Source organism: Gramella sp. MT6 (genome assembly GCF_019357415.1).
Taxonomy (GTDB): domain Bacteria; phylum Bacteroidota; class Bacteroidia; order Flavobacteriales; family Flavobacteriaceae; genus Christiangramia.
This window is the reverse complement of sequence record NZ_CP048410.1, coordinates 173,015-230,685: the sequence shown is the minus strand read 5'-3', so window position 1 is coordinate 230,685 and position 57,671 is coordinate 173,015. Positions and strand designations below refer to the sequence as shown.

Sequence of the window (57,671 nt, the reverse complement as noted above, 5' to 3'; positions counted from 1 at the left end):
ATTTATCTTTGTCGCCCTGATTTTTCGTTTCTCCAAAATAACTTAACTTTGCTTTCTCAATTTGAAGCTTATATATGAAAATAATTATCGCCGGTGCAGGTGAAGTAGGATTTCATTTAGCTAAATTACTTTCCTTTGAATCTCAGGATATCACGCTAATTGACCCCAATAGAGATAATCTTGCATATGCAGATACTCATTTGGATATTAGGACGATCAAGGGTGATGCGAGTTCTATTAAAATTCTAAAAGAAGCTCAGGTAAAATATACAGATATGGTAATTAGTGTAACCTCCAGTGAGGCCACGAATATTACAGTATGTGTATTGGCTAAACAACTTGGAGCTAAAAGGACTATAGCAAGGATTTCTAATACGGAATTTCTTGAAAATCAAGGAGAACTTGGCTTCACACGATTTGGTATTGATGAATTGATTTCTCCAGAAGCTCTAGCTTCCCGGGAAATTGAATTGTTGCTGAATCAGTCTGCCTTTAATGATAGTTACGAATTTGAAGAAGGAGCACTTACTATGATTGGTGTTAGTCTTTCCAGAACCGCGACTTTTGTTGGAAAAACAGTAAAAGAGGCCGCGAAAATATTTCCCGAGCTCAATTTTGTTCCGATTGCTATCCAGCGCTTTGGAACCCAATATACTTTAATACCAAGAGGTGATACTCAGTTTAAAGATGGAGATCAGGTGTATTTTGTCACCTTGAAGAATGGGGTAGAGGAGCTCTATAAGCTTACCGGTAAGATCAAACAGGATATTAAAAATGTAATGATTCTTGGAGGAAGTAAGATTGGAAGAAAAACTGCCCAGGATCTTTGCCGGAATAATTTTAATGTTAAGCTGGTTGAAAAAGACCGTGAAAAGGCCTATGAGTTAGCCGATGAGTTACCTGAAACCCTTATCATCAATGGTGACGGGCGTAATGTGGAACTGCTGGAAGAAGAAAATATCCATGATATGGATGCTTTTATTGCAGTTACTGGAAATTCAGAGACTAATATTATGTCATGCCTGGTTGCTAAATCTAAAAGCGTTAAAAAAACTATTTCGCTTGTAGAAAATATGGATTATTTTCAGTTAAGCCACTCCATAGGTATCGATACACTTATTAATAAAAAATTACTAGCCGCTAATAATATATTCCGGTATGTGAGAAAAGGTGAGGTTGTAGCAATGACCAAGCTGAATAACATGAATGCTGAATTACTCGAATTCATAGTAAAGCCCAAATCTCAGGTTAGTGATAAAAAAATAAAAGATCTAGATTTTCCAAGATCGGCCATTATAGGTGGGATTATAAGAAATGGTAAAGGGCTTATTGCTTTAGGGGATTTCCTTATAAAACCTGGGGATAGAATAGTAGTTTGTTGTTTGCCTCGTTCTATTAATAAAGTAGAAAAACTTTTCTTGTAATGCCCAAACTGAATTATCAAATAATTCTTCATGTAATGGGCTTATTGCTGCTTTGCAATGGTGGCTTTATGCTACTAGCAACGCTCGTAAGTTGGTATTATCAGGATGGTGTAACCCTGGAGATATCCACTGCTGCGCTAATTACGCTGTTTATAGGTACTCTTTTCATGTTTACTACACGTGGTCATAGTAAGGAGGTTAAGATACGTGAAGGATATATAATTGTAACATTTGGTTGGATCTTTATGGCTTTGAGCGGCTCATTGCCTTATGTAATAAGTGAATCCATTCCCCGTTTTACCAATGCATTTTTTGAGACCATGTCTGGTTATACTACTACCGGGGCATCAATTTTAAATGACATTGAATCTATACCTAAGGGTATTTTATTCTGGAGAAGTCTTACGCACTGGATTGGAGGGATGGGGATCATTGTATTGGCGATAGCTATACTTCCTTTGTTAGGAATTGGGGGGATGCAACTTTTTTCGGCGGAATCACCGGGGCCAAGTGCCGATAAACTTAAGCCGAGAATTCGAGATACAGCTAAAAGACTTTGGCTTATATATGTTTCCTATACTTTGGCTGAAACAATTTTACTCTGGGCCGCGGGAATGACCTTTTTTGATGCGATAAATCATGCCTTTAGTACCTTGTCAACAGGCGGATTTTCTACGAAAAATGCCAGTTTAGCGTACTGGAATAATAACCCGATAATTCAGTATATCGTTATAATCTTCATGCTACTGGCCGGAAGTAACTTTGTCTTAAGCTATTTTGCTTTTAAAGGTAAGATCAGTAAGGTTTTACACGATGATGAATTTAAATGGTATATTATTTTTATTGCTGGTTTTACTGCGATTTCTGCCCTTATAGTTTATTTTCAAGCTGATGTTAGCATTTCTTCAATAGACCACCCTATGGTTTGGGGAGAGGGAGAAAGTGCCTTTCGTCATTCTTTATTCCAGGTTTTAACTATAATTACTACCACAGGATTCGTATCTGCCGATTATACTATGTGGACACCATTTTTAACGATACTTTATTTTGGATTATTCTTCCTGGGGGGGTCTGCAGGTTCAACTGCGGGTGGTGTTAAGGTGATGCGTCATATTATTATGATCAAAAATGGAATTATCGAATTTAAAAGAACCCTTCATCCAAATGCCATTTTACCTGTGAGGTTCAATGGAAAGTCTATCAGCAAGGAAATTGTATTTAATATTCTAGGTTTTTTCATCTTATACATGCTATCCTTTATTATTGGAGCGGTAGTTCTGGCTTCATTAGGTCTTGATTTTGAAACTGCCATTGGTGGTGCAGCATCATCTCTGGGGAATATAGGTCCGGCTTTTGGCGGTCTTAGCCCGGTTAATAATTTTGATATGCTACCGGATTTTGGGAAATGGTGGACTACCTTTTTAATGTTGATAGGTAGGCTTGAACTATTCACGGTATTAATAATCCTTACTCCATTCTTCTGGAGAAATCGATAAAAAAAACCGGCGATTAGCCGGTTTTTTTATTTCAATTTATTTAAAAATTTCACCTAAGAAAGTGCTTTCTTAATTCTGCTCATTGCTTCAGTAATCTGGTCTTCACTTGCAGCATAGGAAATTCTAATACATTCGGGATTTCCAAAAGCATCACCTGTAACGGTCGCAACATTGGCTTCTTCCAATAGGAATAAACTAAAATCTGTTGCATTCAGTATTTCATGGCCTTTGATCGTTTTTCCGAAAAAAGAAGAAACATTAGGAAATACATAGAATGCACCTTCGGGCTCAGTAGTTACAAAACCTTCAATTTCATTTAAAAGGTCATTGATCAATTTCCTTCGACTCTTGAAAGTATCTATCATGTGACTTATTTTGCTAACTGGTGCTTCAAGAGCAGTAATCACAGCTCTTTGTGCAATACAATTGGCACCGCTAGTGATTTGTCCCTGCATCTTATTACAAGCTCTGGCGATATAGGTTGGAGCGCCGATATAACCAATCCTCCAGCCGGTCATGGCAAATGCTTTAGAAACTCCGTTCACAGTTACTGTGCGATCATACATATCTTCAAATTCTGCCATGGAAGCATGTTCTCCAACAAAATTGATATGTTCGTATATTTCATCGCTAACAATTATAATGTCAGGATATTTCTTTAAAACATCGGCAAGGGCTCTGAGTTCTTCTTTGCTATAAACCATTCCGCTAGGATTACATGGAGAGCTATACCAGATCATCTTAGTTTTCGGAGTAATTGCAGCTTCCAGTTGTTCCGGGGTTATTTTGAAATCTGTTTCTACAGAAGTTGGAACTTCTACCGGAACACCCTCTGCCAGTTTTACAATTTCAGCATAACTAACCCAATAAGGACAGGGTAATAGAACTTCATCCCCAGGATTAAGGATTACCATTGCCACATTTGCCAGGGATTGCTTGGCACCTGTAGATACTACAATTTGAGATCTGTCGTATGTTAGATTGTTATCTCTTTTAAACTTATTGATGATGGCATCCTTTAATTCCACATATCCATCAACAGGAGTGTATGAGTTATAATTTTCGTTAATAGCAGTAATCGCCGCTTCTTTAATAAAATCTGGAGTATTAAAATCGGGTTCGCCCAGGCTTAGGCCAATAATATCCTTCCCTTCCGCTTTTAATTCACGCGCTTTTGCTGCCATAGCTAGCGTTTGAGAAGTTGCCATTGAGTTAATGCGATTTGATAATTTTTCCTGCATGGTGTTAGTTTTTTAATGTATGACGCAACTGATTTTTTTTACGCGTGTCTCCAAATTTTATTGGAGGCAGCTTCAAAGTTAAAATTTTATAATTTCTGCTGTTCAGATTTGAAAGAAAAATAGCAATAAAAAATAACTACTTTTGCACAAAATATTTGGCTTTGGAATTAATTAGAAAATACTTTCCGGAATTATCTGCAGATCAAATTTCAAAATTTGAGAAACTGGAGGAACTTTATAAAGACTGGAATCTTAAGATCAATGTGGTTTCCAGAAAAGATATCGATGAGATCTATTTGAGACATGTTTTACATTCTTTAGGGATTGCAAAGGTTCAGCAGTTTAAACCGGGTTCAAAGATACTGGATGTTGGAACCGGCGGTGGTTTTCCCGGAATTCCGTTAGCTATATTATTTCCAGAATCTACTTTTCATCTGGTGGATTCTATTGGTAAGAAGATTAAGGTAGTTGAGGAGGTAAGTGAAGGCTTGGGATTGGAAAATGTAACTACCTTCAATCAGCGTGTGGAAGAGCTTTCCGGAAATTATGATTTTATCGTGAGCAGGGCAGTTGCCGTTATGCCAACTTTTGTTCGATGGGTTAAAGGAAAGATCGCCAAGGATAACCAGCATGATAGAAAGAATGGAATCCTTTATTTAAAAGGAGGTGACCTATCAGAAGAACTCAAAGATTACCGTACCGCGGAAATCTTTGAGCTTTCTAATTTTTACGAAGAAGATTTCTTCGATACAAAAAAGGTGGTTTATCTTCCTATGAAATACAGAGGTTAACCTATTTTGTAATAATTACTTTCTTAGAATAAATCTTTTCACCAGAATAGACTTTCAGAATATATACTGCTGAACTTAGGTTTTGATCCATACTTAGAAGGACTAATTTTTTAGTAGGTATTTCTTCAAAGGTTTTGATCTTCTGCCCTGAAAGGCTATAGAGTTCCACAAAATCTACCTGCATCAGGTCTGGGTTCAAAAGAGAAATTTCATCAGTCTTTTTAAGGTATTGTAAATCCAGAATTGAATCATCTAAATTGATAACAGGTGTCTCTTTCTCTGCTTCTTCTGTAAGAGGTTTTCTGAAAACTATTTCATAAAGGTCATCGAAATTTCCAATTTCTTCCGCAGTTGTTGAGAACGGTTCTTTGGAAATATTGAAATATTCTTCTGTCGTAAGATCTTTTAAATAAACATCGAAACCTTTATAAATATTCTCTAATTCATCAATTTTTATAGTGTATTCTCCTGGCTCTGCGATCTTGATCCCAATTTTTAAAACCTGGTCAAGGTTAAAATCGGGAACTGCCTGAATCACAAATTCTGTGTCCTCAACCAACCAATACATGTCTTCCACGTTATTTTCAATTAGTGGAGCATCGTAACCCAGATCAAATCCGTCTGTTGAATTAGCATCTGCAGTAACCAATATTTGTCTGTGGTAGCCTTTAGGAGATTCGAACTTGAGTCTTATCTTATATCTGCTGTCTTTTTTATAGGTATTTTGCTCCTGTTCTTTTTTAGATTTTAAATCCTCTTGTGCATGGAAATGAGAATCTGGTGTTGACTCTGGAACAAATGCTCTGTATTGATTTCTGAATGTAATAGAATTAGGAGAGGAGACTCCAATAGTACTTATGAAGAAAGCCTGTCCTACAGGAATATACTGTCCAGGTTCTTTTGTTCCCTGGGCATTATTATCATTAATTCGAGAATCTATAGAAGATGCCGCTATAACTGCACCTGACTTATTCATAACAGCATATCCACCAACATACTCTTCAAGATAATGAGTGTCCTCTTTTCCGAAATGATCCCAGAAATAAATGGAGCCGTTGAAATCCTGATTTTCAATTGCATTTTCATCGATAAACTGAAATGCATCAATGGCAGATGGATATGGATTCCCGGTTAATAGATTCTGTCCAGCTCCAACGTTAACCTTAATATCTCCATTGTTAGGTTTACCCCGGAAAGTATAATTTTGCTGATTATTTAATGGTACATATCCCTGGGTTCCTTTCATTGAATACCCAATGCCAGGAGGAAGCAGATCTGTTTCCCCAAACTGATGCCATTCAGAGTAATCATCGGCGGTACCGTTAAAGCCATCTTCGGGTGCTCCAAAGGTATAAAGCCAATAAGTACTAATTCTTTTAGAACCAGTATAGTTTCCATCTGCCCAATGATATTGATAGTTGAAATTTAAACTCTTAGGACTGGTTGGATCTGTACCATCCTTAAGCACCTCATTGACCTTGAAGCCAGAATTATTTGCAGCTCCCTGAAGAGAAACAGGAGACGTCCAGTAATTGTAATTAAAACTATTGGCGGTTCCCTGCTGGTCTCGATCAAGATAACCCGAACTAGACTCTTCTAGAATACTGTTTTCAGGTTGTATCAACTGAGATTCCCCATTTAGGTCGATTACACCGTTCAATTTCAAGTAGTGACTAATAAATAATGAATTACCGGTCTCATTGTTTACTGAGCCCTGCATATCTAATTTACTAGCAGAATTAGACTCTGAAATCAAACCTAAAAGAGTGATGTCCTTATAATTTGATTGCAAGGTGTGAGAGGTTACTGCGATATTCCAGTTTATTTTCTCATTATTGATTCCTAATGAATTTGGAGGGTCCCAAACCTGAGGCCTTTTCCAGCTTGTTTTATCAAACCATATGCCGTTCTTAGCTGATATGTAAGGTAACGGAGCAGTAGTTTCCTGGGTAGTGGTAATATTGATCAATCTACCATTCACTTTGTCGGTCGCCCTGTCTGCGGTAAAACCTCCGGTTATTTCTCCCGGCTGTAACCTGTAATATCCCTTAAGGTCTGTCCAGGTGATACCTGTTGCATCTATAGGAATGATTTCTCCACGCACTTTTCCGGCATTATTGACAATTTTCTGATTCATCAGAAGTCTTATATCTTCCTTCTCAAGAGATTTGCCCCATATGCGAACTTCTTCCATCCATCCATGAAATAAATCTTTAGGATTATTAGGAGAGCTGGAATCGAAAACTGCGCCCAATAAAAATGGCGCTGTAGTTATCTGCGGATTACTGCTCCCAGATTGCGATCCCATTAGAATGCCATCAACATAAAGATTTGTTGTTGAACCGTTGAATGAGAGCGCTATATGGTACCATCTGTTGGTGCTTACGTTTTTGTCTGTAAAGGAAGTTGTCCCAATGCCATTAATTTTAGGAACTCCGTTTTCCAGGATCAATTCATATCCGGTAGATGGGTTTGAATAATCTCTTTTCGATAAGATTGTTCTTACACCATCAACAGATTTCGGTTTTATCCAGGCTTCGAAAGTAAAGGAGCCACTGTTAAAGCCATAATTATCGCCAAAATTAACGTGGTCATCTACTCCGTCAAAATCAAGAGTGCTACAGCTGGTAAAGCTAACTTTAACATCGTCAGATTTTCCGCAGTTTACACTCCATCTAAGCGTATAAGTACCTTGAGAACCTATAAATGTGGTCTTTGGATTAGTGTCATCTGCAAAGCTACCGCCTGAAGGCCCGTTTACTATAGTCCATTTTCCAGGAATGGGGTCACCGTTTTCATCAAGATCTTCTTCTGCGTTTAGCTGAGTTGAACTGAATCCACATCCTAAAACCTGATCAGGGCCTGCATTTGGAATAATTTCTTCAGGTTCTTCAATTATTACAGTTGAATTCACCTCACAACCGTTGGCATCTATAACTCTTACATTATATTCTCCTGCGGTTAAATTAGTGGCGGTGGCAGTAGTTTGTCCATCGGGCCATACATAGATGTAATCTGGTGTCCCTCCTTCGGCACTTAAGGTTGCCTGACCATCTGACCCACCAAAACAACTCACGTTAGTTTGAGAATCTATAGTTAGGCTGAGTGGATCTGAAGGTTCTTCAATGGTTACTCCTTTGGAAGTAAAGCTATCATTAGAATCTGTATCTGTAACTTTTACGAAATAGGTTCCTCCATATAGCTGCTCAAAAATACCGCTGGTTTGTGGTCCTGCCACAGAAGTACCTGAGGAATCAAGCAATTCAAAGGAATAGTTTCCAGAACCACCAGAAGCTCTTGAGGTAACCGTTCCATTCATGGCGCCATTACATAGTAATTCATTTGCGAATGCAATTGCATAGAGAGGAGACCTTACTGTAGATTCATTATTGGTTGAAAAACATTTTGGATTATTTCCGCCACCACCGCCGTCATTGCCATTGCCCTGTCCGTTTGTTGCTGTGGTACCACATGGCCTTTGAATATTATTTTGGAAAGTTAGGTAAACACCTTCTACTTTAACTTGATCACCACAATTGTATTCAATTGGGAAAGTTTGTGCGGTTAAGGGGATAGCCTCGTATTCATAAAAACAGTCCTTAACCTTGTAATTGTTAATCGTGCCGGTTTCTAGATTTTCAATAGAATAAATCAATTCAATTTGAAGTGAATATCTGGTAGCCTGAGTAGGAAAATTAATGTATATATATTTTTGATCTACCTGTTCACATTGCTCATTATTCGTAATTGGATTTTGATTTTCGTCACCGATAAAATAATAATCAAGACCAAGATCATTAGAACCACAATCATCAGCAAAACAACCTCCAACAAATTGAATTACTTGCTGTGTAAAAGTCCGACCTTTCGCATCGGTAACCGTAAGAGTTATTAATTTGTCTCCTATCTGGCTGTATTTTACATCAATTGGTCCTACGCCTGTACCGGTTGCTGGGCTTGCGTAATCTCCGAAATCCCAGGAATATGTATATGGTGCAGTACCTCCAATAGCAGAACCTCCATCTACACTAAATGTTGAAGTTCTTATAACATCCTCTCCTTCACAAAGTGAAATAGGAATAATATTGGCGCTTAAGGAGTCAACTACTTCAACTACACCGGTAGCTGTACATCCATTTTTATCTGTTACAGTAACTGTGTAAGTTCCAGCAGCTAATTCCTGAGCAGTTTGTCCGGTATATTTCTTACCTGTTGGTCCTCCGGTCCATTCGAAGGAATAGTTAGGACTTCCACCTGTTACCTGTGCTGTTGCACTACCGGTAGAAGAACCAAACGAGGTGGTTTCTGTGGTTAAAAATCCTGTTACTTTTAATTCTGTCGGCTGAGAAACCGTAAAAGTTCTGTCTTTCGCACATCCATTTTCATCGGTAACAGTTACAGAGTGATTCCCTGGAGCAAGACCAGTAGCCGTTTGGGTGGTTTGACCGTTATCCCAGAGATAGGTATAATTTCCTATTCCTCCTTGGGCAGTTACGGTCGCAGTTCCATTGTTTTCTCCAAAGCAACCTGAGGTAGTTTGAATGTTAGTAATTTCAACAAAAGTATCTGGTTCTTCCACGGTAACAGAAATCGGATCAGATTCACACCCATTAGCATCAGTAACCGTTACGGTATAAGTTCCTGCGGGTAAATCGGTCTTTTTAGCACCAGTACCCAGAGAACCCCAATCATAAGTAAGTGGAGCGATGCCTCCGGTGGCAGTTGCTTCAACTTCTCCTGTAGCAAAACCATTACATAAAACATCAACTTTGTTGGTTTCCACAACTACTGGGTCAATGGTAATTTCTTGAGAAGTAGATGAAGAGTTGCCAGAATCATCAGTAAATGTCCACGTTATAGAGTAAGTTCCGGCATTCGAGTATGTGGTTGGGTCAGTAGTAGTTCCAATGATTTCTCCTGAGCAATTATCAACCGCAACAGGAGCTTCCGCAGTATATACGCAGCCCCAGGTAATATTTTCTAAAACCGGAGGTGTTGGAGCTTCGTTATCCTCGACAGTTACAGTTTGAAAAACGTCATCGGCTACGTTTCCATTAGCATCTGTAACTGTCCATGTAATAGTGGTAATTCCAACCGGGTAAGGTTCATCCAGACCAAGACCATCATCTCTTGTTCCAATGGGAGAGCTTACGCTACAATTATCGGTACCAGTAGCAGGAGCTATAGATAAACCAGCTTCACAAATTCCAGTGTCATTGGTTGCGTTTATATTTTCACCCGCAGTTATTACAGGTTTTGTATTATCTGAAATGATTACTTTCTGAGTAGCAGTCGCCGTGTTTCCTGCATTGTCAATCACTGTCCAGGTTACGGTGGTTTCACCTAATGGGAAACTAGCTGGAGCGTCACTTGAAAAAGTATCCACACCGCAATTATCACTCGTGGTAGGTGTTCCCAGAGCAACACCGGTTGCAGTACAATTTCCGGAATTAACATCAGCAACTACATCTGCAGGAGCGGTGATTGTGGGATTCGTATTATCCGAAATAGTTACTTTTTGAGTTGCAGTAGCCGTGTTCCCGGCATTGTCAATGATTGCCCAGGTTACGGTAGTTTCTCCTAATGGGAAACTAGCTGGAGCATCACTTGAAACAGTAGCCACCCCGCAATTATCACTAGTGGTAGGTGTTCCCAGAGCAACACCGGTTGCAGTACAATTTCCAGAATTAACATCAGCAACTACATCTGCAGGAGCGGTGATTGTGGGATTTGTATTATCTAAAATAGTTACTTTTTGAGTCGCTTTGGCAGTATTCCCGGCATTATCAACCACTGTCCAGGTTACAGTAGTTTCACCTAATGGGAAACTAGCTGGAGCATCACTTGAAAAAGTATTCACCCCGCAATTATCACTAGTGGTAGGTGTTCCCAGAGCAACATCGGTGGCAGTGCAATTTCCGGAATTAACATCAGCAACTACATCTGCAGGAGCGGTGATTGTAGGATTTGTATTATCTAAAATAGTTACTTTTTGAGTCGCTGTAGAAGTATTCCCGACATTATCAATCACTGTCCAGGTTACGATAGTTTCTCCTAATGGGAAACTAGCTGGAGCATCACTTGAATAAGTATCCACACCACAATTATCATTAGTGGTAGGTGTTCCCAGATCGACATTGTTTGCAGTGCAGTTTCCAGAATTAACTTCAGCGGTAACATCTGCAGGCGCTGTGATTGTAGGATTTGTATTATCAGGATCGTCAATCGAGATATTCAACGATTTTGTTTTTACAGGATCAGATTGATCTGTAACTTGTATGGTATAGGTACCTGCCTTAAGTCCAGATATATCTTCTACGCCCGTTTTTGAATAGGCATCGGGTCCCGTCCATTCTATAGTATAGCTGGGAGTTCCACCTGCAATGGATACACTTATAGCTCCATCTGCAACATCAGGACATGAAGCATTTGTTTTGGAGACTACGGTAATGGAGATCTCTTGCCCAAATAAATTCCCACTTGTCCAGCTGGAAAGTGTAAGAAAAATAAGCGTAAAGGTCAGTAAATATTGGATTCGGGGTCCAAAAGTAGTTTTATACATAGGCTACCGATCTAGATTTTCATCGGTAAAAATACATATAAATTCGATAAACGACAGATTTTTGTTAAAAAATTATTCTAATAAGCCGCTTTGAATCAATTAAATAGAACCTTTTCTGCTAACTATTTATTAAATACTTATTTATTCAATAATGATCTTTTTGTTGCAAATACCATTCTCACAGAAAACTTTCACTATGTAAACCCCAGATCTCACAGGTCTCATTCTGAGACGGATCTCTTTCTCAGTAGGTAATTCATCAAACTCCTGAATTAACTTTCCGCCCAGGTCGAATATCATGACCTTATCTACATCAAGAAGGTCGAAATTACTGATCTTAACCTGTTTGTCGAAACGGCTGTAACTTATACCCACGATACCGTCTAAAATTGGAAGATCGGGATTTAAAATATCATCCGGGTCAAGAGCTTTTTCTTTGAAAAATACAAGCTCAAAACGATCTGTTATTTCACCTGCGCCTTCGATTTTTCCAATATAATCTTCTTTTAGAATATCATGTATGGTATCCAGAGCTTTATCTTTTAAATAAAGTTCCTTACCTGATGGCCAGTTTTCAGTAGCATCGATTTTTATTTTAAAATCACCACCTTCCTTGGTTTTAACAGCTAGAGGTAAGATCTGTTCATTAGCAAAATCTGGAACTCCCTGTATTACAAAGCCATGATCCTCAAACCACCAGTACATGTCCTCTAAATTATTTTCGATTAAAGGCGCATCATATCCAATGTCGAAACCATTAGAAGTATTTTCATCACTTGTCACAAGGATTTGTCGATGATAACCTTTAGGGGACTCATATTTTAACCTGATCTTCATTCGATTGTCTTCATAAGATTTTGTCCTTGTGTGTCCTTTGATAATATCTTCTTCTTGTTGTAGGAAAATCGAAACGCCAGATTTTAGTGGCTGAAATATCCTTTGGGTGTTTTTAAAAATTATATCACCTGCAAAAGTTTCTCCAACAATTTGGGCGCTGTTTAAAAAGAATCCTTGAGCAACTGGTATAATGTCCTCTGGTAAAATATTATTCGCGCCACCTTCACTGTTAATCCGCCAGTCATTTGAAATAGCTGGAGCACTTCCTGCTAGAGTATATGTTGCATAACCACCAACATACTCTTCAAGGATATGAGTTTTTCCTGAGAAATGGTCCCAATAATATATGGTACCGTTGAATGGTTGGTCTCCATTTTCTCTTCTTCCAGTGTATGTTTTACCTCCTAGAGTGAAGCTTTTTGATTTGGGTAGATTATCTAATAAAAATTCCCAAGCATGTATAGCGGAGGGATAAGGGTTTCCAACGAGGAAGTTCTGGCCGCTATCTAAGTATAATTCGCCCGTAGGAATATTGCCATTATTTGGTTTACCCCTAAAAGTATAATTTTGTTTCTCAGTCAGACCTGCAGATCCCGTTGTTCCCTTCATAGAGAATCCAGCTCCAACTATTTCTAGGTAATCAGATCCTAGATGTAACCAATCTCCATAAATATCTGCATCTCCTCCTCTAAAATCCCAGATCCATTCATTGCTGATAGTTATAGGACTCGTTATTCCTCCGTCTGCAGAGAAGTATCCAGGAGTAAAATTAATGGCAGGTTCATCAATGTTTGTATTTGTACCATCAAATAATATATTCTCAATTATAAATCCAGAATTGTTATTTGATCCCTGATTAGAAAACGGACTGGTCCAATAATTATAATTGAAACTACTTTTTCTTCCCTTTTGATCTATTTCAGCCCAGCCTCCACTGGAATTGTCAAGAATACTACCATGATCCTGTAATAATTGAGAATCATCAACAAGATCCATATTTCCATCCAGTAATAGATAGTGGGTGATTCTGATTGCGTGATCACCGTTTATGCTAAGTAATTTCTCGGAAGTTTCAGAAAGCAATCCAAGCATAATAATTTCTTTGCTGTCTGAAGTGATATTGTGATTGATCCTGGCGATATTCCAGTCTATAGCAGTTCCATTGTATGAGCTATTTGGATAATCCCATACCGTTGGCCTGGCCCATGTACTAACGTTAGCCCATTGCCCGTCAGATCCAGAACAGTAAGGTGTAGGAGATGTATTTTCCTGATTAGTGGTAATATTTACCAACCTGCCTGGTACTTCATTTATAGAGTGATCTGGAGTATATCCGCCAATCGGTTTAAGGCTATCGTCGAAGGTAGCGCACGCCGTTAAATTTTGTGGATCTGGATTATCTGAAATCAAACGATAATAACCTGCAAGATCACCCCAGGTTTGATTATAGAACTCAACACCATCCTGGTCAAGATTGTGACCGTTCCTTGTATAATAACTGCTGAAGCCATCTGCAATTTCCAGGTTTGGCACTATTTCACCTTCAATAAGAGAATTTGCGGTCGCAGCATCATTAAGTTTAATGCGCTGGTTCATCATAAATCTTATTTCGTTTATATCTGGAGCAGAATTACCATTCCAAATTCTCAATTCATCGATCCATCCTGAAAAGTGGTTAGATGTGGTCTTGGTCCCTGCATTATATCTAGCACCAATACTCGTATTATTAATACCAGAACCGTTTACAGTGATCTTACCGGAGGCTACTCCATCGACCCAAAGATCACCACCATTGGAAACTGCTATATGATACCATCTACTGTTCTTTTGAATAGTTGAAGGTAAATTCTCCATTTTAATTTCAAAACCTGAACTACTAAAGATTACTCCTGTTGATGCATCGGTAGAACCACCATCATCAATAGGCCTGTCAAAAGGTCTTATCCATGCTTCTATAAAATAGCTTCCGTTGTAGTTATTTCCAAGGTCTATATAATCATCGTCCCCGTCAAAATCCAGGGTAGTACAATCTACTAAAGTTACATTCGATGGATTTTCAACTGGAGGGCATCCTGAATTATCTATTAAATTTCCATTTTCATCTACTTCAGTAGGGGTAAGGATCCATTTAAAATTATAATCTCCCAAATTTTCTGCCGTAAAGATTGCTTGTGGATTGTTTATAGGATCCAAAGTACTTTCAGGGTCTTGATTAGAAATTTCAAATCCGGTAGTTACAGTATTTCCATTAAGATCTTCTACCTGCCAGCTACCTATATAACCGTCCAGGGTTGGATATTCGGTAATATTTTTTGCCTGGTAATCTGCATATACGTTTGCATTAAGTTGTACCGAAAGGCTACCGCATGATCCAACTTCTGTTGCAACGTTAGTGGTGTATCTGTCAAACGCCCAAACTCTTATAGTTTCAAAATTTTCTATACTCTGGCATTGATCACCATTACTATCTAATATTATTCTGGTTTGAACTTCGAAGTCATTCCAGCCTATTTTACGAGGAATAAAGGTTACGGTACTCTGATTTTCTGCACCGATTGGCTCAAGGTAATTATCCGGATCATTAAGATCATCATCATAATACCATTGTAGAATAACATCCTGGGGACCTTCTGGCACCTCTATATTATCCACTGCCCAAACATCCCCATCAATTGTACCTTCGTAATTAAAGCGAATTCTTAAATTAGACTGTCCTAAATATGCTCCAAGGTCTACTACCATTTTATTCAATGGTCTAAGCTCGGGAGTAAGATCACCAAAGTTGTTGTAATTTCCGCTGGTAGCAGTTCCGGTAATATCAAAAAGTACAGTTTCGTAGGATCCTCCGCCATTTGTAGAGATTTCAACCCTGATTCTTGCTCCTTCGGTAAGGTTGTATGCCTGATCCCAGGTAAGAATCGCTTCGTCCAGACCACCAAGAGAAAAAACAGGGGTTTCCATGAAAGAATCGTTATTTCCTGTGACCAAAGCAAAACCTTTATTTCCCTCGTTTGTTGAGAAAGTACGGAAATTGACCATAGATCCATTAGTTGGGCTTTGACTTTCAATAGGATATAAATTCGCGGTATAAACCTTTTCATTTTCCTGGGGATCACTACCATGCGGGTTCATTCTTAACCAATGATCTGCTCTTCCGTTGTTCGCTCCAGAATCAAAATCATTTGAACCGCCATTAGGATTTGTAAAGTCCCAGCCATTATTTTTAATACCTGCATTATCGAAAGCACCTCCATCTAGTTTTCCGCCTTCAGAGCTATAACCGGTTTCAGAGCTAAGAGAAATTTCGTCACCAATACAAATGACGTCTTTATCTACTTCTACAGGAGTAGGTTTAATATCAGCTTCAATAACACTTACAATCGCTGTTTCAGAATAAGTATTGTTACAGGAATTATTACCTATAATAGCACGAAAAGCTGTGCTTTCATTTGTAATGACGTTTTCAATTTCATCAGGGGTTAGATAATCCAGGGTACTGTTGATAGTTGTCCATGAATTATCTGATACTCCACGATATTCCCAACCTAACACTTCTCCTGAATATTCACTAAGGTTTAACCTGCTAGCATATCCTGGTACGGGATTTTGACAGGTAAGGAATAATCTATCGGTATTTTTAGCCCAAAGAGCTTTTCCGCCTTCTGGTAGCTGGTCAACAATTATGGTTGTTTCGCTTGTAGCTTCGTCACAAACTCCATTTTTAACCGTAACCCTGTAAGAAGTAGTTTCGGTTAAACCACTGAATATTCTGGTGTCACTTAGGTCTATATCTGCTGTTTCAGTCCAAACATCGGCAGTAGAAGCATTTTTATATTCCCATTTTATGATATCGCCAGTTCTACTTTCTAAAGAAACTTCTGCAGTGCCGTTTGAAATACAAATTCTTTCAGGTGCATTTAAATTTCCGATAACGGTATTATCATCAACAAAAACTGAAATTTCATAAGAATTGCTACATCCCTCGGTAGTTCCAACTACCGTGTACTTATTTTCGCCCAGGGTAGTGGGTGTTGCCTGATAGGTTGCTGTGGCACCACTTTGTAATTCTAATTCTCCTAAATACCAGGTGTAGGTTTCTGCTCCGGTAGCGGTAAAATCAATGCTGCTTCCTAGACAAATTGTATTTTCATCTCCAATGATATCTACAATCACATTAGGAATTTCTTTAATTCTAACTTCCACAGGAGTTCTATCACTCTCACAACCGGTAGTCGATACAAAAGTCTGGCTAACGTAATAGGTTGTCGTATTTACTACATTTGTGGAAGGAGTAGGAGCTTCAGATAAAGCAGTTTCAGCATCAATTGAAGCATACCAATTTATTTCGGCTCCATCGGCTGGAATTACTTCAAGTGGTTGGACATCCTGTTCATTATGACAATATTCAAATTTTATTACTTCTTCGGAAACAGGAGGTGGTGTTTCAAGAATATCGATTGTTAACATTTCTGAATAATCACTTTCGCAACCATTGGGTCTGGTTTGGGTAGCGTAATATTCGAATGTAGTCGGATTGGAAGTTTCAATAGGAATAGTATTACCTATAAATGTATATTCTGAAGTAGAAGAATCGAAAGTATACCATTTGATTTCATTACCATCTTCTCCAGATGCGGTAAGATTCCCTGCATCTTCATTAAGACAGAATTCCTGATTTGAAACCGTGGGAGCTTCTGGTCTAGGATCAACTCTGAATGTAAATGTTTTTGAGGTTGCTTCCGGGCATGTGAAATAGTCTGGTCCATCTACAACCACATAATATACTCCAGAATCACCATTTTCTCCAGCTTCCGGATCTATGATAGTTAGCGTACCGGTATACTCTCCGTTCGGTCCATCAGGTCCGGTAACACCAATCTCTATCTTATTGCTTACAGGATTAACTATGTTTCCATCTTTATACCAGTCAAAATCTAAAATGGCTCCATTTGCATGACCTCTAAATAAGAAGCTTATTTCATCCTGAGAATCCTCACATATGGTAATATCTTGTGAAGGTTCAGTGATGGTAATATCTTCATCGACATTCAGAGTTACAATTTCTGAAGTGTCCTGGATACATGAATCATCTCCACTTACGATTACATAATATTGCAATGCATCAACCGCAGTTACATTTGAAAAATTAAGGATAGCCTCATTTTCACCTGCGATCATTTCTTCGGTACCATCTTCTAAAATTCTATACCATTGGTAGGTAAGGTCAGCACCACTGGCAATTACTTCGAATTCAGCCGGACTATTAGAACAAACACCTGTATTTACAGGATCTGTGGTTATAACAGGCACCTCCTTAATAGTGAATTCTGCGGTAGCAACTACCTCATCACAACCGGCATTAGAAGGTATGGAATAGGTCACAGTGTGAGGTCCCGGAATACTTTCTGATGGGTTTATAGTGCCATCTGTTGAAATTGAAAGGCCGTTGGAACCTGAGTACACTCCGCCTTCATAATCACCATCTTCTCCACTAGTAACCACGGGTATAGCAGTTTCTGAAGAACAAATTGTTTCAGGATAGGAAATATTAATTTGTGGGTTTTGTGTGATTGTAACTTCAGTGGTAACTACTACTTCATTACAACCTGAATCCGCGCTTATTGTATAGAATATATCGTAAGTTCCCGGGCCACTTGTCTGGGCATTTATTTCTCCTGTGTTAGGATCAATAATTAGTCCGCCGGGTTGGGAAGATGAAAAAGTTCCATTTTGATAATTGCCAACACCATTGGAGAAAATCGGTTCTTTTAAAACCGTATCTGAATTACAAAATGGATCCTCATAACTTATTTCCACAAATGGCTCAGCTATTATTGTAACCTCAACAGTAGCGACGGCCGGATTGCAATTTTCTTGTCCATTATAGGTAACTAAATAAGTTCCAGGATCACTAGCGCCGGGTGTTATTGCACCAGAACTGGAACTAATAGTTAGCCCAGCTGGGGTAGCGCTATATGTTCCTCCGCTATAATTGCCTGTACCGTCTAAATTCACATTTACGCTTCCAGCGATTGAAGTACAAATATTCTCCGGATAGGAAATTGTTGCTGTAGGATCTGGAATTACGGTGATGGTTCCCTGTGAAGTAGCCTGCTCACATTCACCTTCCGTTTGGACGGTGTAGTTGAAAATGCCATTTTCACCGGGGATTGCTCCAGCCTCAGTTGGACTTCCTGAAATGGTGAAAATTCCATCGGAAAAATTTCCGCTTAATCCCTGAGGTAAACCTGTTACACTTGCTCCAGATCCCGGTGATGAAATTTCAAATTGAATTTCAGAAATAGGACTGTTAATACATACTGTTTGATCAATATTAGCAGGATCGGTAATTGTGACATCAGGATTTACTGTAATTGTACCTGTAGTGGTGGTAGTTTCACAAGTTCCCACAGTTTCAAGCGAATATTCGAAAGTTCCTGAAACATCAGGGGTCCCGCTTAAAATGAAATTTCCTCCAATAATACTTCCGGTGATTCCGTTGGGTAAGTTGCTTGTGTTTACTGAAGTTACCGTGGAATTTACTGGAAATTCCATCGCAGCGATTGGCTGGTTAATACATACGGTTTGATCTTTATTAGCTGCGGCTGCTATAGTATTATTAGGCAAAACATTAATTGTTCCTGTTCTGGTAGTTTGCTGGCTTGTGCAATTTCCAGTGGAGCTTACGGTATAAGAATAATTTCCAATTTGGGTTGGATTACCAGAAACTGTAAATACCCCGGCACTAAAATTTCCGCTAACTCCCGGGGGTAGCCCTGAGATTGTAGCCCCTGTGGCTCCTCCTCCAATATTAAATGAAATATTCTCCAGAGGAGTATTAATACATATATCTTGAGCCTTATTACTTGGATCACTAATAGTAGCATCAGGTGTAAAGTACAGTATTATGGAATCGCTAGATTCACCGCACTTATTTCCATTATTGCTGTTACCTTTAGGCTCGGGAACAGTCATCGTTAAAGTTACCTGTCCGGCAGTTTTATCTGCTGCAGTAGGGGTGTAAGTAACTTGAAAAGTACCGGTTTTGTTATTTCCTCCGGGACCATTGCTGAAGGTTCCACTTCCAGAAGTTGAGAAGTTTACGTCAAGACTTGCGTCTCCAAAACTGCGTTCTCCTGATAATACAATTGAATTTTGACTTTTGCATATAGTTTGATCGGGACCAAAGTTCGCTACAATATGATTGTCTACTACTATACCGCCATAAGTCGAGGGAGCGCTATTACCACAAATATTGGTAGCTACTACAGATACTTCTTTAATACCACTAGTGGAGGCATCATTAATTCTAACGTTTACAGAATTAGTGCCTGCACCGTTAAGTAAGGTCCAGCCAGCCGGAATTGTCCACTTAAATGTCCCACTTGCAGCAACGCTAAAATTAATATCATATGGAGGGCAGATATTATTGTTTCCGCCTAGATCTGAAGTGATGTTACCTGGATTTGCCGGAACTCCATTTACTGAAGTTACAGCAAGAGTGCTTTCGGTGGAGCTATCACCGCAAGTATTACTTGCCTTTACAGAAATATTTCCACTGCCAGTACCCGCATTTACAGTTACTGAATTTGTACCTGCACCAGAAGTAATATTCCAACCAGATGGAAATATCCAGTTATAGGTTTCTGCATTTTCAACCGGAGGAACTGTATAGGTTAATCCAGTGGCTGAGGAACAAACTTCGATTTCCCCGGAAATATTGCCAGGGATTGCTGGTGCCGGAGGGAAAACATCTATACCTACAACATTACTTGTAGCCGTCGTGGTAGCTAAACAGGTTTCACTTGAGGTAATAATAAGCGAAACTGATTGACCATCGGTAAGGTTGGTTGTGCTAAAGATTGGACTGTTGGTCCCTATATTAACGCCGTCTAACTTCCATTGATATGTTGGGCTTAATCCTTCATTACTTATAGTTGCAATGCTGAAAATAACTTCATCACCAGGACATATATCACTGTCACTGGCAGAAATGGTAACTTCTGGAGTGAGATTTAGGTTCACTTCTGTAGCAATAGAATTACTTAAAACAGGATTGGAGGTTGTACAGCCTTCAGAACTTGTCAATTCTACGGTTACAGCATCGGCATTCGAAAGATCTGTAATATTGAACGTGTTTAAATTTGTTGGAGAACCTCGGTCAATTCCATTAACTTTCCATTGATATTGCGGATTATTACCTGCATTTGTAGAGCTGGCTGTAAAAATTACCTCAGTTCCCTCGCAGATAATATTATCTGCATCTGAAGACGTAATGGAAACAGATGGAGTTAGATTCTCATTAATGGTAATTGTTCCGTTTAGCATAGATGAACTACCGCATGAACCCGTTGCAAATATTGAATAATTAAAAACCCCGACCTGAGTGGAGGAACCGCTTATGGTAAAATTACCTGCAGAATAACTACCTGAAACTCCAGGAGGTAATCCATTTACTGTTGCTCCATTACCGGTTTCACCTATTAAATAGACAATATTTTCGATATTTTGTGATTGGCAAACTTCCTGATTTATACTTCCTGAACTCAAAGAGATGGTAGCATCCTTTACAACCTCAATAGTGCCTCCTTGTGATGCATTACTACACGGGCCTTGTGTAGTTACTGTATAATTAAAATTACCAGACGAAGTAGGGCTACCACTAATGGTAAAAGTTCCGTTGCTAAACGAACCGCTTAAGCCGGGCGGTAATCCAGACACTGATGCTCCGGTAGCACTTCCTCCAATATTAAATACTATTGGCGTAATAGGTTGATTCAAACAGGCGCTATTTACGTCGGTGTTTGATGATGAAATCGTTGCATCTGGAGAAATTGTAACTGTTTTAATCACTTCCACCGATGCAGGCGATGGGCAGATATAATTACTGTTTAGAACAACTTTTACTGAATATGATTTATCTGTAGAATAGTTATAAGTGAAATCCTTTGATCCCGAAGACTGCTCAAGATTTCCATCTACATACCATTCGTAAGTTGGGTTGGTGCCGGCATTAGTATTAGAAGCAGTAAGTTTTAAATTTCCCATACATATGTTGCCTGCCGGGACATTAAAATTGACTGTAGGTGTTTTAGTTGTATTTACTGTAATAGGGCTTCCATTATTACTTATAGAACAGGAAGTGCTATTAGCCTCTGTAACCTCAACCGAAACTACTTGTCCATTAGTAAGAGTGGTACTTGAAAAAGTATTTGAATTTGTAGTCCCGCCTTGATTTACATTATCAATTTTCCATTGATAAATATATGGACCGGTACCTCCATTGGGAGTAGCAGTGTAAGTTACGTTGGTCCCTTCACAAATAGTATTACCAGTATTAGATGAAATAGATACCGATGTAGGACATTGTCCCCAGACTAGAACTGGAACAAAAAATAAGAACAATAAAAGATTCCCGTGTAATTTTTTACCCATAGGTGCAAGGTTTTATTACAATAATTAGTTACGTAGGGTATAATAAAATGGGGTAAAATAATGTGGGGCGACATTAATTTGCCATATCACATAATTTGTTGAGGGCAAGTGAGATAGCGAATAAATTTAAATGAAATTTATTAATAATTACTAATTTTTCGCTAAAAAACGTTGATTGTCGATGAAAATCGCAATTCTTTCTGAAATAAAATCTAATTACTTGATTGTCAACTACAAATAAAAAGGCCGCTTTTTCAAGCGGCCTTTCGAATAATTTAGATGTTTTTTGAGAGTTATTCTCCCATAAATGGATATCTGTAATCTGTTGCTGGAACAAAAGTCTCCTTGATCAATCTCACAGAGATCCATCTCATAAGGTTCATTTTGGATCCTGCTTTATCATTGGTACCACTAGATCTTGCACCACCAAATGGTTGCTGACCTACAACAGCTCCCGTAGGCTTGTCATTGATATAGAAATTACCAGCAGCATTTTGAAGCAGATCTGTCGCCTGGGCAGCGGCATAACGGTCTCCGGATAAAATTGCTCCTGTTAATGCATATATACTGGTATTGTCTACGACTTCACAGATATCTGCCCATTTCTGCTCGTTGAAGTTTTTATCGTCATATACGTATATAGTAACTACAGGGCCAAATAATTCGGTTTCCATAGTAGTATAATGAGGATCTGTGGTTAGGATAACGGTTGGTTCAATAAAGTAACCTTTAGATTTATCATAATTTCCACCAACTACGATCTCAGCATTCTTATCTTTCTTGGCTTTATCAATATAGCTTGCCAGTTTATCGAAAGAAGCTTCGTGTATAACCGCATTGATAAAATTGGTCATATCTTCTGGCGATCCCATTTTAAAGGATTCAACGTCTTCTTTTACGAATTCTTTGATCTCTGGCCAAAGACTTTTTGGAAGGTAAACTCTGGAAGCAGCACTACATTTCTGTCCCTGGTATTCAAAAGCACCTCTTGAAATTGCTGTTGCAACTTGTTTAGCTTTTGCAGTTGGATGTGCAAGAATAAAATCTTTTCCTCCTGTTTCTCCCACAATTCTTGGGTAAGATTTGTATTTACGGATGTTACTTCCAATTTTTTCCCAAATTCCTTTAAATACGTCAGTACTTCCTGTGAAATGGATTCCGGCGAAATCTGGACTTGCAAGTACCGTATCGGTAATCATTCCAGGATCACCATTGATCATGTTGATTACACCATCAGGAACTCCTGCTTCTTTGAATACTTCCATAAGTACCTGGGCCGATAGCATCTGGCTGTCACTTGGCTTCCATACAGCAACATTACCCATAAGGGCCGCACTCGATGGTAGATTACCTGCAATTGCGGTAAAGTTAAATGGAGTGATCGCGTATACAAATCCTTCAAGAGGTCTGTATTCCACACGGTTCCAATTACCATCGGAAGAGATTGGTTGCTCATTATATAGTTCAGCCATGAACTCTACGTTAAATCTAAGGAAATCACAGATCTCTGCTGCAGAATCAATTTCAGCCTGGTAAATATTTTTGGACTGGCCAATCATAGTAGCCGCATTCAATCTCTGTCTATAAGGTCCAGAAATAAGGTCTGCAGCTTTAAGAAAAATAGCAGCACGTTGTTCCCACTCCAGTTTAGACCATTTTTTTCTGGCTTCTAGAGATTCGGCAATTGCTTTTTCTACATGTTTTTTCTTAGCCAGATGATAGGTTCCAACTACGTGTTTGTGATCGTGCGGAGGATTTATAGTTTTAGTATCACCTGTTTTTATTTCTTCAGATCCAATGTAAAGCGGAACTTCAGTATTTGCGTTCCATAGATCTTTGTAAGTAAGTAAAACTTCCTCTCTTTCGGGAGTACCTGGAGCATAGCTCTTAACTGGCTCATTTACAGCCACAGGAACGTGAAAAAATCCTTTTCCCATAATATTATTTTTGCTTTTTTCGATTGTAATTTAATTCCGTTAAAGGTAAAAAAATAAAGCGGTTTAGAAGAACAAGTAGGTACCCTTCACGAAAGCTTAACTTTTTTTGTAATTTTCCTTAAAATTTTGAGATTCACCTATGTGTACGGTCACTTTAGTTCCCCATCCAGATTCTATGAATGGATTTATTCTTACATCAAACAGGGATGAAGCTGTAAGTAGGGAAACCCTTGCTCCACAAACGGAGATATATAAAGGAACAAAACTATATTATCCAAAAGATAAAGAGGCAGGAGGGACCTGGTTAGGGGTAAGCGAAAATCTAAGGTGTATTTGTCTTATGAATGGTGCTGATAAACCTCATGTTCGAAAACCTGAATATAGAAAAAGCAGGGGGGTAGTGGTGAAAGATTTTTTAAGCAGGAAAAAACTGAAAAAACTTTTACAGGACTATAAACTCGAAGGCATTGAACCATTTACCATGATCATCGTAGACTGGCATAACGGACTTATTTTTTATGAGTTTTTATGGGATGGCGAAAATAGAAGGATCAGTAAGTTGCCCATGCAAGAACATATCTGGTCTTCTTCCCCTTTATATAATGATTCCATGAAAGACCTTAGGAGAAAATGGTTCAAAGAGCTGAAAGAATCCAAGGGCTTTTCTTCTGAGGCTCTTTTGGATTTTCACCATAATGCCGGTGAGGGAAATAAAGAATCAGATCTTATTATTGACCGTGGTTTTTTGAGGACTCAGAGTATTAGCCAAGTTCATAACTCTACCATGGAGTTGAAATTCAGTTATGAGAATTTAAGAACAAAGGAATATACCGAAGAATATATTCAGTTTAATGCGTAAGGTGCGCTTAATTTAAAGGTTGGTATCCTGACCTTGAAGCTCCTTGAGTTAGAAAAATTGAGCATATTATAATACCCTGTCATCGCTCCAAACGGACCGGTTAAAAGACAGCCACTTTGGTAAGTATGGCTTTCGTTCGGTTTTAAAATGGGTTGTTTGCCAATGACCCCTTCTCCTTTTACTATTTCAGTATCGTTAAGGGCATCTTTGATCTCCCAGAAACGCGATTTTAACTGAACAGAATCATTGCTCTGGTTCTCTATAGTGATCTGGTAACCAAAAGCATAGTGTATCTTATAGTTCTTATAGAACATCCCTTCGAAATGTGTTTCGACTGAAATCTTGATGCCTTTGGTGATCTGTTGGGTCATTTTAAAATATTGAGAACGAAACAATTACAGCGATAACTGTGGCTATTGCAGCTAAAATAAAGAATATTATGTTTAGTATGATAAACTTTAAAATCGTTTTAACACGCCCCTGACCATAAAAATTTCTCATGGATTTATACAGGTAGAAGACAAATATTGTATTGGCTAAGGTGAAACCCCAGTCTGAATTTATCATATAATCTATGGAGTAGCCAATTATGTAAAGGACGAATAGGGTAGACTGGACATGGAAAGCAAAAATAAGATGTTCCATATAGTTGAACGGTCGTCTCAGGTAAAGCAGCCAAATAAAAAGCGCAAAAACAGGCAGATAGAAGAATATGATAAAGGGCAGTTTATTGATGAAATAATCGGCAAATAATTTGGGATTATTATAAAACAGGTCAAATTTTATAGCCTTGTGATAAAGCCAGGTATTCCAGCCCGAATTCTCATAATTTAATTCTTTTAATGCTGCTTCTGAATCGGTTACTCTTTTCTCCTTATAGTATTTATAGAAAGTATTTAGCTTATGTCCGTTTTTGGTAAAGAAGTCCATGCTGTCCAGATCTTTCTGAAGTACATATGAATCCTTGTAAGTTTCAACTTCTTCTGGTTTAGCAGATACTTTATTAAAAATAGAATCTACGGGTATGTTGTTTTTTTTAAGAATTGGAATCTCCTGTAATTCAGATTTCAGGAGACTGTCTTTCTGTATTTCAGCCATGTCATTTCTGAAACCCTCATCCTGCTCGGCAAGGTTCACTCCTTCAAATCTGTCTGAAATACCGGCAATCAGGAAAAAAACGATCGATGCGCTAAGGTAGAATCTAAACGGATTCGCATACCTTACCCTTTTTCCATTTATATAATCCTTTGAAATTTTCCCGGGTTTAAAAAGCAAGACCCGCAAAGTTCTCTGAAATCTGGAATCGTAAGAGAACATACCAGAGAAGAATTCGGTGATGAGGTCGCCAAAATTTAATTTTCGGGTTGTGTTTTGCTGTCCGCAATTTGGGCAATAGCGATCAGTCTTGTCTAAAGGTAGATCACAGTTCAGGCAATGGTCACCACGATACTTATAAATGGCATCCTTTTTATTATATTTTTCCAGCATTGGGAAAAGGTATTAGTTTCGAATATTTTGAGAATTTGCATATCCAACACCAATCATTCGGTCATATCTTGCTCCGGGTGTGCGGTAGTAAACAAAAATGCTGTACAGATTTTCGGTCTCATCAAAATTACCGCTTATAAATCCGTCATCAATAGCGCCATCATCAGTAAGTAGGACATATTTATAATTATAATATCCCTGCTTGAATAACCTGGCTCCCTCATAATAGCCCGTAACCTCATTATAAGTTAATAAGGTGCTTTTGTCTAACTCATAATTGTTGAATCCACCATAAAGATGGATCTCAGAATTTTCAACGAAATCATAATTCTTTAATCGAAAATGTACCCAAACGTATTCAGCTTCAATATCAGAATCCTGGGCCTGAATATTCCTCACGATAAAACCTCCATTAATATCTGGATTGTAAGTGTAGGGTTCATTTTTCCTGGTGAAATCCAGAAATAGGTAATGATGGTAAAGGTCTTCAAGTTCTACACTCGAGATATCGGCAGTTGTGACCCTTATTTCTTTATTATCGAACTGAAGGAATTCATTGCCTCCCCAAAAAGAGGATTCTGTATCATATCTGTAAATAAGTTCATTGGCGATCGTATACTGAGGTTTCAGATCTTTTATGGCCAGTTTCAAATTGTTATTCTGTACAACCATGACCTTGACGTTCTGTTCAGGATTTTTTAGAAGTAGGTCCGGTGAATTTATACTGAAATTTACCACCTGTTTTTCGTCAATATATGTAAGGTCTCTGGATCTTTTGATCTCAGCGCTTACCTGGGCAAGAGGTTCATAGACCATGAATTTCCTGGAGAAGACAAGTTCACGGTTACTATTATAAACGCTCAACAGGTAATTTCCGGAAACCTTTAATTGTTTCACATTATTATTTGGGATTGTCAACTCATAATGTGTATAAGGCTGTAGGGTATTCAAAGCATTAGTGAATTCCATGATCCTTACATTGTCAAAACCTTCCAGGTATTCATTTTTGCTAAGTTGGCTGGGGGTCCAGTCAAAATTATAATGCTCTATTGTATAATAGTAATCTGCTTCGTCTCCAATAATATCGTCAAACGTAAGGGTTAATCTATTGCCTAATCTAATCGTAGGATTGCCTTCATTTTCCTGGGTTCCACCCTGGAAAATTATAGTCCTTATAAACGATGGAGGAGGAGTCTCTTCTATCTGCTGAGTGTAGGCTGAGAAAGTAATTCCTCCAAAAATTAGAAAAAATAGAAAGGCTTTCATATAAATTATAATAGACAAAGTTAATAGAAATAAGCTTTTTGCGAGAATTTATTTTAACAGTTGACCAAAGTAAAATTCTAATAATTCTTGGGATAAATGGACTGAAAATTCATAAATTTGCACGACTTTAAACTAAAAATTTTAACATACACTCCATCCTATGTCAAAAGACATTCGAATTAAAAGAGGATTATCTCTGCGATTAGAAGGGGAGGCGGAAAAGGAACTTGTAAAAGCTCCGAGATCCAAGACTTACGCGATCAAACCGCCAGATTTTCACACTGTTGTACCTAAAATGGTTGTAAAAGAAGGAGCAAAGCTTCTTGCCGGTGATGAGATTTTCTATTCAAAATATACAGACGAAATTCGCTTTACTACACCTGTAAGCGGTGTTCTTAAAGAAATCAAAAGAGGGGATAAAAGAAGAATCCTTGAAGTGATCATTGAGGCAGACTCTGAAGATGCTTACCGTGAATTCGGTAAAATGGATGCATCTAAAGCCGACGCTAAAGATGTGAAGGAAAGGATTCTGGAAAGCGGTTGTGGTGCTTTTATATATCAGCGACCTTATGATATTGTTGCAGATCCAAAAGACACTCCAAAAGCTATTTTTATCTCAGCAGTAACAACTGCTCCTCTAGCAGCCGATAAAGGCTTCATTATTAAGGATAAGGTTGAAGCGTTTCAGGAAGGGATCAACGCCCTTAAAAAATTAACTCCTGGAAAAGTTCACCTTTCTGTAGATGATAGTTCAGCACAATATTTGAAGAATATTGAAGGTGTGGAATTGCATCATGTAAATGGAGTTCACCCGGCAGGAAATGTTGGAGTTCAAATTCATAAGATTGATCCTATTAACAGAGGAGAGAGCGTTTGGACCGTAGGAGTAGAGGATGTTGCTATTATTGGTAACGTGTTCTTAACCGGAGAGCTTCATGCAGATCGCACCTTTGCGGTTACAGGTAGTGAAGCTAAAGATAGAAAGTATTATCAGGGGACAATCGGCGCTAATGTGGCAGACCTTATAGGTCAGGTTTCAGATGACGTTAGAATAATCTCTGGTGATGTACTTACTGGTACCAAGCTATCCAACAATCAGTATATAGGTTTCTTCGAAAATGAAGTTACACTTATTCCTGAAGGGAATAAATACAGAATGTTTGGATGGTTACCTTTTACCTACAATAACATTCACTCAAATTCACATACTTCTTTATCCTGGTTGTTCCCAAATAGAAAGTATAAGCCAACCACCAATTTAAATGGTGAAGAGCGTGCTTTGGTGGTAACCGGAGAAATGGAAGAGGTTTTGCCTATGGACGTATATCCAATGCAGCTTATTAAGGCATGTATGGCAGGAGATATCGAAAAAATGGAAAATCTGGGCATCTATGAAGTAGCGCCTGAAGATTTTGCATTGGTAGAATATGTGAACACATCTAAAATTGAGATTCAGGAAGTAATTAGATTAGGTCTGGATTTAATGATCACTGAAGTAGGTTAAAAAGCTGAAGAACTATGGAATGGATTAGACAAAGATTAGATAAAATAAGGGAGCCTTTTAATAAAGGTCAAAAATTAGAGAAGTATGCGCCGGCAATCAATGCCCTGGATACTTTTCTTTTTACTCCTAATCATACAACTCAAAAAGGAGCTCACATTCGTGATGCAGTAGATCTTAAGAGAACTATGATCACAGTGGTGATCGCTCTTATCCCGGCGCTGATTTTCGGAATGTGGAATGGTGGATATCAATATCTTCACCAGTTACCGGAATACGCTAATGGTGTACCATTTATGGATGCATTTCTGGAAGGGGCTTTAAAAATTGTTCCTATGATCGCTGTTTCTTATGCGGTGGGTCTTGGAATCGAATTTGCTTTCGCGATTTATAGAGGTCACGAGGTGAACGAAGGTTACCTGGTAACAGGATTGCTTATTCCTATGATCATGCCAATCGATATTCCTTTATGGATGGTGGCATTATCTGTTGTATTTGCGGTTCTTATCGGGAAAGAAGCTTTTGGTGGTACAGGAATGAACATTCTGAATCCTGCACTAACTGCTCGTGCATTTGCTTTCTTCGCGTATCCTACTTACATGTCTGGTAATACAGTATGGGTAAGCAACGCAGCTGAAGTGGATGCCGTTTCAGGAGAAACAATTCTTGGAACCCTGGCTTCAGGAAATGAAGTAAGCTATTCAGCAATGAACATGTTCAGCGGGATGATCCCTGGATCTATCGCAGAAACTTCTGCGATCTGTATTCTTGCAGGTGCCCTAATCCTTATACTTACCAAAGTAGGTAGCTGGAGAATTATTCTTAGTGCTTTCATTGGAGCTGCTATTATGGGGCTAATTTTCAACTCGCTGCCTTCCCTTGGAATTCAAGGTAACGAATTGACTAATTTCCCATGGTACCTTCACCTTATTGTTGGTGGACTTGCCTTTGGTATTGTGTTTATGGCAACAGATCCGGTATCTGCGGCTCAAACCATGAAAGGTAAGTGGATCTATGGATTCCTTATTGGATTCCTGTCAGTAATGATTCGTGTATTCAACCCGGCGTACCCAGAAGGTGTGATGCTAGGAATTCTATTGATGAACGTTTTTGCTCCAACTATTGATCATTATGTGGTTCAATCTAACATCAATAGAAGAAAGAAAAGACTTAAGAGTGCTAATCCTCAGGTAGAAACAGCATAGATATGGAAGAGAAATCAGTAAATAAAACAAATAGCAACGGTTATACATTTATGTTTGCCGTGATCCTTGTAGTGGTGGTAGCTTCGGTACTTGCGTTTGCTGCGACTTCACTTCAACCAACTCAACAGGAGAACATTCGTAAAGAGAAAATGCAGAATATCCTTTCTACTGTAGGTATTGCTACAGATAGAGATGGGGCAAAAGAACTTTACGATCAATATATAGTTGAAGAGATTGCCATTAGAAAGGACGGTTCAGTAGATGAATCTGTAGACGCTTTTAAAGTAGACCTTGCTAAGGAACTTAAGAAACCAGTGGAGGAACAAATATTTCCACTTTATGTTGCCGAAGTTGAAGGTTCCAGATATTATATCGTTCCTTTGAGAGGTAACGGACTTTGGAATGCTATCTTCGGATACATTTCTTTAAAAGATGACGTGAACACAATTAAGGGTGCGACTTTCGATCACCTTGGTGAAACTCCTGGTCTTGGTGCAGAGATCACTAAAGAATGGTTCAAGAAGAAATTCGAAGATGAAAAGATCTTCGATTCTAATGGAAACCTTGTTGGTGTATCTGTTGTAAAGGGAAACATTGATGTTTCAGATAAAGATGATAATAAAGTAGATGCTATTTCCGGAGCGACTATTACCGGTGATGGTGTTTCAGATATGATCTCAGAAAGACTGAAGCGTTATTTGCCTTATTTCGAGAAGCAAACGGATATTAAAGTAGCAATAAAATAATTATGGCTAAAGAGAAAAAATTCAACTCTGCTAAAGAGGAAGAGAAGAAACAGGAAATGATCCTTTTTCTTTCAGATTCTGAAGAAAAAGAGCATTTTCTTTCCAAAGGGAATAGAAAATTATTATCAGATCCTTTAGATGATAACAACCCAATTACAGTACAGGTATTAGGTATCTGTTCTGCACTGGCAATTACGGTTCAGTTAGAGCCGGCAATTGTAATGGCAATCGCGGTAATGGTGGTAATGGCTTTTAGTAACATGATCATTTCTATGTTGCGAAATCTTATCCCAAGCCGTATTCGTATAATCGTGCAGTTGGTGGTTGTAGCTTCGCTTGTAATTCTTGTAAGTGAGGTTCTTAAAGCTTATGCATTCGACGTTAGTAAACAATTATCGGTATTCGTTGGTCTTATTATTACCAACTGTATCGTGATGGGACGTCTGGAAGCTTTTGCTTTAGGTAACGGAGTATACAAATCTTTCCTTGATGGGATTGGGAACGCTGCGGGATATGGATTGATCCTTATCATTGTTGCATTCTTTAGAGAGCTTTTAGGTTCGGGTAAATTATTCGGATTCGAGGTTCTTGGTCATAAAGGTGCTACCCTTGCTGAATCAACCGGACTATATGCGTTTGGTTATGAGAATAACGGTTTAATGTTGTTATCGCCAATGGCTCTTATCGTGGTAGGAGTGATCATCTGGGTGCAACGTGCTAGAAACCGTAAACTAATTGAAGAAAACTAATAGCTGAACAGCAAAAAAGTATAAAAAATGGAATTAGTTAATCTATTTGTAAGAAGTATTTTCATTGAAAATATGATATTCGCCTACTTTTTGGGAATGTGTTCCTACCTGGCGGTATCAAAAACTGTAAAAACAGCTGTTGGTTTAGGTGCTGCCGTTATATTCGTATTGGCGATTACTGTACCAATTAACTTTTTACTTGATAATTACCTGTTGAAACCAGGAGCTCTTACATGGTTAGGAGCAGAGTATGCAGAGATAGACCTTAGTTTCCTAAGTTTTATCATGTTTATTGCAGTTATTGCTTCTATGGTTCAACTTGTTGAGATGATCGTGGAGAAATTTGCACCTGCACTTTATGGTGCTCTTGGTATCTTCCTTCCGCTTATCGCTGTAAACTGTGCCATCCTTGGTGGTTCTTTATTTATGCAGCAAAAAGATTTTGGTGGAATATCTGAAGCTATTACCTACGGGTTTGGTAGTGGAATTGGATGGTTCCTTGCAATCCTTGCGATCGCAGCCATTAGAGAAAAAATTGCATACTCAAACGTCCCTGCTCCATTAAAAGGTCTTGGTATTACTTTTATCATTACCGGCTTAATGGCTCTAGGATTTATGAGTTTCATGGGAATTAAATTATAATCGTAAAGAAAGATTATGACAGTTATAATAGCGAGTGTAGTAGTATTCTTAGTTCTTATTTTGTTATTGGTTTCTATCCTTTTAGGAGCCAAAGCGAAATTGTCCCCATCTGGACCAGTAACTATTAATGTTAATAATGAAAAAGATATAGAAGTTGGTTCCGGTGGAACTTTACTTTCAACTCTTGGAGACAATAAACTTTTCCTTCCTTCTGCCTGTGGTGGAGGTGGAACCTGTATCCAGTGTAAGTGTATCGTAAAAGAAGGTGGTGGAGCAATTCTTCCTACAGAAGAGCCTCACTTCACCAGAAAAGAGATTGCTGATGGCTGGAGACTTGGTTGCCAGGTGAAGGTAAAGCAGGATATGAAGATTACCATTCCTGAAGAAGTTTTCGGAATTAAAAAATGGGACGCTACCGTTGTTAGAAATTACAACGTTGCTTCATTTATTAAGGAATTCGTAGTAGAGATTCCTGAAGATATGGACTATAAGGCTGGAGGTTATATTCAGATTGAAGTTCCTAAGTGTGAGGTGAAATTCGAAGATATGGATATCACTGCTCACCCTGAAGAACATGAAACTCCAGATAAGTTCCAGGCAGAGTGGGATAAATTCAAACTTTGGCCATTAGTAATGAAAAACCCTGAAACAGTGGAAAGAGCTTACTCTATGGCTTCTTACCCTGCAGAAGGACGCGAGATCATGCTTAATGTTCGTATCGCTACTCCGCCATGGGATAGAGCTAAGGATGGTTGGATGGATGTAAACCCTGGGGTTGCTTCTTCTTATATCTTTAGCCTTAAGAAGGGTGATAAAGTTGTAATTTCAGGACCTTACGGTGAATTCTTTATCAACGAGAGCGATGCAGAAATGCTTTACGTTGGTGGTGGAGCCGGAATGGCACCAATGAGATCTCACCTTTACCACTTATTCAGAACATTGAAGACCGGTAGAAAAGTGACTTACTGGTATGGTGGACGTTCTAAAAGAGAGTTGTTCTATACAGAACATTTTAGAGCATTAGAAAGAGATTTCCCTAACTTCAAATTCTATCTGGCACTTTCTGAGCCGATGGAAGAAGATAACTGGAAAGTGAAATCCAGTCTTGATGATGAAGGGGATGGATTCGTAGGATTCATTCACCAGGTGGTAATAGATAATTATTTATCACATCATGAAGAACCGGAAGAAATAGAATTATATTTCTGTGGACCTCCATTGATGAACAAAGCAGTTCAGAAAATGGGTGAGGACTTCGGAATACCACCAGAGAATATCAGATTTGATGACTTTGGAGGATAATAATTATAATCCCGCTTCGGCGGGATTTTTTTTGCATTTATTTGAAGTTATAAGAATTATGTAATTCGTCATTTCAGGATCTCAATAACCTTTAATTTGAAAAGCCGTAACAAGTTCTGCTGGACCATAATCAATTTTTAATCATCTAATTTTTATCTTTATCTCATGCCGAAATTAAATAAACAGGAATTGCATAATCTCGCGATGAATATCGTAGGCAAGGACCTTGAGGATAATGGATATGAATTTCTTGGAGTGAATAGTAAGTTAAAGAAAAATCCTCAGTTCGTTGCTCTGAAGGAATCCAAATTGCATTTTGTGATCGTAAGAGCTATTGAATATCCCGATGATCCAAATGCCTTTGATCCGGCCTTTATGAAAGATATCAAGGAGCACGCTCAGAAATTTAATGCAAGAACCTTTTATGCAGGTGTTGGTCTTGCGAATTCCAGCGATTATGAAAAACCCATCACCAGCGATGAGGATTATATTGTTAATTATTCCGGTTGGAAAGAATTTTAGAAAATGAGAAAGATTTCCCTTTTAGTTTTATTAGCCTTTACTATTATTTCATGCAATAGATCTTCAGATGTAAGTAGTCATAAATTCACAGGGGAAGCTCTAGGCACAACCTATATGGTGCATTACTTCTCAGAAGATGACTTCAATTTCGAAAAATCATTAGATAGTATACTTGATGCGATCAATTCTTCCATGAGTACTTATATCACCAAATCTGATATTTCACGAATTAATCGTGGAGATACTACCGTGAAAGTTGATGAGAATTTCAAGGCAGTTTTTAATGCCTCTAATAAGATCTATAAGGAGAGCGATGGGTTCTTTGATCCAACTGTAGGTGTTCTTGTTAATGCTTATGGATTTGGCCCTGGAAAACAATTAAAAGAGATCGATAGTGTATCCCTGGACTCTTTGCTCAAACTTGTGGGATTAGATAAGATCAAGATCAAAGATGACGGAACTATTCAAAAGCAAAATCCTTCAATATATCTGGATTTTAATGCGATCGCTAAAGGTTATACCATCGATGTTATCGCTGAATATCTGGAATCTCAAAATGTGGAGAACTATCTTATAGAGCTTGGAGGTGAATTAAGAGCAAAAGGTAAAAATCTTGAAAATGAAAATGAGTGGGTAGTAGGTATCGATGATCCAAATCAGGAAGAAGGTAACAGAAGACTTCAGGCTAAAGTAAAATTATTGGATGCAGCGATGGCTACTTCTGGTAATTACAGAAAATACAGACTAGATTCTTTAACTGGTCAGAAGTACGTACACACTATTAATCCTAAAACAGGAAAGGCTGAAAAAAGTAATATTTTAAGCGCTTCTGTCCTTGCAGAGAATTGTATGCTTGCAGATGGTTATGCGACTGCATTCATGGCTCTTGGCCTGGATAGGACCAAAGAAGTTCTCGAAGACCTTGATGGGGTGGAAGTATATATAATGTATTCTTCTGAGAATGGTGAAATGAAGGTATTCCAGTCGCCAGATTTTAAAAAGAATATTCTGGAATAACCGTTATTTATGGCAAACCGGGATGATCTCCCCTTGAGCCAATCTATATTTTTCGATCTCTGCTGTTGAAAGTTTAGAAGTGTAATCTACTTCATCAACTTTAAATCCTACGCTGCGTAATTTATCGAAATAATCTCTTCCATAAACTCTTACGTGATCATATTGACCAAAGATCTTAGAACGTTCCCTGAGATCTGTAATAGAATCGTCCTGAAAAGTCTCAGCTCTATTTAGATCCTGAGGTATTTGCAGGATAGCCGTTCCCCCCGGCTTGAGGATCCTGTAGAGTTCCTGCATGGCTTTTTTGTCATCGGGGATATGTTCCAGAACGTGGTTGCATAAAATAAAATCGAAACTTTCATTTTTAAATGGCAGATCACAAATATCGGCCTTAACATCTGCTAAAGGAGAGTTGAGATCTGTAGTAGTATAATCAAGATTCGAAAGTTGCCTGAACCGCTTATAGAAAGCCTGTTCCGGGGCAAAGTGTAAAACCTTTAATTGCTTATTAAAAAATTCGGTTTCATTTTTTAAATAAAGCCATAGAAGCCTGTGCCTTTCTAAAGAAAGGGTAGAGGGGGAAAGAACATTTTCCCGCTGATTTTCGTAACCATAAGGTAAAAACTTCTTAAAACCGCTCCCATCAATAGGATCGGTATATCGCGAGCCTTTAAGATAAATCTTTAAAAACGGCCTTACCAGGTAACTAATTCTAATAAGAACAGGCCTGGGAATTGAATTTAAGGCCAGTTTAAAAAGATTACTCATTCTCTATACTTCGATATCTCCCCAGTTCTCACCCGATTTGATACGGTACAATTGCATTTCGGAAACTCCAAATTGCTTTGCAAGTACCCTGATACGGGTTTTCCTTTCGGGATCTAAAAGTTTTTTCTTTAGAATAACAGCCTGGGCATAGGTTAGCTTGGAATAGGAAGTAACTTTTCTCAGCTTCCTCTTCTTTTTGTTTTCCTTTACCTTAGGACTGTCGTATTGATGTTGGACCCATTCGTCTTTGGTGGCCCATGCCAAATTAGAAACGCGATTGTCGTTCTTCACGAAATTTTTGTGAATCACGTACTGATCACCTTCTTTCTTCTCTAAAAACAATTCTGCAATAATGCGATGAATGTAATACGTCTTATGCTTTCCATTCTTCAATTTTACCGCGAAGTTTAAATATCCACCTACTTTTCCGCCTTTCATTAAGTCTCCTTCGGGATTTTTCAGATAACTGATCATTCTTCCGAAATTTGAGACTTTGTAGACAAAGCGGTCTTCCCAGGAATCTTTGTGTAGGGTTTTCCAGATTTCCTGTCTGTAACTTTTAATCATAAACTTTTGCTCTAAATTCGTCTTCTTCTTTGGTTTTAATTTTTAAAGATTCATAAATGTACTTAAATGTAGATAGTAATTCGGGTTTGCCGTCAACAAGCGCCACATTGTGCTCAAAATGTGCACTTGGCTTATTATCGGCGGTTAATATTGTCCATCCGTCAGGTAATTGTTTTATCCTTTTAGTTCCCATATTTATCATGGGTTCTATGGCAACTACCATTCCTTCAACAAATTTCTTTCCTCGTCCTCTTTTACCGTAATTCGGCATTTCAGGATCTTCGTGCATGGTTCTACCTAAACCATGTCCAACCAGTTCTCTTACTACGCCGTAGCCATGATCCTCGGTATATTTCTGAATGGCATATCCAACATCACCCACACGGTTTCCGGCCTTAAATTCTCTGATACCAACGTATAGAGATTCTTTGGTCACGTCAAGGAGCTTCTTTACCTCTGGCGCTACTTCTCCAACCTCAAAGGTGTAGGCGTGATCACCATAAAAGCCATTTTTGATAGCTCCGCAATCTATAGAGATAATATCACCATCTTTTAATGGCGTGTCATTTGGAATTCCATGTACTACCTGTGCATTAGGGCTCATGCAAAGAGAATTCGGGAAATCATACAATCCCAAGAAACCTGGTACAGCGTCATGATCTCTTATAAACTCTTCGGCCATTTTATCCAGTTGCAAAGTGGTCACCCCAGGTTTTATTTCTGGAGCTAGCATGCCTAAAGTTTTTGAAACTATTAGTGCGCTTTCACGCATTAATTCTATCTCTTCTCTGGATTTAGGTATTATCATATTCTTTATTACAATCTTCCGAATAAACCGGATCTTTTCTTTTTCTTCTTTTTATTATTGGATGGTCTTTCGTTACTAAGACTTTGGAAAATTTCACCCCAGCCTTTCATACCTCCTAGATTACGGTCATCAATAAAAATATCTGCAAGAATCTTTCTACTAATAGTATCGTCGAATTCTTCTTCGGGGTAACTTTTATTGACCGCGTAAAATTTTAGTCCGTTCTTTTCACAGAACTTAACAGCCTCTTCAAGACTTTCACCGTGACGGTAGGTCCATAATATAATTCTGTGACCTTCATCCTGCAATTTTTTAAGGGACTCAAATGCAAAAAGTATAGGTTTTCCTATTTCAGGAAATCTGTTCTCTACTATAGTCCCGTCAAAATCAACTGCTAACGTAAGAGAATTGGGCATATGCGAAATTAGTTAATATTTTCTAATTTTAGTATTAAGCCAGGCTTTAAGTTAGTCTGTGTAGGAATCTTTGTACTTTTCCCCACTTACTATTTTAGCAATATCCTCTTCGATACTTTCTCCCTGAGAATACTCTACAAACCTATTCACTTCTGCACCGTCTTTGTAAAAAATGATCGTTGGTACTCTGTGAACGTTCAATTCTTCTTCGATCTTAGAAGGGGTAGTCTTGTTATAATCAACTGCTACCATTTCTAGATTATCATAATTATAATCTGCCTGGTCAAGGATCTTTAATAATTTTGGTAATTCTCTTTTACTATCGCCACACCATGTTCCCATTAGAACCTTAATGTCGTAGTCTCCAATGTTCTCCTTGATAGTTTCCATTGAAGCGGCTTCAGGAGAAAATTTATCATATCTCGGCTCAAACCAGCTTGAAAATGGTTTTTGCTGTAGATCCTTCTTGTGAAATTCTCCTAAGAGCATATCCTTTTGCAGATCCTCTTCATTAATTTCCTCACTCACTCTTTTGTCAACATTTGTTTTTCTTACAGTATTTCCACAGCTTAAGGTCAATACTGCCAATAGGATAAATAATTTATTCATAACAATTAGTTAGATTAAAGGGTCTTCGGTCATTAAGTCTGGCTGGGTAATGCCCATAAGTTTTAAAACAGTCGGTGCAATGTTCCCTAACTTACCATCTATTATACTTTTTACGTCTTTGTCCATCAGGATAAGAGGCACCGGATTAGTAGTGTGGGCCGTATTAGGACTACCGTCAGGATTTTTCATGACTTCACTATTTCCGTGATCAGCAATAATAATTACTGAGTATCCATGATCATAAGCTTCTTCAGCTACAGCTTTAGCGCAGGTGTCAACGGTTTCGCATGCCTTAATAGCAGCATCAAAATCTCCGGTATGACCTACCATATCCGGATTTGCGAAATTCAGGCAAATGAAATCAGCCGATTCCTTGTCAATTTCATGAAGGATCTTGTCCTTTATTTCAAATGCGCTCATTTCTGGTTGCATATCATAAGTTGCCACTTTTGGTGAATTGCACATGATTCTTTTTTCACCATCGAAAGGTTCTTCCCGACCACCTGAGAAGAAAAAGGTAACGTGAGGATACTTTTCAGTTTCAGCAATTCTTATTTGCTTCTTGCCTTCATATTCCAATACTTCTCCAAGCGTAGCTTTAATATTAGATTTTTTGAATATCACATTTATATTCTTGAACCTGTCGTCATACTTGGTCATGGTAACATAGTACAACGGTAATTTTTTCATTTCATATTCTGGAAAGTCATCCTGAGATAATGCCTGCGTAAGCTGCCTGCCTCTATCTGTTCTGAAATTGAAATAGATCACCACATCCTTTTCGTTAAGGGTAGCAACAGGTTTACCGTTATTATCGTTAAGAACTATTGGTTTGATGAACTCATCGCTTACATCATTATCATAACTTTCCTGTATGGCTGTCAGAGCATCTGTAGTTTGTTGACCCTTACCTTTCACAATCAGATCATAAGCAAGTTTTACTCTTTCCCAGCGCTTGTCACGATCCATAGCATAATATCTACCGATCACCGAAGCCAGTTTGGAATTTGTTTCTTCTAGATGTGGAAGTAGATCTTCAATAAAACCTTTTCCAGAATGTGGATCCACATCACGACCATCTGTAAAGGCGTGTACGTATTTTTGTTTTACGCCAAGTTTTTCTGCGGCAGATAATAGACCTTTTAAGTGGTTTATATGGGAATGAACACCACCATCACTAACAAGTCCCATAAAATGAACGGGTTTGTTGTTCTTTACGGCATAATTTAAAGCTTCTTCAAGAACGGGTTCATCCTTTAAGGTGTCTTTTTCAACCGCCATATTGATCTTAACCAGATCCTGGTAAACTATTCGGCCAGCGCCAAGATTCATATGTCCCACTTCACTATTTCCCATCTGACCTTCTGGAAGGCCAACATTCATACCGTCTGTTCTAAGCGTAGCATGAGGAAATTTCTCTGGAAGGGAATCCATAAAAGGTGTTTTGGCTTGCGCAATGGCCGATACATCTTCATCTTGAGTGATTCCCCAACCATCCAATATCATTAAAAGGACTTTCTTGTTCATCTGTTAAAATAGTTTGGGGTTAAAGATAAAAACAATTGAATGTAATGCCAGACCAACCGAGTATAATGTTTTATTAAAACTATCCACATTCTATTTTCATCCTATAAAATTTTTCCTTCAACGAATATGACTGTCGTTTCTGAATAAAAAAATCGATTCAGGTTTAATTGAATTTTTCTTCGATTTTACTCACTAACGCACACGATCAGGCTTATAATTAATCTATAAACGTAAAATTCATTTATTGTAATTATCTCTATATCTCCTGTTATATGATTCTTTAACAAATCTTTCTGAGTGCCTGAGAATCAGGATGCTTAATTTTTTAACATTTATATGTCTTTGGAGTAAAATATTATAAGCTTTTCTACGTTTACCTAGAACGCCTGGAAACTGCATTATTATGCTCATTTTAAGTATTATAACTGTTTCAAATGTTAAATTTTGAAATTTTTGCAGATTAATTTTCAAATTTCGTACGTTGGCAGGACTTTTGGTTTTTATTAACAGAATCTAAAAAACATAATTATATGAAGTATAGAATCCTTACAGTTGTTGGAGTATTAATTTTTTCATTTGCCTTTACAAGCGCATCTGAGATCAACAATTCTAAAGATTCCGAAATCCCTGAAGAATTTCCCGTAATTGAAATCGAAAAATCTTTTGAAGAGAAGGTGGTTGAATTATATGAATCATTTTCCTTGAAAAATTCTACCATGCCGCAATTGTCGGTATTCGAAAAAGCCATTACCGGATATATGAAGCTGGATGAGGCCGGAAAAATTTCCAATCCTTTACTTACAGTAATTGATTTCAATCTTTCTTCTACTAAAAAGAGAATGTGGATCCTGAATATGGATACACGGGAAGTGATATTTAATACTTACGTGGCTCATGGGCAGAATACCGGAGGCGAATTTGCAGAGAGCTTTTCCAATAAACAGAATTCTCATAAGAGCTCTTTAGGATTCTATGTAACAGGCGAGACCTATTACGGCAAAAACGGACTATCTCTATTTATAGATGGAATGGAGAAAGGCTTCAATTCTAATGCACGGGAAAGATACGTGGTAATTCATGGTGCAGATTATGCTGAACCAACTTTCATTAAAAGAATTGGTAGACTTGGTAGAAGTTATGGCTGTCCTGCCGTACCAAATAAGATCGCAAAGGAACTTATCAATAAGATCAAAGGAAAGTCGGTAGTGTATATTCATAAAAATGATAAGAACTACCTGGAGAATTCAGACTATTTAAGCGTATAATCTAAGCTTCAGGTTTAAGTAGCTCCCAAAGCTCTTGATCAAGATCATAGATATCATCAATATATTTGATGGTATTTTCTTTTTGAAATGCTGTCCAGTAAAAATGATGCACTTTTACATTTTGGGTAACTTTAATTTCAGTAGTCTTACCAGATTTTAATATTTCTTCGATCTTTTCCTCATCATATTTTTCCTGGTCACTCAGTAAATAGCCGGCAAGGCCTAATGCATCCTCCACTCTAACACAGCCGGAACTTTGTGCCCTGGCGTTATTGGCGAATAATTTTTTTGAAGGCGTATCGTGAAGATAGATCATATATTCATTCGGATAAATGATCTTTACGACACCTAAAGGATTTGAGGGCCCTGCGGGTTGTCTATATGTGTAGGATCGAGCTTTAGATGAATTCCAATTTACATCTGCCGGATCTATAATTTTTCCGGAACCATCATAAATTTTGATATTTTTCCTTTTAAGGTAATTAATGTCTCTGGATGCCCCAGGAATCACATCGTTCTTTTTGATAGTAGGAGGGATGGTCCAGGTAGGATTATAGATGATATAACCTATTTCATCTGAAAATACAGGCGTTCTCCTAACTTCTGTTCCTACCATCGTCTTATGAGATCTAATAGTATCGCCATCTTTCACTACTGTAAGTTCGTAATTCGGAATATTCACAATAATATAATGTTCACCAAGGTCCCTGGGGTACCATCTCCATCTCTCGAGGTTGATGAGCATTTGATGTAGCCGATCTTCTTTAGTGTAATTTAAATTTTTGATGGTGGTATTTCCGAGCAATCCGTCGATCTGTAGATCATGTTCCTTCTGGAATTCTTTTAAAGCATTCTGAATACTATCGTTGTACCTGGTATTTGTAGAATCTATTTTTCCCTTATAAAAACCTAATTCATACAACCTCTTGGTGATAGAGAACATTCTGTCATCAGATTCTCCTGGTTTGATCAACTTTCCGGTACTTATCCTGGTTGCAGGAGCATTTCTCCAATCGGTCTTTTTAAACTCTTTCAGGGCTTTCTTTAAACCTTTGTATACTATGTGGTCAGGTTTAATTGATTCCAGGGATTCTGTGATGTTTTCTTTAGCTATCGCAGATTTTAAAAGAGCCTGAGTATCTATTTCATTAACAGGGCTGCCCCAGATATCATAGATCTCTTTGGGATTTAGTTTTCCTGTTCCAAGATCATGAGCTAGTTGAAAAAAGGCATCGGTTAAAAGAATTTCCAGAAAATTATTCTCTTCTTCAGAATTGGTGTCTAAAGAGGATAGAAGTTTTTGAATATTTTCTCCATGATAGTCTTCAAAGAATAATCCTTCATCTTCGATATTTTCGATATTTCTGAAAAGGTCTTCCCTTAAATTCCGGTTCGTCCAAATCGGTTCGAAATCATTTTCCTGGTAGAACTCTAAGATCTCTTTGGGATGATAAATGACTGTTGGTTCTTCCTGGATATCGTCAAAGAAATCTTCAATTTCATCAGCATCGGTAAGTTGCGCAATTTCTTCAACTTCATTGCGCTCTTCAATGCCTGGCTCCTCCTTATCATTCTTACAGCCAACAATAAGTAGCAGGCATAACAGCGTAAATAATAAGGAGGGGCTTCGCATTTTAAAAAAAATTAATTCAGGGTAGGTAAATCCTAGGAAATTCTTACGTCTGAGTAAGATTCGTTCTGGTCAAACTTCACTTCTGCGAAAGGGCAAAGGGGATCTATCTTTAGATTATTTTCCCTGGCATATTCCACGCTCTTTTCAATAAGTTTGGAGCCTATTCCCTGGTTTTCCATTTCACGTTTAACTTCCGTATGATCTATTGTGAGAATATTATCTCCACTTTTATGGTAGGTCAATTCGCCGATAAGTCCCTTTTCGTTTTCGATATAGAACATGCCGCGGCTATTATTCTCCTTATGTTTAATTTCCATGCTTATTTTTTGTAGATACCGTCTACGATACCGTAATCCATAGATTCTTTTGCATCCATCCAGTAGTCGCGGTTAAAATCCTTTAAAACCTTTTCAACAGTCTGGCCACAGTTTTCTGCAAGGATCTCGGCGCTTAGATGTTTGGTTTTAAGGATCTCGTTAGCAGCTATCTCAATATTTGAAGCCTGGCCTCTGGCACCACCGCTTGGCTGATGAATCATCACCTTAGCATGTGGTTGTATAAATCTTCTTCCTTTATTACCTGCTGAAAGTAATATGGATCCCATAGAAGCTGCAAGTCCTGTACAAATTGTAGATACTGGCGATGATAGGCTCATAATGGTATCATAAATCGCAAATCCATCGGTCACATAACCTCCGGGACTATTAATGAATAACTGAATTTCACCTTCTCCTTCAAGGTCAAGATATTCCAGCCTGTCGATCACATATTTGGCAGTTTTGTCACTCACTTCTCCCCACATGTAGATCTTTCTTTCTTCTAATAATTTTATATCTATTAAGTCCTGGATCTTTCCGGTTTTATTTTTCATGAAATATGTTTAAGAGTAATTTCTGTTTGTAAGTCGAAGCTAAAAATATGACTATTTTAGCAGAAAACAGAATGATGGAAGTGGCATTTAACAAGATTTTAAAAGAAGATTCCGCTAAAGTTTTACCCTACCTCAAGAAACTACATCAGGAGCCGCCAGCAGAGGATTTATTAAAGGAACGCTTGCTGGAAATGTTCGATCAAAATTACGAATGCTTCGGTATTTACAATCAAAATAAACTTATTGGAGTTTTTGGACTTTGGTTCATGACTCGTCATTACGCGGGGAGGGCCTGTGAAGCCGATCATATTTTTATTGAAGATGAATATCAGGGAAAAGGTATAGGAAGATCTCTCATGGAGTTTATTCATTCCTATGCGAGGTCAAAGGGCTGTGAGACAATGGAATTGAATTCTTATGTTGAAAATTTTGCCTCCCATAAATTTTATATGAATCTAGGATATGTAATTCGTGGATATCATTTTTTAAAAAAGCTGTGATTTTTTTTGGATTTTGAAATCGTTTCAGATTATATTTGCAGCCACAGGCGGGAGTAGCTCAGTTGGTAGAGCGTCAGCCTTCCAAGCTGAATGTCGCCGGTTCGAACCCGGTCTCCCGCTCTAAGAGCTCCATTGAAAGATGGAGCTTTTTTTATGCATTAATTTATTGTAGTTGGAAGGTGACTTACTGTATTGAATTGATAGCGATACAAGTAGGTTTAATTCCATTAAAAAAGCCGGAAGCAAAATGCATCCGGCTTTTTATAAGTAGGGATCTGATTTTTTAACCGTTCATAGAGATTAAAAACTCTTCATTATTTCTGGTATTTTTGATCTTTTCATTAATGAATTCCATTGCTTCTACCGGATTCATGTCTGCAAGATACTTTCTAAGCACCCACATACGTTGAATGGTCGAGTCATCAAGAAGTAGATCATCTCTACGTGTACTTGAAGAAACAAGATCTATCGCAGGGAATATTCTTCTATTAGAAATTCTTCTATCTAACTGAAGCTCCATGTTACCTGTTCCTTTAAATTCCTCAAAGATCACTTCATCCATCTTAGAACCGGTTTCAGTAAGCGCTGTTGCTATAATAGACAACGAACCTCCGTTCTCAATATTACGAGCCGCTCCAAAGAATCTTTTAGGTTTATGTAAGGCGTTAGCATCTACACCACCACTCAATACCTTACCGCTGGCAGGTTGAACAGTGTTGTAAGCTCTCGCAAGTCTGGTGATAGAATCAAGAAGTATCACTACATCGTGACCACATTCTACCAAACGCTTTGCTTTTTCTAATACGATATTGGCAACTCTTACATGTTCATGAGCTTCTTTGTCGAAGGTTGAAGCAACGACTTCACCTTTTACATTACGCTGCATATCGGTAACCTCTTCAGGTCTTTCATCAATAAGTAGAACGATCTGATAAACCTCAGGATGATTCGCTGCAATTGCATTGGCGATATCCTTTAAAAGCATGGTTTTACCTGTCTTCGGTTGAGAAACGATCATGCCACGTTGTCCTTTCCCGATAGGCGCAAAAAGATCCATTACCCTGGTAGATATAGAACTCTGCTTTTCAGCAAGAATAAATTTATCTTTAGGGAATAGAGGAGTAAGGTGTTCAAAAGAAACACGATCCCTCACCACTTGTGGGTCAAGACCATTGATCTTATTGATCTTAATAAGTGGGAAATATTTCTCTCCTTCTTTAGGAGGTCTAATCTGTCCCTGTACGGTATCTCCGGTTTTCAGTCCAAAAAGCCTGATCTGTGACTGGGATACATAAATATCATCTGGAGAAGTAAGGTAGTTGTAATCTGAAGATCTCAGGAAACCATAGTTATCCTGCATGATATCCAGTACTCCTTCACTTTCTATGATAGCATCGAATTCGTAATCTGGCTCGCGGTAACGATTTCTGTTATCGCGGTTTCCATTATTTTTTTTGTTATCGTTACGACTGTCATTACGATTATCATTACGGTTGTCGTTGCGATTATCGTTTCTGTTATCGTTGCGATTGTCGTTACGATTGTCGTTCCTGTTGTCGTTGCGATTATCATTTCTGTTATCGTTGCGACTTCGGGTGTCTTTTTTGTTGCTTTGGTTTCTATCCCTGCTATTTCCTTTAGGTGTAGGTGAATTCCTTGAATCATCCTTTTTAGAAGAATGACTGGAATCTTTTCCTGATGGCTTCGCTTGAGAAGGTTTTGAAGAAGCTGAAGATCTTGGAGGTCTTTTTTCGCTTCCTACCTTTTTGGCAGGCTTTGGTTTTGCCTGTTCCTGGTTGTTGTCGTCAGTAAGAACTTCTTTCACTTTGTTAGGATTTGATGCCTGGTAGTCCAGAATCTGATACACCAAATCTAGTTTTTTTAAAGTCTTGTACTTAGGAACATTCAGCGTTTCAGCGATTTCCTTAAGTTCAGGAAGCTTTTTAGCTTTTAATTCTGAAATTTCAAACATGTATGCGTTAAAATAATTTTCGTTTGGATTGATTTAAAAAACTTCTCGAGGAAGAACAAAAAGTTTGGAGACTTAAGTAACCAACGTTGAATGGGTTACGAAATGTTCTTGCAATAATACAACTTTATTTTAAACTTTTAGACAGTAATTCTAAAAAGAATCTTTTATTTTTGTGCCGCAACAGTAAGAAATATGCTTCAAAGAATACAAACTGTTTACCTACTTATAGCAGCTATTACGGCTGCAGGCCTTATATTTGTATTTCCTCTTTGGGAAAATAATGCGGGGGAGTCGGTGTACGCCATAGATGAATTGATTGCATTTGGGATGTTTATCGCATCTGCTGCAATTTCTTTGGTAAGCATCTTTATGTTTAAAAATAGAAAACTCCAGTTTGTGCTGGGGCGTCTAAATATAATATTGAACCTTTTTTTACTAGGAGTGTTTGTTTATTGGTCTCTAACTTTACCTGGAGAAATGGATATTTCAGAGAAGGGTATTGGGATGTTTCTTCCTATTATTTCTATCGTTTTTATTGTTTTGGCGAATAAAGCCATCAAAAAGGACGAAGATCTCGTAAAATCTGTTGACCGATTACGATAAGCCTATCATCTTAGTAGTATTAGTGCGTGAAAAACCCGAAGTGAAAGCTTCGGGTTTTTTAATTTTAAAATCGAGGAATGTGATAAGATTTATTTCTAATTTTAAATACTATCGGTTAAGCTTAAGGTGGTTACATTATTCCAACTCGATAACTTCGAGATCACTAATGTTTTTTCCATCTATTTTGAATCTTAGCATGGTCCTTTTCTTATGAAAACCCTGTTTTCCTGCAGCACCGGGATTCATGTGTAGGAGGTTTAGATTTTTATCATTCATCACCTTCAGAATATGAGAATGTCCAGAGATGAAGATTTTTGGTGGATTTTTCCTTATTTCTTCTTTTACAGCCGGCGAATATCTTCCCGGGTACCCACCAATATGGGTGATCCAGACATCGATGTCTTCACACATGAATCTGTTGTTAAGTGGAAATTCTTTTCTTATTTCGGCATTATCAATATTACCGTAAACCGCTTTTAAAGGTTTTACAGCTTCAAGTTTATCGGTGACCTCAAGGCTTCCTATGTCACCGGCGTGCCATAATTCATCTGCTTCTTTTGCATAATGCAGGATGCGGTCGTCAATATGTCCGTGAGTATCACTAAGGAGAAGTATCTTTTTCAAAATTGGATTCAGATTTAAAATTCGTTTAACAAAGGATGGCTTAGCAAAGCCTTTCTCCTTGTTATAATTGCCTTATCTTTGCATTTCGCTAATATAAAAATAAAGCGGAGCTTGAGGTATTTTATAGAACTCTCTTATTTTGGAAAAGCTTATCATGGTTGGCAAAATCAACCTGATTCTATAAGTGTACAAGAGGTTCTGGAAGAAAACCTCAGTAAGGTTCTTCGTTCTAAGATCGATATCGTTGGAGCGGGGCGAACAGATGCTGGCGTACATGCCAAACAGATGTTCGCACATTTTGATAATTCAGAGACTATAGATACAAATTTGTTGAAGTATAAACTTAATTCCATGCTTCCAAAAGATGTGGCGATCTCAGAGATTTTTGAAGTTAGGGAGGATGCTCATGCGAGGTTTGATGCGACCTCCAGGAGCTATGAATATCATATTGTTCAGGAAAAGGATGCTTTTAGTAAGGATTTTGCCTGGTTTTTGAAGCACGAACTGGATGTTGAAAAAATGAACGAGGCGGCAGCTATTTTAAAAGAATATACCAATTTTAAAAGTTTCTCTAAGAGCAGGACAGATGTGAAAACATACAATTGTAGAATAGATCATGCCGTTTGGAAAGCAGAAGATAATAAGTTGGTTTTTCATATTACTGCCGACAGATTTCTAAGAAATATGGTTCGGGCAATAGTGGGAACCCTTATAGAAATTGGTCAGAATAAATATCCGGTGGCTCATATTCATGAAGTTATTGAAAGTGAGGACAGGGGAATGGCGGGGACTTCGGTGCCGGCTCACGGATTATATTTAACCAGGATAGAATATCCTGAAAACATCAGAATAATATAAATGGCAACAAAGACGGGAAATGCGTTCGATATGGATCTGTTTAAGCGACTGCTTAAATATACCAATCCTTATAAGCGAATCTTCTATTTCGTTGGTATTGCAGCTGTGCTTGTCTCATTGTTTGCTGTGCTTAGGCCAATCCTGTTACAGGAAACCATAGACAAGGCTCTTATGCCTTCAGATTTTGAAAGCCTAATTTATTACGTAAGCCTCATGCTTGGGGTGCTTGTTTTGGAGGTGGTCTTTCAGTTCTGTTTTATTTATTACGCCAACTGGCTTGGTTTAGGAGTTGTGCGGGATATACGGGTAAAGCTGTTCGAGCATATGCTTGGCTTCAAAATGAAGTATTATGACAAGTCGGCTGTGGGAAGATTGGTAACCCGTGCTGTTAGTGATATTGAAACCATATCAAGTATCTTCAGTCAGGGATTGTTCATGATCATTAGTGATCTCCTTAAAATGCTGGTAGTTCTTGGGGTTATGTTCTATAAAAGCTGGGAATTGACCCTTCTGGTCTTGACCGTGCTTCCGTTCATTCTTTATGCTACCCGTGTATTTCAGAAGAAAATGAAACTTGCCTTTGAAGAGGTTAGGACACAGGTGGCAAATCTGAACACTTTCGTGCAGGAGAGAATTACCGGTATGAAGATCGTTCAGCTTTTTACCAGGGAGAAGACCGAATATGCCAATTTTAAGGATATTAACGATAAGCACCGTAAAGCATGGGTGAAAACGGTTTGGTATAACTCAATATTTTTCCCGATCGCTGAAATGTCGACTTCCATTACTATTGGTCTTATCGTTTGGTTTGGTGGACTAAGAGTGGTTGCCGGTGACGAGATGTCCCTTGGTATTATTGTAGCTTTTATTGAACTTTCTCAAATGCTTTTCAGGCCATTGAGGCAGATCGCAGATAAATTCAATACCCTGCAAATGGGTATGGTTGCTGCAAACAGGGTATTCGGAATCCTTGATACCGAAGCAAGTATAGAAGATAAAGGAACTATTGAGATCGATAATCTTAGAGGAGAGATCGAATTTAAAGATGTTCGCTTTAGTTACGTAGATGATGAAGAAGTTCTAAAAGGAATTTCCTTTAAAGTTGAGGAAGGGGAAACCGTTGCGATCGTTGGAGCTACCGGAGCCGGAAAGTCTACGATCATTAATCTTTTGAGTAGGTTCTATGAGATAGATAGCGGATCTATTCTGGTTGATGGAACCGATATTAAAGATATTAAACTTAGATCTTTAAGGGCTCAGATAGCCGTGGTATTACAGAATGTTTTTCTTTTTGCTGATACCATAATGAATAATATTAACCTGGATAATCCAGATATTACCGATGAAGACGTGATTGCGGCGGCAAAACAGATCGGTATACATGAATTCATAAGCACCCTGCCAAACGGTTATTATTATAATGTAAAAGAAAGGGGAGCGATGTTATCATCTGGTCAGCGACAGTTGATCTCATTTCTGAGAGCTTTTGTAAGTAACCCAAGTATCCTTGTTCTCGATGAGGCTACCTCTTCGGTAGATTCTTATAGCGAACAGCTGATCCAGGATGCTACAGATAAGATTACTGAAGGGCGAACTTCCATTGTAATTGCCCATAGACTAGCTACCATCAAAAAGGCCGATAAGATCATTGTAATGGACCAGGGCCAGATCGTTGAAATTGGCAACCATAAGGAACTGCTTAAAAAGACAGATGGTTATTACAGAAAACTGTATGAGGTTCAGTTCAAGGCTGAAGAGGCCTTATAAAAGAATTTAGCTAAGATCTTCTTTTAATTTTTCCTTCAACTCATCTAGAGTTTCAAACATCACGAATTGACCATCTTTAACATATGATGTCTGCCCGGTTTCTTCACTTACTATTAATGCCAGGGCATCTGTTTTTTCAGTAATACCAACTGCCGCACGATGTCTTAAACCAAATCTTAAAGGAATTGAGCGATCATTGGAAACCGGTAAAATTACCCTGGTTGCGGTGATCTTATTTTCTTCGATGATCATCGCCCCGTCGTGAAGTGGGCTATTCTTAAAGAAAATAGACTCAATAATTGGCTGATTCAATTCAATTTTCATTTTGTCTCCTGTATTCTTTACAAAATCCAGCTTATTGTTCTTCTGGATCACCATTAATGCGCCGGTATAGGTCTTACCCATAGATTCGCAAGCGTCTATGATGGCATCAATATCTATCTTATTCTCGAAATCGTCCCGGCTAAATTTAAAGCTTTTAAAGAACCTTCCTTTTTGAGTAAAATTAGTAGACCCGATCATTAGAAGGAATTTTCTAATTTCCTGTTGGAAAACCACAATCAGGGCAAATACCCCAACCCCAATAAATTCCCCAAGAACGCTGCTTAAAAGCTCCATTTGCAACAGCTGGGTTAACAACCAGGCAAGGTAGATCACCACAATACCGATGAAAATATTTACTGCCGCGGTACCGCGAACAAGTTTATATACATAGTAGAGTAGCAGGGCTACAAAAACAATATCCAGGATATCGAGAATTCGAAGATCTATGATGTCCAAATTGCGGGGGTTTTATGTAAAAATAGAAAAACTAAAATTAGTTTATCAATTCACGGGTTAATTTGATGCATTCCATGGCTTCCTTAACATCATGGACTCTCAGAAAGCCTGCTCCTTTCAGTAGGGCAGTGGTGTTAAGAACGGTGGTTCCATTAAGTGCTTCACTGGCAGAAATGTCCAGTGATTTCCAGATCATACTTTTCCTGGAAACTCCAACCAGTAAAGGCAGCTCCAGGTTTTTAAAAAGCTCAAGTTTTGATAACAGTTCAAAATTCTGAGCTATATTTTTCGCAAAACCGAAACCAGGATCCACGATAAGGTCATTAATACCAAGATTTCTGGCCGCTCTGATCCTTTCTGAAAAATAAAAAAGAACATCAGCGGTTAGATCATCGTATTGATTAAGATCTTTCATGTTTTGCGGAGTTCCTTTCATGTGCATCATGATATAGGGAACCTGATATCTCGCAATTGCCGGCAGCATTTTATCATCAAGTTTTCCAGCGGAAATATCATTAATGATGGCAGCGCCAGCCTGAATACTTTTTTCGGCAACTTCAGCTCTGAAAGTGTCTATGGAAAGAACGGCGACCGGAAATTCCTTCAGGATCATCTCGATGGCGGGCATCATTCTGCCTAGTTCTTCATCAATCGAAATATCATCTGCTCCCGGCCTGGAACTATAGGCTCCAAGATCGAGAAAAGTGGCTCCTTCCTGAAGCATTTTTTCAGCATTGGTAAGGATCTCCTTTTCGGTATTAGAACGGCTTCCGCTGTAAAAGGAATCTGGAGTGATATTAATAATGCCCATCACTTTTGGCTGAGCGAGATCAATAAGATTTCCTTTGCAGTTGATAAACATATTGTAATTTAGGTTTTTTGATAGCCGGGAAATTAACTTTGACTATCTGAAATATTTGCCCGAAATTTACGCAAATTACATCTACTTCATGCAGGATACCTCAAAACAATACGACGCGGTGATCGCGAGTTGCCGCAGTTTGTTTCTAAATAAAATGAAAGATTACGGCTGTGCCTGGAGAATTTTAAGGTTGCCGTCACTTACCGATCAGATATTTATCAAAGCCCAAAGGATTCGGCAGTTACAGGAAAGTGAAGTGCGTAAAGTAGATGAGGATGAAAAATCTGAATTTATTGGTATCATCAATTATTCTGTCATGGCTCTTATTCAACTGGAAAAGGGAATTGCAGTTCAGCCAGATCTAACTCCAGAGGAGGCTATAAAACTTTATGATGAAAAGATACAGGAAACAAAGGAGTTGATGATGAATAAAAATCATGACTACGGCGAAGCCTGGCGTGATATGCGCATTAGTTCTCTAACAGATCTAATTATTCAAAAACTATTACGTGTTAAACAAATAGAGGATAATAAAGGTAAAACACTAGTGAGCGAAGGTATCGATGCTAATTATCAGGATATGATTAATTATTCGGTTTTCGCCATGATACATTTCAGTGAAGCCGAGGAAAAAGCAGCATCCAAAAAATAATATTATGAAAGCAATTGTAAGTATCGCCAGGATCCTGGTGGGAGTTCTCTTTATTTTTTCAGGATTCATCAAATTAAATGACCCGGTAGGCTTCTCTTACAAATTGCAGGAATATTTTAGTGAACCTGTACTCGATATTCCATTTTTAATTCCCTTTGCGCTCATAATTGCTATCCTTATAGTCATCTTTGAAATGGTGCTGGGGATCATGCTGCTAATTGGATATGCTCCTAAATTTACCAGCTGGAGTTTGCTGGGAATGATCATATTTTTCACATTTCTAACCTTTTATTCCGCTTATTTCAATAAAGTGACCGATTGTGGTTGTTTTGGGGATGCAATTCCGCTTACACCATGGGAGTCCTTCTATAAGGACGTAATATTGCTGGTTCTGATTCTGCTCATCTTTTTTAATCAGAAGTACATCAATCCTATTTTTCCGCTGAAATATCACAAATGGGTGGTATTTGCTTCCTTCATGGCCAGCTTTGCTTTTTGTTATCATGTATTGATGCATTTGCCGGTTTTCGATTTCAGGCCTTATAAAATTGGAAACAATATTCCGGAGAAAATGAAAATACCTGAAGGCGCAGAGCAGGCTGAGGTAATTTATAGCTGGAAATTCAAGGTTGATGGAGAGGAAAAGGTCATTGAAAATAACGGTGCGTATCCACAGGTAGATGGTGAATTCATTGGTGTGGAAACCACGCAAACCGGAGAGAATTCTATCGCTCCAATTCATGACTTCGTTATTGAAGGAGAAGAAGGTGATATAACCGATGAAGTTCTAACGGCAGACAAGGTCTTGCTGATCGTAACGTATAATTTAAGGGCTACTGAAAAAGATGGCTATAAAGCCGTAAAATCCCTAAGTGAAGAAGCCCTGCAGAAGGGATATAAGGTAATAGGTCTTACTGCTTCTGGCCCGGAATTTCAATCTGAACTGAAAGAAGAATTCGATCTTAATTTCGATTTTTACCAGACTGATGAAACTGCCCTAAAGACGATTATTCGTTCTAATCCTGGCTTTCTTACGCTTAATAATGGAACGATCACCCAGAAAAAGCATTGGTTCGACGCATCTGATATCGAATTATAAATACATTCGGTAATCTGTTGAATACTCCCTAAAACTTGAAGGTTTAGCTTGGGTTTAAGAAACTTTCAAACCTCCTTTACTTATATTTGTGGTTGATCAGGATCAAATTTTGATCTTCTTAAAATTGAACTAACGAACCAAAATATAATATCATGAGAGATAGAATAGTTGCCGGAAACTGGAAAATGAACAATGATCTTGCAGAGACCGAAGAATTATTAGGAAAATTAAAACTGCAAATGGTTAAAGAGCCTGAAGCGACAGTGATGGTTGCTCCGTCTTTTACAAATTTGTATCCCACTTTTCAGGCTTTAAAAGGCACCCCTATTATCGTTGCTGCTCAAAATATGCATGAGAGCGAAAAAGGTGCTTTCACGGGGGAGGTTTCCGCATCTATGCTTAAAAGCGTAGGAGTAAATACTGTTATTCTTGGACATAGCGAACGCCGCGCATATTTTAACGAGAATGGTGAGTTATTGGCCAAAAAAGTAAAGGCAGCGATCGATAATGAAATGACCGTCATTTTTTGTTTTGGGGAAGAACTTGAAGATAGAAAAAGTGATAAACATTTCGATCTTGTGGAACAACAGTTGAAAGAGGCTCTATTTAATCTTCCGCAGAGCTCATGGAAAAATATTATTCTTGCCTATGAACCAGTTTGGGCTATAGGAACAGGAGAAACTGCAAGTCCAGAGCAGGCGCAGGAAATGCACAAGCATATTAGAAACCTTCTGAATAAAAATGTAGGTAAGGAAGTAGCTGAAAATACTTCGATCCTATATGGAGGTAGTGTAAAGCCAAAAAATGCAAAAGAGATCTTTGCAAAAGAAGATGTAGATGGTGGACTTATTGGTGGTGCCAGTCTTAACGCGGTAGACTTTATGGCTATCGTAAACTCATTCTAAAATGGCTGGGAATTATTTTGAATTTCATTTTACCATAGATCCGGTTCAGCCGGCTTCAGAGATCCTTATAGCCGAACTTGGTTATCTGGGTTTTGAAAGTTTTGTTGAAAATGATGATGGTATCACGGCATATATTCCTGAAGAGGAATATGAGGATGACCTTCTAGCCGGGGTGCATATTCTTCAGTCTGAAGATTTCAAGATCACCTATGATCAAAAAGAGATCGAAAGAGTGAATTGGAATGAAGAATGGGAAAAGAATTTTACTCCCATTTTGGTAGATGAGGTTTGCAGTGTGAGAGCACCCTTTCATGAAAAACCCGATACAGAATTTGATATTGTGATCGAGCCGAAGATGTCCTTTGGAACTGGTCATCATGCTACTACGCATATGATGATCCAGCATATCCTGAAAAATGACTGGGAAGGCAAATCGGTTTTAGATATGGGTTCGGGTACAGGCGTTCTGGCGATCATCACAGCGATGAAAGGGGCGAAGACCATTGATGCTATAGATATAGATAACTGGTGTTACCTTAATACTCTTGAGAATATCTCCCGCAACGATTGTGAGCATATAAACGTTGAAGAAGGTGGGGCAGAACTACTTGAGGGTAGATCATATGATATGATCCTGGCTAATATCAATCTGAATATATTAATCAGGGATCTACCTATCTATGAAAAATGCCTTAAAGCTGATGGAAGTATTTTTCTCAGCGGATTTTATGAGAATGACCTGCCACAAATAAAAAAGGCTTGTGAAGAGCTCGGATTATATTACGTAGAGAATTTTGAAAGGAACGATTGGGTTGCTGTAAAGTTTTCACGCTGAGTATTTTATCATATTTTGTATCTTTGAACCATGTGAAGAGAAATTTTTGAAGATGAGCACGAAAGAAGAATTATTAGAAGAGGTTGATGTAAAGACCAAAGAAAAGAAAGAGAATGAGATCGTACTGTACAATGATGATTATAATACATTCGATCATGTAATTGAAACCCTGATATATGCCTGTGACCACACTCCGGAACAGGCTGAGCAGTGTTCTATCCTGGTTCATTATAAAGGAAAATGCACTGTCAAGACGGGGATTTATGAAGAATTAAAACCCCGATGTTCTAAATTACTGGATGCAGGATTAAGCGCAGAAATAATTTAGAACAAAAAATCCTTTTAATCTTTTCAGATTTTAAAATAAACAATATATTTGCACCCGCTTTGCAAAACAGTAGAGCGGCAATGTAAAGGCCTCGTGGCGCAACTGAATAGCGCATCTGATTACGGCTCAGAAGGTTCCAGGTTTGAATCCTGGCGAGGTCACGAATAAATACTTTAATTAGAAAAAACGCCAAGCTTACTTGAGCGTTTTTTTGTTTAAAGTATTTTCGAAGCGGAGCTTTTTGAGGATATTTAATCCTGGCGAGGTCACGAAATAAACACAAAAGCGAACTAATTAGTTCGCTTTTGTGTTTTGTAGAATTTCAATTTTTTTAAAAAGAGCTTCCACATGAAAGCTTGCCTTAGTAATTTATAGCATCTTCTTAATTTTCAAATACCAGTTGATTAGCCTTTTCAATCTCATCCTGGGAAATGGTATGCGGCCTGTTGTCATAAATCGATACGCTAACTTTGGCATTCATACTTTCCATTATTTTCTGAGTTTCCTTTACTCTTTCAACTGGCACATGCGCATCCGGATTTCCCGCCCCAATAAAAATCGGGGTGCCGTTAAAATCTCCGCTATAGTTTTCAGGATAGATATTATCACCTATAAGTCCGCCGGTAAAAATTGCTATTCCTCCAAACTGTTCTGCGTTTCGGGTAACGAATTCAGCGGTTAGACAGGCGCCTTGAGAGAAACCTCCAAAGTAAATATTCTCGGAAGCGATGCCCTCACTTTTAATATCATCCAGAAGCTGATTTAGTATATCTAAGGCCGAAGAAAGCCATGGTTCATTCTGACTAGGCGGTGCCAAAAAGGAATAAGGATACCAGGTATTATTGGTTGCCTGGGGTGCAAAAAGAGCAAAGTCCTTGGTATTTAAATTATCGGCAAGGGACAGTATTTGCTGTGCGCTGCCTCCACGCCCGTGCAATAGGATAAGTGCCTTTTTTGCTTCTGAAATATCTTTCCCGCCTGTAATTATATTTTTAGTGTGCATAATTTTAGTTTAAAAAGAAAAGTCCGGAGAATAAATCTTTAAAACCTTACTCCGAACTTTCATCAATAAATTTAGTGTTTTAAATCTGGCAATGCTCTTTCGATCTGCTCTCTTGCGCCTTTGTACCTGTCTGGTAACTGAAGGCTGCTTCCCAGTTCTTCTACAGTTTCATCTGTAGCAAATCCCGGGTTATCTGTCGCGATCTCAAATAGAACTCCTCCCGGTTCTCTGAAGTAAAGAGAAAAGAAGTAATCCCGATCGATCTTCTCAGTGATCTGTAATCCTTTTTGAAGAACTTTCTCCCTCATCTCCATAAGAGTTTCTTCATCTTTCACTCTAAAAGCTACATGATGATTTGTGCCACCTGCATTAAGTCCTCTGGGCAGATCAGGCATTTCTAAAAGATCTACTATTGCTGCATTTTCAACCGTATCGGTTTTATAACGAGTTAAATTACCTTCAGTTGTTACTTTTTTGTATCCAAAAACTTCGGTCAATATTTCTGCTGTAGCAGTATTATTTTTCAGGCTTAATGTAACGGCATGAAAACCTTTTATGGCCGCATTTGCCTTTACTTCTGCAGTTTCAAAGCCCTTTCTGTCGTCATTATGTTCAGTTTCAATAAGACTCAGCTTTAAACCGTCAGGATCCTGAAAGGGAAGTTTTCTTTCTCCGAACTGCTCGGTGATCTGGTAATGCCTTACATTCTTCTCTTCAAAGCGATCTTTCCAGAATTCAAGGCTGCCTTTAGGTACAGAATATCCAATTTCGGTAGCCATTCCTGCACCATTTTTCCCTTGTCTAACATTCGCCCATGGGAAAAATGTTAGAATACTTCCAGGGGTGCCTACTTCATCTCCAAAGTAAAAGTGATAAGTTTGAGGATCGTCAAAATTTACTGTTTTCTTTACCATTCTTAACCCGAGGGTTTTGGTATAGAAGTCGTAATTTCTCTGTGCATCGCCCGCAATTGCGGTGATATGATGTAATCCTAAAATTTTATTTTCCATGATCTTTAAGCTTGTTTTACAAATTGTAATTCTCCATTAATACGAACATCATCACTTACCATTACTCCTCCCGCTTCCAGGGCGGCATTCCAGGTCAATCCAAATTCCTTACGGTTTATTTTTCCGTTTATTGAGAATCCAGCTTTTTCTTGTCCGTAAGGATCTTTCACCATTCCACCGTGTTCAACATCCAGGATCACTTCTTTTGAATTTCCTTTAATCGTTAACATGCCGGTTAATTTATAATTATCCTCATCCAGTTTTTCAAAGTCGGTTCCTTCAAATTTAAGTTCTTTATTTTTTTCAGCATCAAAGAAATCTGCACTTCTTAGGTGTTCGTCACGATCTTTATTATTGGTATACACTGAATTTGCTTCTACTGTACTTGT

Annotated in this window: 45 protein-coding genes and 2 tRNA genes (1 of these 47 cut by a window edge); 24 read left to right on the top strand and 23 right to left on the bottom strand. The window is 38.3% G+C overall.

Annotated features, from left to right (window positions below; translation table 11 throughout):
* Positions 1-74 precede the first annotated feature (74 nt).
* Both trkA and G3I01_RS01070 read left to right on the top strand, forming a co-directional pair.
* Entirely contained in the window at positions 75-1,424 is a 1,350-nt protein-coding gene (gene trkA / locus G3I01_RS01075) for a Trk system potassium transporter TrkA (RefSeq protein ID WP_219550343.1), read from the top strand.
* Positions 1,424-2,920, top strand: coding sequence for a potassium transporter TrkG (locus G3I01_RS01070; protein ID WP_219550341.1), 1,497 nt, complete (start codon positions 1,424-1,426; stop codon positions 2,918-2,920). Before trkA ends, G3I01_RS01070 begins: the two co-directional genes overlap by 1 nt.
* A gap of 53 nt (positions 2,921-2,973) precedes the next feature.
* On the opposite strand, the gene G3I01_RS01065 is transcribed toward G3I01_RS01070, so the two are convergent.
* Positions 2,974-4,161, bottom strand: a complete 1,188-nt coding sequence (locus G3I01_RS01065) for a pyridoxal phosphate-dependent aminotransferase (RefSeq protein WP_219550339.1) — start codon at positions 4,159-4,161, stop codon at positions 2,974-2,976.
* 161 nt (positions 4,162-4,322) lie between these two features.
* On the opposite strand from G3I01_RS01065, the gene rsmG reads away from it, so the two are divergent.
* Positions 4,323-4,952 carry a 16S rRNA (guanine(527)-N(7))-methyltransferase RsmG gene (gene rsmG, locus G3I01_RS01060; protein ID WP_219550337.1) on the top strand — a complete coding sequence of 210 codons (630 nt, stop codon included), beginning with the start codon at positions 4,323-4,325 and terminating at the stop codon, positions 4,950-4,952.
* 1 nt (position 4,953) lies between these two features.
* Here rsmG and G3I01_RS01055 read toward each other — a convergent pair whose 3' ends face one another.
* From G3I01_RS01055 to pruA, 3 genes are all read right to left on the bottom strand, one after another.
* A complete protein-coding gene (locus G3I01_RS01055; RefSeq protein WP_219550335.1) occupies positions 4,954-11,514 on the bottom strand; it encodes an HYR domain-containing protein in 6,561 nt (2,186 codons plus the stop codon).
* A 141-nt stretch (positions 11,515-11,655) separates the two neighbouring features.
* Entirely contained in the window at positions 11,656-21,786 is a 10,131-nt protein-coding gene (locus tag G3I01_RS01050; protein WP_219550333.1) for a T9SS type A sorting domain-containing protein, read from the bottom strand.
* Between the two features lie 293 nt (positions 21,787-22,079).
* Positions 22,080-23,723 carry an L-glutamate gamma-semialdehyde dehydrogenase gene (pruA, locus tag G3I01_RS01045; RefSeq protein ID WP_219550331.1) on the bottom strand — a complete coding sequence of 548 codons (1,644 nt, stop codon included), beginning with the start codon at positions 23,721-23,723 and terminating at the stop codon, positions 22,080-22,082.
* 139 nt (positions 23,724-23,862) lie between these two features.
* Here pruA and G3I01_RS01040 point away from each other — a divergent pair, with 139 nt between their 5' ends.
* Positions 23,863-24,582: an NRDE family protein gene (locus G3I01_RS01040; RefSeq protein ID WP_219550329.1), complete on the top strand. Its 720-nt coding sequence runs from the start codon at positions 23,863-23,865 to the stop codon at positions 24,580-24,582.
* Here G3I01_RS01040 and apaG read toward each other — a convergent pair.
* The 3 genes from apaG to G3I01_RS01025 are packed head-to-tail and all read right to left on the bottom strand — an operon-like array spanning position 24,567 to position 27,336.
* Positions 24,567-24,953 (bottom strand): Co2+/Mg2+ efflux protein ApaG, encoded by a 387-nt coding sequence (apaG, locus tag G3I01_RS01035; protein ID WP_219550327.1) that lies wholly within the window; start codon positions 24,951-24,953, stop codon positions 24,567-24,569. The genes G3I01_RS01040 and apaG overlap by 16 nt on opposite strands.
* 1 nt (position 24,954) lies before the next feature.
* Positions 24,955-26,070 carry a DUF3667 domain-containing protein gene (locus G3I01_RS01030; protein ID WP_219550325.1) on the bottom strand — a complete coding sequence of 372 codons (1,116 nt, stop codon included), beginning with the start codon at positions 26,068-26,070 and terminating at the stop codon, positions 24,955-24,957.
* Positions 26,071-26,082: 12 nt separating this feature from the next.
* On the bottom strand, positions 26,083-27,336 hold the full coding sequence (locus G3I01_RS01025; RefSeq protein WP_219550323.1) for a DUF5103 domain-containing protein: 1,254 nt from the start codon (positions 27,334-27,336) through the stop codon (positions 26,083-26,085).
* 160 nt (positions 27,337-27,496) lie between these two features.
* On the opposite strand from G3I01_RS01025, the gene G3I01_RS01020 reads away from it, so the two are divergent.
* The 8 genes from G3I01_RS01020 to G3I01_RS00985 all read left to right on the top strand — a co-directional run bounded on the left by G3I01_RS01020 (position 27,497) and on the right by G3I01_RS00985 (position 35,020).
* A complete protein-coding gene (locus G3I01_RS01020) occupies positions 27,497-28,840 on the top strand; it encodes a Na(+)-translocating NADH-quinone reductase subunit A (protein WP_219550321.1) in 1,344 nt (447 codons plus the stop codon).
* Between the two features lie 14 nt (positions 28,841-28,854).
* Positions 28,855-30,042 carry an NADH:ubiquinone reductase (Na(+)-transporting) subunit B gene (locus G3I01_RS01015; protein WP_219550319.1) on the top strand — a complete coding sequence of 396 codons (1,188 nt, stop codon included), beginning with the start codon at positions 28,855-28,857 and terminating at the stop codon, positions 30,040-30,042.
* A gap of 2 nt (positions 30,043-30,044) precedes the next feature.
* Positions 30,045-30,788: a Na(+)-translocating NADH-quinone reductase subunit C gene (locus tag G3I01_RS01010; RefSeq protein WP_219550317.1), complete on the top strand. Its 744-nt coding sequence runs from the start codon at positions 30,045-30,047 to the stop codon at positions 30,786-30,788.
* A 2-nt stretch (positions 30,789-30,790) separates the two neighbouring features.
* On the top strand, positions 30,791-31,537 hold the full coding sequence (locus G3I01_RS01005) for an NADH:ubiquinone reductase (Na(+)-transporting) subunit D (protein ID WP_108170193.1): 747 nt from the start codon (positions 30,791-30,793) through the stop codon (positions 31,535-31,537).
* Positions 31,538-31,564: 27 nt separating this feature from the next.
* Positions 31,565-32,179 (top strand): NADH:ubiquinone reductase (Na(+)-transporting) subunit E, encoded by a 615-nt coding sequence (nqrE, locus tag G3I01_RS01000; protein WP_219550315.1) that lies wholly within the window; start codon positions 31,565-31,567, stop codon positions 32,177-32,179.
* A 15-nt stretch (positions 32,180-32,194) separates the two neighbouring features.
* Positions 32,195-33,481 (top strand): NADH:ubiquinone reductase (Na(+)-transporting) subunit F, encoded by a 1,287-nt coding sequence (nqrF, locus tag G3I01_RS00995; protein ID WP_219550313.1) that lies wholly within the window; start codon positions 32,195-32,197, stop codon positions 33,479-33,481.
* A gap of 165 nt (positions 33,482-33,646) precedes the next feature.
* Entirely contained in the window at positions 33,647-34,003 is a 357-nt protein-coding gene (locus tag G3I01_RS00990; protein WP_219550310.1) for a Na(+)-translocating NADH-quinone reductase subunit F, read from the top strand.
* A gap of 3 nt (positions 34,004-34,006) precedes the next feature.
* Complete coding sequence (locus G3I01_RS00985; RefSeq protein WP_219550308.1) at positions 34,007-35,020, top strand: FAD:protein FMN transferase; 1,014 nt, start codon at positions 34,007-34,009, stop codon at positions 35,018-35,020.
* Between the two features lie 3 nt (positions 35,021-35,023).
* On the opposite strand, the gene G3I01_RS00980 is transcribed toward G3I01_RS00985, so the two are convergent.
* The 6 genes from G3I01_RS00980 to gpmI are packed head-to-tail and all read right to left on the bottom strand — an operon-like array spanning position 35,024 to position 39,715.
* Positions 35,024-35,788, bottom strand: coding sequence for a class I SAM-dependent methyltransferase (locus tag G3I01_RS00980; RefSeq protein ID WP_219550307.1), 765 nt, complete (start codon positions 35,786-35,788; stop codon positions 35,024-35,026).
* A 3-nt stretch (positions 35,789-35,791) separates the two neighbouring features.
* Positions 35,792-36,355 carry an HNH endonuclease gene (locus G3I01_RS00975; protein ID WP_219550305.1) on the bottom strand — a complete coding sequence of 188 codons (564 nt, stop codon included), beginning with the start codon at positions 36,353-36,355 and terminating at the stop codon, positions 35,792-35,794.
* Entirely contained in the window at positions 36,348-37,163 is an 816-nt protein-coding gene (map, locus tag G3I01_RS00970) for a type I methionyl aminopeptidase (RefSeq protein ID WP_219550303.1), read from the bottom strand. The genes G3I01_RS00975 and map overlap by 8 nt, the downstream gene beginning before the upstream one ends.
* Before the next feature lie 8 nt (positions 37,164-37,171).
* Positions 37,172-37,579, bottom strand: a complete 408-nt coding sequence (locus G3I01_RS00965) for a hydrolase (RefSeq protein WP_219550301.1) — start codon at positions 37,577-37,579, stop codon at positions 37,172-37,174.
* Positions 37,580-37,630: 51 nt separating this feature from the next.
* A complete protein-coding gene (locus tag G3I01_RS00960) occupies positions 37,631-38,188 on the bottom strand; it encodes a thioredoxin family protein (RefSeq protein ID WP_219550299.1) in 558 nt (185 codons plus the stop codon).
* A 9-nt stretch (positions 38,189-38,197) separates the two neighbouring features.
* On the bottom strand, positions 38,198-39,715 hold the full coding sequence (gene gpmI, locus G3I01_RS00955) for a 2,3-bisphosphoglycerate-independent phosphoglycerate mutase (RefSeq protein WP_219550297.1): 1,518 nt from the start codon (positions 39,713-39,715) through the stop codon (positions 38,198-38,200).
* A gap of 530 nt (positions 39,716-40,245) precedes the next feature.
* On the opposite strand from gpmI, the gene G3I01_RS00950 reads away from it, so the two are divergent.
* Entirely contained in the window at positions 40,246-40,980 is a 735-nt protein-coding gene (locus G3I01_RS00950; RefSeq protein WP_219550295.1) for a murein L,D-transpeptidase catalytic domain family protein, read from the top strand.
* Between the two features lies 1 nt (position 40,981).
* Here G3I01_RS00950 and G3I01_RS00945 read toward each other — a convergent pair whose 3' ends face one another.
* The 3 genes from G3I01_RS00945 to G3I01_RS00935 are packed head-to-tail and all read right to left on the bottom strand — an operon-like array spanning position 40,982 to position 43,484.
* Complete coding sequence (locus tag G3I01_RS00945) at positions 40,982-42,613, bottom strand: L,D-transpeptidase family protein (RefSeq protein ID WP_219550293.1); 1,632 nt, start codon at positions 42,611-42,613, stop codon at positions 40,982-40,984.
* A gap of 32 nt (positions 42,614-42,645) precedes the next feature.
* A complete protein-coding gene (locus G3I01_RS00940) occupies positions 42,646-42,930 on the bottom strand; it encodes a GNAT family N-acetyltransferase (RefSeq protein WP_219550291.1) in 285 nt (94 codons plus the stop codon).
* A gap of 2 nt (positions 42,931-42,932) precedes the next feature.
* A complete protein-coding gene (locus tag G3I01_RS00935; protein ID WP_219550289.1) occupies positions 42,933-43,484 on the bottom strand; it encodes an ATP-dependent Clp protease proteolytic subunit in 552 nt (183 codons plus the stop codon).
* Positions 43,485-43,531: 47 nt separating this feature from the next.
* Here G3I01_RS00935 and G3I01_RS00930 point away from each other — a divergent pair, with 47 nt between their 5' ends.
* On the top strand, positions 43,532-43,984 hold the full coding sequence (locus G3I01_RS00930; protein ID WP_219550287.1) for a GNAT family N-acetyltransferase: 453 nt from the start codon (positions 43,532-43,534) through the stop codon (positions 43,982-43,984).
* 47 nt (positions 43,985-44,031) lie between these two features.
* Positions 44,032-44,104: transfer RNA gene (locus tag G3I01_RS00925), tRNA-Gly, on the top strand.
* Positions 44,105-44,267: 163 nt separating this feature from the next.
* Here the strand turns inward: G3I01_RS00925 and rho are convergent.
* Positions 44,268-45,956, bottom strand: a complete 1,689-nt coding sequence (gene rho, locus G3I01_RS00920; RefSeq protein ID WP_219550285.1) for a transcription termination factor Rho — start codon at positions 45,954-45,956, stop codon at positions 44,268-44,270.
* Between the two features lie 192 nt (positions 45,957-46,148).
* Between rho and G3I01_RS00915 the strand changes: the two genes are divergently transcribed.
* A complete protein-coding gene (locus G3I01_RS00915; protein ID WP_219550283.1) occupies positions 46,149-46,559 on the top strand; it encodes a DUF4293 domain-containing protein in 411 nt (136 codons plus the stop codon).
* 135 nt (positions 46,560-46,694) lie between these two features.
* Here G3I01_RS00915 and G3I01_RS00910 read toward each other — a convergent pair whose 3' ends face one another.
* A complete protein-coding gene (locus G3I01_RS00910) occupies positions 46,695-47,183 on the bottom strand; it encodes a metallophosphoesterase family protein (protein ID WP_219550281.1) in 489 nt (162 codons plus the stop codon).
* A gap of 111 nt (positions 47,184-47,294) precedes the next feature.
* On the opposite strand from G3I01_RS00910, the gene truA reads away from it, so the two are divergent.
* Positions 47,295-48,041, top strand: coding sequence for a tRNA pseudouridine(38-40) synthase TruA (gene truA / locus G3I01_RS00905; protein WP_219550279.1), 747 nt, complete (start codon positions 47,295-47,297; stop codon positions 48,039-48,041).
* Complete coding sequence (locus G3I01_RS00900; protein WP_219550277.1) at positions 48,042-49,808, top strand: ABC transporter ATP-binding protein; 1,767 nt, start codon at positions 48,042-48,044, stop codon at positions 49,806-49,808.
* A 6-nt stretch (positions 49,809-49,814) separates the two neighbouring features.
* Here the strand turns inward: G3I01_RS00900 and cdaA are convergent, their stop codons facing one another.
* Positions 49,815-50,588: a diadenylate cyclase CdaA gene (gene cdaA / locus G3I01_RS00895; RefSeq protein WP_219550275.1), complete on the bottom strand. Its 774-nt coding sequence runs from the start codon at positions 50,586-50,588 to the stop codon at positions 49,815-49,817.
* A 37-nt stretch (positions 50,589-50,625) separates the two neighbouring features.
* Positions 50,626-51,450, bottom strand: a complete 825-nt coding sequence (folP, locus tag G3I01_RS00890) for a dihydropteroate synthase (RefSeq protein ID WP_219550273.1) — start codon at positions 51,448-51,450, stop codon at positions 50,626-50,628.
* 88 nt (positions 51,451-51,538) lie between these two features.
* On the opposite strand from folP, the gene G3I01_RS00885 reads away from it, so the two are divergent.
* The 6 genes from G3I01_RS00885 (at position 51,539) to G3I01_RS00860 (ending at position 55,430) form a co-directional block, all read left to right on the top strand.
* A complete protein-coding gene (locus G3I01_RS00885; protein ID WP_219550271.1) occupies positions 51,539-52,102 on the top strand; it encodes a DUF1599 domain-containing protein in 564 nt (187 codons plus the stop codon).
* A 4-nt stretch (positions 52,103-52,106) separates the two neighbouring features.
* Positions 52,107-53,201, top strand: a complete 1,095-nt coding sequence (locus G3I01_RS00880) for a BT_3928 family protein (protein WP_219550269.1) — start codon at positions 52,107-52,109, stop codon at positions 53,199-53,201.
* A gap of 152 nt (positions 53,202-53,353) precedes the next feature.
* A complete protein-coding gene (gene tpiA, locus G3I01_RS00875; RefSeq protein ID WP_219550266.1) occupies positions 53,354-54,106 on the top strand; it encodes a triose-phosphate isomerase in 753 nt (250 codons plus the stop codon).
* A 1-nt stretch (position 54,107) separates the two neighbouring features.
* Positions 54,108-54,941 carry a 50S ribosomal protein L11 methyltransferase gene (gene prmA, locus G3I01_RS00870; RefSeq protein WP_219550264.1) on the top strand — a complete coding sequence of 278 codons (834 nt, stop codon included), beginning with the start codon at positions 54,108-54,110 and terminating at the stop codon, positions 54,939-54,941.
* A 52-nt stretch (positions 54,942-54,993) separates the two neighbouring features.
* Positions 54,994-55,269, top strand: a complete 276-nt coding sequence (locus tag G3I01_RS00865) for an ATP-dependent Clp protease adaptor ClpS (RefSeq protein WP_108171233.1) — start codon at positions 54,994-54,996, stop codon at positions 55,267-55,269.
* Between the two features lie 87 nt (positions 55,270-55,356).
* Positions 55,357-55,430 (top strand) — tRNA-Arg (locus G3I01_RS00860).
* Positions 55,431-55,651: 221 nt separating this feature from the next.
* Here G3I01_RS00860 and G3I01_RS00855 read toward each other — a convergent pair.
* The 3 genes from G3I01_RS00855 to G3I01_RS00845 form a co-directional block, all read right to left on the bottom strand.
* Complete coding sequence (locus tag G3I01_RS00855; RefSeq protein WP_219550262.1) at positions 55,652-56,272, bottom strand: dienelactone hydrolase family protein; 621 nt, start codon at positions 56,270-56,272, stop codon at positions 55,652-55,654.
* A 71-nt stretch (positions 56,273-56,343) separates the two neighbouring features.
* On the bottom strand, positions 56,344-57,282 hold the full coding sequence (locus G3I01_RS00850; protein ID WP_219550260.1) for a ring-cleaving dioxygenase: 939 nt from the start codon (positions 57,280-57,282) through the stop codon (positions 56,344-56,346).
* Between the two features lie 5 nt (positions 57,283-57,287).
* Positions 57,288-57,671, bottom strand: the 3' portion of a protein-coding gene (locus tag G3I01_RS00845) for a YceI family protein (protein ID WP_219550258.1). It continues 159 nt past the right edge of the window; only the last 384 of its 543 coding nucleotides appear in the window; its start codon lies off the right edge, out of view — the gene reads right to left on this strand; its stop codon occupies positions 57,288-57,290.

Coding starts and splice junctions, on each gene's coding strand:
- trkA (WP_219550343.1), top strand. CDS start 75: ATGAAAATAATTATCGCCGGTGCAGGTGAAGTAGGATTTCATTTAGCT.
- G3I01_RS01070 (WP_219550341.1), top strand. CDS start 1,424: ATGCCCAAACTGAATTATCAAATAATTCTTCATGTAATGGGCTTATTG.
- G3I01_RS01065 (WP_219550339.1), bottom strand. CDS start 4,161: ATGCAGGAAAAATTATCAAATCGCATTAACTCAATGGCAACTTCTCAA.
- G3I01_RS01055 (WP_219550335.1), bottom strand. CDS start 11,514: ATGTATAAAACTACTTTTGGACCCCGAATCCAATATTTACTGACCTTT.
- G3I01_RS01050 (WP_219550333.1), bottom strand. CDS start 21,786: ATGGGTAAAAAATTACACGGGAATCTTTTATTGTTCTTATTTTTTGTT.
- pruA (WP_219550331.1), bottom strand. CDS start 23,723: ATGGGAAAAGGATTTTTTCACGTTCCTGTGGCTGTAAATGAGCCAGTT.
- G3I01_RS01040 (WP_219550329.1), top strand. CDS start 23,863: ATGTGTACGGTCACTTTAGTTCCCCATCCAGATTCTATGAATGGATTT.
- apaG (WP_219550327.1), bottom strand. CDS start 24,953: ATGACCCAACAGATCACCAAAGGCATCAAGATTTCAGTCGAAACACAT.
- G3I01_RS01030 (WP_219550325.1), bottom strand. CDS start 26,070: ATGCTGGAAAAATATAATAAAAAGGATGCCATTTATAAGTATCGTGGT.
- G3I01_RS01025 (WP_219550323.1), bottom strand. CDS start 27,336: ATGAAAGCCTTTCTATTTTTTCTAATTTTTGGAGGAATTACTTTCTCA.
- G3I01_RS01020 (WP_219550321.1), top strand. CDS start 27,497: ATGTCAAAAGACATTCGAATTAAAAGAGGATTATCTCTGCGATTAGAA.
- G3I01_RS01015 (WP_219550319.1), top strand. CDS start 28,855: ATGGAATGGATTAGACAAAGATTAGATAAAATAAGGGAGCCTTTTAAT.
- G3I01_RS01010 (WP_219550317.1), top strand. CDS start 30,045: ATGGAAGAGAAATCAGTAAATAAAACAAATAGCAACGGTTATACATTT.
- G3I01_RS01005 (WP_108170193.1), top strand. CDS start 30,791: ATGGCTAAAGAGAAAAAATTCAACTCTGCTAAAGAGGAAGAGAAGAAA.
- nqrE (WP_219550315.1), top strand. CDS start 31,565: ATGGAATTAGTTAATCTATTTGTAAGAAGTATTTTCATTGAAAATATG.
- nqrF (WP_219550313.1), top strand. CDS start 32,195: ATGACAGTTATAATAGCGAGTGTAGTAGTATTCTTAGTTCTTATTTTG.
- G3I01_RS00990 (WP_219550310.1), top strand. CDS start 33,647: ATGCCGAAATTAAATAAACAGGAATTGCATAATCTCGCGATGAATATC.
- G3I01_RS00985 (WP_219550308.1), top strand. CDS start 34,007: ATGAGAAAGATTTCCCTTTTAGTTTTATTAGCCTTTACTATTATTTCA.
- G3I01_RS00980 (WP_219550307.1), bottom strand. CDS start 35,788: ATGAGTAATCTTTTTAAACTGGCCTTAAATTCAATTCCCAGGCCTGTT.
- G3I01_RS00975 (WP_219550305.1), bottom strand. CDS start 36,355: ATGATTAAAAGTTACAGACAGGAAATCTGGAAAACCCTACACAAAGAT.
- map (WP_219550303.1), bottom strand. CDS start 37,163: ATGATAATACCTAAATCCAGAGAAGAGATAGAATTAATGCGTGAAAGC.
- G3I01_RS00965 (WP_219550301.1), bottom strand. CDS start 37,579: ATGCCCAATTCTCTTACGTTAGCAGTTGATTTTGACGGGACTATAGTA.
- G3I01_RS00960 (WP_219550299.1), bottom strand. CDS start 38,188: ATGAATAAATTATTTATCCTATTGGCAGTATTGACCTTAAGCTGTGGA.
- gpmI (WP_219550297.1), bottom strand. CDS start 39,715: ATGAACAAGAAAGTCCTTTTAATGATATTGGATGGTTGGGGAATCACT.
- G3I01_RS00950 (WP_219550295.1), top strand. CDS start 40,246: ATGAAGTATAGAATCCTTACAGTTGTTGGAGTATTAATTTTTTCATTT.
- G3I01_RS00945 (WP_219550293.1), bottom strand. CDS start 42,613: ATGCGAAGCCCCTCCTTATTATTTACGCTGTTATGCCTGCTACTTATT.
- G3I01_RS00940 (WP_219550291.1), bottom strand. CDS start 42,930: ATGGAAATTAAACATAAGGAGAATAATAGCCGCGGCATGTTCTATATC.
- G3I01_RS00935 (WP_219550289.1), bottom strand. CDS start 43,484: ATGAAAAATAAAACCGGAAAGATCCAGGACTTAATAGATATAAAATTA.
- G3I01_RS00930 (WP_219550287.1), top strand. CDS start 43,532: ATGACTATTTTAGCAGAAAACAGAATGATGGAAGTGGCATTTAACAAG.
- rho (WP_219550285.1), bottom strand. CDS start 45,956: ATGTTTGAAATTTCAGAATTAAAAGCTAAAAAGCTTCCTGAACTTAAG.
- G3I01_RS00915 (WP_219550283.1), top strand. CDS start 46,149: ATGCTTCAAAGAATACAAACTGTTTACCTACTTATAGCAGCTATTACG.
- G3I01_RS00900 (WP_219550277.1), top strand. CDS start 48,042: ATGGCAACAAAGACGGGAAATGCGTTCGATATGGATCTGTTTAAGCGA.
- folP (WP_219550273.1), bottom strand. CDS start 51,450: ATGTTTATCAACTGCAAAGGAAATCTTATTGATCTCGCTCAGCCAAAA.
- G3I01_RS00885 (WP_219550271.1), top strand. CDS start 51,539: ATGCAGGATACCTCAAAACAATACGACGCGGTGATCGCGAGTTGCCGC.
- G3I01_RS00880 (WP_219550269.1), top strand. CDS start 52,107: ATGAAAGCAATTGTAAGTATCGCCAGGATCCTGGTGGGAGTTCTCTTT.
- tpiA (WP_219550266.1), top strand. CDS start 53,354: ATGAGAGATAGAATAGTTGCCGGAAACTGGAAAATGAACAATGATCTT.
- prmA (WP_219550264.1), top strand. CDS start 54,108: ATGGCTGGGAATTATTTTGAATTTCATTTTACCATAGATCCGGTTCAG.
- G3I01_RS00865 (WP_108171233.1), top strand. CDS start 54,994: ATGAGCACGAAAGAAGAATTATTAGAAGAGGTTGATGTAAAGACCAAA.
- G3I01_RS00855 (WP_219550262.1), bottom strand. CDS start 56,272: ATGCACACTAAAAATATAATTACAGGCGGGAAAGATATTTCAGAAGCA.
- G3I01_RS00850 (WP_219550260.1), bottom strand. CDS start 57,282: ATGGAAAATAAAATTTTAGGATTACATCATATCACCGCAATTGCGGGC.